Genomic DNA, 57,671 nt, shown 5'->3' with positions numbered 1-57,671 from the left:
GGGAACGGAGAGCGCGCGCAGCAAGAGAGCAGTGCAGCACTTAACATTTTGGAGGAATTACTGCAGTCGGGTATGGACGAAAAATTGGCGATCAAGTCGGTTAACTCTGTCCTGATGCTGCGATCACCTGAGGAAATGTATGCTACGGTCGATATGGCGCTGATTGATCAGTACACGGCCCAGACAACCTTTATGAAGATTGGGTCTACGCCGAGTTTTATTAAAAGAGGGGAGGAGGTCATTCCCGTATCTGCCAGCAACTTGCCGATTGGCATTATACAGGATATTGAAGTTGATTTGGTATCACTGCAGCTCCAGCCGGGTGATATTCTCATTATGATTACAGACGGTATATACGACTCACCGGGTTATGCGGTTAATAAGGAAATATGGATGAAACGCATGATTCAGGAAATTGAAAGCGAAGATCCACAGCAGTTGGCCGACTGCTTACTAGAAAGGGTTATTCGATACCAACAAAATCAAATCTATGATGATATGACAGTAGTCGTTAGTAAAATAGATCACTTCCGCCCAGAGTGGGCAACTCTCCATGTACCTGGCATGAGGTGGTTGGAACGTCCACGGACGGTGAGCTAATCCGACATTGCCCGGGAAATTCCTTATTCGTTTTTAAAAATCCGCATCCTTCGTTTGAATCGTTCCGGATTAGGCAAAGATAGAATCTATCGGGATAGATTAAGAGGAAGCGGAGGTCAAAAAACAATGAAGCAAATTTTGATCATTACAGACGGATGCTCTAATGTAGGTGTTAGTCCAGTCATGGCGGCTGCCCAAGCTTTACGAGAAGGTATTACAGTGAACGTCGCCGGAGTCATAGATTATGGAACTATTGGCGAGCTTGGCAGCGCGGAGATTCAAGAAATTGCTAAAGCAGGGGGAGGGTTTAGCCAAATCGTTGGGACGAAGCAGTTGGCTCAGACCATGCAGATGATGACGCGCAAAACGGTGGTTCAAACCATTCAGCAGGCGGTTAATAGAGAGTTAACGCACATTCTGGGTGAGGGTGGCGCCAAACATATCGGTGAACTTCCTCCGGCAAAACGAGCCCAAGTGGTTGAGGTGATGGATGAGCTGACAGAAACAAGCACCCTGGAGATTGCTTTGCTCATTGATGCAAGTGCGAGCATGAAGCCCAAGCTGCCTGCTGTAGAGGACAGCATTCGTGATTTGCTGCTCAGTTTACAGTCCAGAAGCGGACACAGCCGTATATCTGTATTTCATTTTCCGGGCGGAAAAATGGGAGAAGACGCAGTTATGGATATCGGTTGGACCTCTGAGCTTAACCAGATCAAATCGATATTTGGACGCTTGCGGATGAAAGGGGCAACACCGACAGGTCCTGCCATTTTACAAGTGATTGATTATTACCGATATGTTACACTAGGAGAACAGAAAGATCTGGAAGAATCCTATGGCAAAGGAGAAGGGATGCTCGGTGACTACGTCGTCTGATCCCGTTCTTGCACCCGGAACGGTCATCAAGGGCAAGTGGAAGCGGAGCAGCTATGTCATCCAGCGCTTGCTGGGCCGGGGAGCGAACGGAACTGTATATTTGGTAAAAGAAGCACAGGCCGATCGGCAATTTGCTCTGAAAATGGGGAAGAACACGCTTGATCTGCAATCAGAGATTAATGTGCTAACCACATTGCAGTCTCAGGGGACTCAGGCCGCCCTTCAGCGAAATGGAAATCCTTCCTTTTTGTTTGAGGTGGATGATGTAGTGTTACGCAGCGGAGAAATCCCCTTTTATGTTATGCGATATGTTAAGGGTGATCCGCTTCATCGTTTTGTGGCAGCCAAAGGGCCGGAATGGTATGGTGTGGCTGGAACCGGTATACTGAATCGTCTGGCGGATCTCCATCAGGCAGGATGGGTGTTTGGCGACCTGAAGCCGCAGAATATTTTGGTCAATGCCTATGGAGAGGCTGAATTAATTGACTACGGTGGGGTATCTCTTGCTGGTCGGAGTGTTAAACAATTTACAGAATGGTATGACAGGGGATTCTGGAATGCTGGCAGCCGAAATGCCGATTCCCAGTATGACCTGTTTGCCTTCGCTCTTCTAACGATTCATATATTGGAGAGCGAATCGTTAAAGGCGGCTGCGAGCAGGCTGCCACAGTTGCGTAATACGGCAGAATTGACGGTCATCATTCGCCGCAGCCGTGTATTACGCCCCTATGCCGAATGGCTACTGGGTGCAGTGCGTGGAGAATATTCCGATACTCGTGCAGCGGCCCGATCTTGGTCACGTTTGGCTTCCGCACATGTCAGGCAATCGTCGGTCAAAAGAGGGAACCCACGCTGGCTGGGATATGCTTTTACGGTATCGCTTTTGCTGCTTGCCGGAGCGCTCTGGATTGCGTTAAGGTAGCAGCATGACTTACATAAGATAACAGATGATCATCATTTTTACGGTCGGGAGAAAAGAGGGTCGTGAATGGGAACAACAAAACCGACCGGTGTTGTACAGGAAGTGCTCGCCTTGGCGCGAGATCATTCACTGTGGAGCCCCGGAGACCGCATTGTGGTTGCTGTATCCGGTGGGCCGGATTCGGTGGCCCTTTTGCACATTTTACATGAAATATCCGTTATACATATGCCTTTACAACTCGTCTGCGCTCACGTTCATCATGGCTTCAGACCAGAGGAATCGGATGCGGAGGCTGAAGAGGTACGCAATATTGCCCGAAAGCTTGAACTTCCATTTGAAATGGCTCGGGTGGATGTACCCGCTTATATGAAGGAGAGCGGGAAGGGGCCACAGGAAGCAGCCCGCGAGCTGCGCTACAGTTTTTTACATGATATGGCTACAAAGTGGGAAGCACAGCATATTGCAATGGCCCACCACGGCGACGATCAAGCCGAAACGGTTCTCTTGCACTTGCTGCGTGGTAGCGGCCCAGCAGGTTTGGCGGGTATGCGTTTGGCGCGCAGGGAAAAAAATGTGCAACTCATTCGCCCGCTACTACGTATGTACAAGGCTGACCTGATTGATTTTTGTAACTTTTATGGTCTTTCCTATGTGATAGACAGCACTAATTTATCTTCCAAATACCGTCGTAACGCCATTCGCATGGATGTGCTTCCTTTTTTGGGGCAATATAATGAGCGACTGACACCGTCCCTAAACCGGCTGGCCGAAACAATGGCTGACGAAAATGACTTTATGGAGGCATCCACACTGTCGGCATACGAGAAAATGGTGCGCTTGGATAATGGCAGGTACATGTTTCCCATCGCTTCATACCGTAAGCTATCCGTTGCTTTACAACGGAGGTTGATTAAACTAATATTAAATTATCTGCCTTCGGACAGTGAAAATTTTGATTTTCGTAAAATTGAGACCGTTCGACTAAGACTTCTCCAAGAGGCATCGTCTACATGGAGTTTGGATTTGGGAGGCGGTGCGGTTGGAGTCCGCGAATATGACCAGGCGGTTTTGTTTGACCGTACGCAAGTCGTTATGGGCGAATGGTGCTATGGACTAAGTGTATTGCCTATTTCCGGTGAGCTAGAGTTGCCTGAGGCAGGTGGTATACTTCGGTGGCGAAGGGCTTCCTATTCGGATGCGGACCATCCGGTGAATAAGGAGGAAGCGTGGTTCGACGCAGATCAATTGAGTCTGCCTTTGACTGTACGCTCGCGATTACCTGGAGATACCATGTATGTAATGGGATTAAACGGAAGAAAAAAGGTTAAAGATATTTTTATTGATGAAAAAATACCTCCTTCAATGCGTTCCGTTATTCCCATCGTCTGCGACCACTCTGGGGCTATTCTCTGGATTCCGGGCGTACGACGTTCTGTACATGCCGCGGTGCAGAAGCACACGTCTTCGGTTATATATATGTCATGGCAAAGACGAGAGAGTCCGGGGCACCGGTAATTGCGCAGGAACGGCTTTCATAGTATAAACTTAGGAGGTTTACACCGTTGCAGAATGATATTCAGGAAATATTGATCAGCGAAGAAGAAATTCAGAGTAAAATTAAGGAATTGGGTGCACAGCTCAGCGTAAAATATGAAGGAAAAAATCCATTGGTGATTTGCGTGCTGAAAGGTGCGTTTATCTTTATGGCTGATTTGGTTAAATCCATTACAGTGCCGTTGGAGCTTGATTTCATGGCTGTATCAAGTTATGGAGCGTCTACAAAATCCTCAGGTATCATCAAAATCATTAAAGATTTGGACGCATCTGTGGAAGGACGCGACGTTCTGATTGTCGAAGATATTATCGACAGCGGCCTGACGCTGACGCATTTGATTGAATTGCTTAAGAATCGTAATGCCAATTCGGTATGTGTCGTAACCTTGTTCGACAAGCCTGCACGCCGGACAGTTAATCTTGAAGCAGATTATACTGGATTTACGCTTCCAGATGCGTTTGTTGTCGGCTACGGTCTGGACTATGCCGAGCACTACCGGAACCTCCCATACATAGGGATTTTAAAGCCGGAAATCTACACCAGCTAATCTCAGCCTCCAGTCCTAGGACTAAATAAGGCCCTTTGTTGAGAAGGACTTACAGGCTATGGTAAAATAACTTAAGTGTCTCGAGAGGAGGTAGGGGATGAATCGGTTCATCCGGAATTCTGGTTTTTATTTGATTCTTTTTTTAGTTGTGGTGGGTATCGTTCAGTTTGTTAGCAACAGTAACGAAGCCTCCGATCTCCCTAGATATGACCAATTACGGCAAGAGGTTAAAGCTAATAACATCTCTAAAGTAACGGTCCAATTTGACGGTTACGCCTATCTTGTAACCGGTGCATATAAGAAGCAGCCGGCTAATGCTAAATCGACCAATTTTTCCGTATATGTTCCACCAACGGATCAAGCACTAAGTGAACTGGTGAATGCCAGCGAAACGAACGGGTTTGAATACGTGCAGAAGAAAATGGAAGGCGAAAGCATTTGGCTGACGTTTTTGACTTCTATCATTCCTTTGGTGATCATGTTCCTGTTGTTCTTCTTCCTGTTTAATCAGGCACAGGGCGGTGGCGGCAAAGTTATGAACTTCGGCAAGAGCAAAGCCCGTCTGTATAACGAAGAGAAGAAGAAGGTTACGTTCGAGGACGTGGCAGGGGCTGACGAAGAGAAGCAGGAGCTTGTCGAAGTCGTAGAATTCTTGAAGGACCCACGCAAGTTTGCAGCTGTGGGCGCTCGTATTCCAAAAGGTGTTCTGTTAGTGGGCCCTCCAGGTACGGGTAAAACACTCTTGGCGAGAGCTGTTGCAGGCGAGGCCGGAGTACCGTTTTTCAGCATCTCGGGTTCTGATTTTGTAGAAATGTTTGTCGGGGTCGGTGCTTCCCGTGTTCGTGATTTGTTCGAGAACGCGAAGAAGAACGCACCTTGTATCATTTTCATTGATGAGATTGATGCCGTTGGACGTCAACGTGGCGCCGGATTGGGTGGCGGACATGATGAACGTGAGCAGACGCTCAACCAATTGCTCGTAGAGATGGATGGATTCGGCGCAAACGAAGGGATCATCATCGTAGCCGCTACAAACCGTCCGGATATTTTAGACCCGGCGTTGCTTCGTCCAGGACGTTTTGACCGTCAAATTACGGTTGACCGTCCAGATGTTAAAGGTCGTGAAGCAGTATTGTATGTACATGCTCGCAACAAGCCATTAACGAAGGATGTTAAACTGGACGTAATTGCGAAACGTACAACAGGCTTTACGGGCGCTGATCTGGAAAATCTGTTGAACGAAGCTGCCTTGTTGGCGGCTCGTCGTAACCGCAGAGATATTTCGATGCGAGAAGTAGATGAAGCTATCGACCGTGTTATCGTAGGTACAGAAAAACGCAGCCGCGTAATCAGTGACCGCGAAAAACGAATTGTTGCTTATCATGAAGCAGGCCATACGATTATTGGTTTCTTCTTGGAAAATGCCGACATGGTTCACAAGGTAACGATTATTCCACGTGGACGTGCAGGCGGATATGTCATCATGCTTCCGAAGGAAGACCGCATGCTGACTACCAAGCAGGAATTGCTGGACAAAATCACTGGATTGTTGGGTGGACGCGTATCCGAGGAACTGTTCATTGGTGAGATCGGAACGGGAGCCTATAGCGACTTCCAGCAAGCGACAAGCATTGCACGCAGCATGATCGTAGAATATGGTATGAGTGAGAAGCTTGGTCCAATGCAGTTCGGTACTTCACAAGGCCAAGTATTCCTTGGACGCGATATCGGTCATGAGCAGAACTACAGTGATCAGATCGCTTATCAGATTGACCAGGAGATGAATCGCTTCATCACTGAATCTTATGAGCGTGCTAGAGAACTCCTGACCAAGTATTCCAAAGAGGTTCATTTGATTGCTCAAACCTTGCTGGTAGAAGAAACCTTGGAACTTGAACAAATCAAACGTTTGATCGAGACAGGTTCTTTGGATGGTGGCACGACTGAGGGAGAAGGAACACCGGAAAATGGTGAGCCTGTGATCGACAACATTGGAGACGTCCGTGTACGTATTCAAGGTAAGGATGACGAGCCTAAGAATACAACGGATCAACCGAATGATATCCCTAATCTGCAAAAGCCAGAGGATGATAACAATTCGGGCAACTCCGGTGGTACTCCACCGACAACAACCTAATCATCCGATGGATAGTTGAATAAGCGTATATGTAAGCTCCGGGGAACCAGGTATTATGGGTTTTCCGGAGCTTTTTAAATGGAAGATTATTGCTAACGTGATTTGACAGACACCGGAACGTTGTGTACATTTATTGTTAAATAAACGGCTGTCGTCTTCTTAGCTTATAAAAGCCAACAGCCGCTGCAATCGACTTTCTATCATTTTGAACATATACGTGAGCGCATACTGTAGAACCTATGGTGTGCGCTATTCTTCTGTGAAATCAGGTGAAGGCATGATTCCAAGATATCTAGTTGATTTTGATGTAGCGGAATTGACCCAATTGGAGGCCGACGTGTTAATTATCGGCTCGGGCATTGCGGGCTTATATACGGCGATTAAGGCTGCGGAGAATCGGAAAGTGTTGCTGATTACCAAGAAGACTTTGATGGAAAGCAACACGCGTTATGCTCAAGGCGGCATCGCTGCTGTCACATCGGACGAGGATACACCAGCTTATCATATGGAAGATACCCTGATTGCTGGTGCAGGTCTGTGTGAATCTGAGGCGGTCAGTACGCTTGTCCATGAAGGTCCAGTTGGCATTCAGGAGTTAATACGTTTGGGAACGGCTTTTGATCGTGTGGATGGTGAACTAGCGTTGACACGGGAAGGAGCGCATAGTCATCGGCGTATTTTGCATGCAAATGGAGATGCTACGGGTTATGAAATTGTTCGTGCGTTGTCAAAGCAGGTTGCTGCCCATCCCGGTATCGAAGTGTGGGAAGAGTGCATGGTAATTGATCTGCTGACGGAGCATGGTGAGTGTATTGGGGCCCTCGTCCAAAAGCCAGGTGGGGTAAGGTCGTATATAACCGCTAATGCAACGATTTTGTGCTCAGGAGGTAGCGGGCAATTATACCGATATACGACCAATCCGGATATTGCAACCGGGGATGGTATCGCTATGGCATATCGTGCTGGGGCGATTGTACGGGATATGGAATTCATACAGTTTCATCCTACGGCGTTGTGCCATCCGGGCGCTCCAAGGTTTCTAATTTCCGAAGCCGTACGGGGAGAAGGAGCCGTGTTACGCAATATTCACGGAGAACGCTTTATGGACAAGTATGATTCCCGGCAGGAGCTTGCACCCAGAGACATCGTAGCTCGTGCTATCATTCATGAGATGGAACGCACCCAAGCTGCGTTTGTATACCTGGATATTACACACGAGCCGCCAGAGCGGGTGAAGCAACGTTTTCCAACAATTTATCGGACATGTCTGTCATTTGGTTTGGATATGACGACAGACTGGATCCCCATTGCGCCTGCTGCCCATTATATGATGGGTGGTGTCCAGACCAATTTACACGGGGAAAGCTCCATTGCGCGTTTGTTCGCCTGCGGGGAGACCTCTTCTACAGGAGTTCACGGAGCTAATCGTCTGGCGAGCAATTCGTTATCTGAAGCTATTGTATTTGCCAGCAGGATTATTGAGCGACTGCATTCATTGCCACCGCTGGTCGGCCATACATTGATATCTTATAGCGATAACCGTACAGAGTTCCCGGCTTCATCCGTCACGGAGCAGCGGCATAAGCTGCAAGAAGCAATGGTTCGTTATGCTGGAGTTCGTCGGCACGGCGAGGGGCTGCAAGCAGCATTAGACGAGCTGCAAGGGCAAATGCCTATTTTTGAGGCTGTGATCGCTAGCCAGGAAGAGATCGAATTTGCCAATTTGCTCACCTGTGCTTTATTAGTAACAGATGGTGCGCTGCTGCGTGAGGAGAGCCGGGGAGCGCATTATCGCGAGGATTTTCCTGAGACAGATGATAGCGTCTGGCGAAAGCATGTTCAGCAGAGACGTGAGCAAGGGATAACGGAGGAGTACGTTCATGACATCTAACAGCGAGCTTTATGGAGAGTTTGGTGGATATCAGGAAGAACTGACAGCACAAATTCGCAGCTGGCTGCGAGAAGATACGGGCTCTGGCGATGTGACCACGCGCTGGACGATTGAGCAGGGCCACCAATCCAAGGCTGTCATTCATGCCAAGGAGAGCGGCGTGGTTGCCGGTTTACCCGTGGCTGCCCTTGTATTTCAGGTAGTGGACCCTTCCTTGTCGTTCACTCCGCTGGTGACGGACGGACAGTGGATTGAAAAGGGAAGCGTTTTGGCGGAAGTGAATGGAAGTACTCATGCAATTCTGACCGGAGAACGACTGGCGTTAAATTTGCTCCAACGGATGTCTGGCATTGCCACGCGGACTCGGGCTTTTATAGATCAATTGCATGGTTTGTCCACTCGCTTGGTGGATACACGTAAAACAACACCGGGACATCGGTTGCTGGAGAAGTATGCTGTGCGTGTAGGCGGTGGCTCGAATCATCGCTTTGGCCTGTACGATGCTGTTATGATTAAGGATAATCATATTAAGGGTGCAGGTGGGATTGAACAGGCTGTAAGTCGAGCGCGCGCTAATATACCGCATACGATGACGATTGAAGTAGAGACGGAAAACATGAAACAAGTTCAGGAAGCCCTGGAAGCTGGGGCGGATATCATTATGCTGGATAACATGTCTGCCCCAGATATGAAGGAAGCCGTTCGGTTCATTCGGGAACGGGCACCACATGTCAAAACAGAAGCCTCGGGCAATGTATCGCTGGATACAGTGCGTGAGATGGCTGAGAGTGGCGTAGATGTGATCTCTGTAGGCAGGCTGACATACTCTTTTCATAACCTGGATATCAGCCTTGACCTTAACGCAAAGAAAGATAGGTGACACCCATTGATTCTTGTAGTGGATGTAGGTAATACCAATATTGTTCTGGGGATATACGAAGGGCGGGAGCTGTTGCACCATTACCGGATCAGTACCTCCAGACAGGCAACCGCAGATGAATACGGCGTACTCATACATAATCTTTTTAGTATGGGTGGCGTATTAAAGGATGACATCCAGGGAGTTATTATTTCCTCTGTCGTTCCGCCGTTGGTCCGTGTATTAGAAGAAATGTGCGATAAATACATAGGCAAAACGCCTTTAATCGTCGGACCGGGAATCAAGACCGGTCTTAACCTGCGTTATGAGAATCCGCGTGAAGTAGGTGCGGATCGGATCGTGAACGCTGTTGCGGCTGTCGAACGGTTCGGCGGGCCGCTGGTTGTGGTGGATTTTGGGACAGCGACGACGTTTGATTGTATTGACGATAAGGGAAACTACTTGGGCGGTGTCATTGTGCCGGGTATCGGGATTTCGACGGAGGCACTGTATCAACGGGCTTCCAAGCTACCCCGCATCGAGTTGGAGAAACCCAAAAAGGTTATTGGTCGTAATACGGTTCATGCCATGCAAGCTGGGATTATCTTCGGTTATGCTGGGCAAGTGGATGGCATTGTGCGGCGCATTAAGGAAGAAATGCAGGCGGAGCCTACAGTTATTGCTACCGGAGGTCTTGCAGAGCTAATCGCATCAGAGGCGGAGAGCATTCAAAAAGTGTTGCCGATGTTGACGCTCGAAGGATTGCGCATCATTTACCAACGTAACGCCGAATAAAAAAGTGGGTATAAGCTGCCGCTGAGTCCAACCGAATGATTTTATCGGTTTGGATTAGCGGCGTTTTTCGTCTATACTGAAATATGTTACGTTTTTGAACAATTCGCGTGATCTGTAGATGCAGGTTGTTTATATAGTAGGAAATTATGCTTCAATGATGAGCAATACTAACGAAAATAAGCAGCATAGCTGTCCTGGTGAATAGGGGAGGATATCAATATGGAAAATAAGCAGGATCGACTTATTCGTGGCACAGCCATGGATGGGAGGGTTAGAGCTTTTGCTGTTCGGACAACTCAATTGGTAGAGGAATTGCGGAGAAGACACGATACGTATCCAACGGCTACCGCTGCTTTGGGGCGAACCCTCACAGCAGGTGCTATTATGGGTTCTATGCTAAAAGGAAAAGAGCGATTGACCATTCAAGTTAAAGGTGATGGACCGATTGGGCAAATCGTCGTTGATGCCAATGCTGTAGGGGAAGTGCGAGGTTATGTTACTGAACCGCATGTGCATTTGCCAAGCAATAGTATGGGCAAACTGGATGTAGCGGGTGCCGTAGGTACAGAGGGGTTCATTCATATCATCAAGGATTTGGGGTTAAAAGAACCGTATCGCGGCAGTACTCCGATTATTTCCGGTGAACTGGGTGAGGATTTTACCTATTATTTTGCCAAATCGGAACAGACCCCGTCAGCGGTGGGCTTGGGTGTGCTGGTAGATACGGATAACACGGTTATTGTGGCCGGTGGATTTATTATTCAGTTGCTTCCAGGCTTGAATGATGATGAGATTACTGCGATCGAAAATGCAGTCAGCTCCATTCCACCCGTTACTGCTTTGCTGGATCAAGGGTTGGAACTTGATGAAATGCTGCGCTGGATGCTGCCGGACGTTCGGATTCTCGATGAATTGGATATCCATTTTCAATGTGAGTGTTCACGTGAGCGCGTGGAAAAAACATTGATCAGTTTGGGAGAAAGCGAATTAGAGCAGTTAATTGAGGAAGAAGGACAGGCTGAGGTCGTATGTCACTTTTGTAATGAGGCTTATCAGTTTAATAAGGATGAATTGCAAAATCTGTTAGATCAAGCCAAATCCTAACCGGATGGGCGGTGCAAGCGATGACTACACGGGAAAAAGGATTATGGACAGCTGTCATTATTCTGACCGTTAGCGTCGCCGCCTTGGGTGGTCTTATCATGCTTCGGGGGCTGTCAAAGCCGGGTGATGTAAGCAAGGATGACGGCGATCATACTGTGGCGGAGATGGGTCAGGAAGGCATATCGGAGGAACAGTGGGTAGCGGAACTGAAAAAGCGATATGGAACCAATACGCTGTTGCAAATGTTGAATCGTAAAGCCGTGCAGGCTGAAACCAAGCGTCTCGGTATCAAGATCACCCAAGAGGATTTACAGCAGGTGCTGGAGCAGGATAGTAGAGGGTATGACTCAGATCATGCCTACTTTGATGAAATGCAGCGACAGTTTGGCTTAGATCCGGTTGACTTGCGGAATGAAGCGGAATACCGGATTGGTTTGGAGAAAATAGCCACGCAGGGTATTCAAGTTCAGGAAGCTGAGATTGACGAGTATTGGGAACAGCACCCTGAGGAATTTGCCGTCGGTAAGCAGATCCAATTGGCAGCTCTTTATGTGGATAATGCGGAGGAAGCAGAAGCGTTGCTAGATCGGGTCAAGCAGGGGGAGAGCTTCGATGTGCTGATTCAAGAGTATTCAGGTAAGCCTTTTGGCAAGGATAGCAGCGGGCATTTGGGATGGGTGGATGAATATGATCCATTGCAACCGGAGGCGATCATGAAGGCGGCGAGAGAGCTAAGCTCCGGGGATGTTGCAGGTCCGATCTCTGTTAACGATGGCTATGCTGTCATTTATGTACAGGATGTCCGGTTGAAGAATTCTCCGGATAAGCAGCAGATCCGGCAGCAAATTCGCCGATCTCTTGCGCTTGCACAGGCCGCTCCTTTGGAAGAGGTCGAGAAGAGTCTACGTGATAAATATGGAGCGCGTATTTTATCTGGAAAAGATGCATCCTCCGCTGCTCTGTAACGTAGTGAAAGAATATTGGTTTGAAGGAAGCGCGATGCTGATAACGCGGGTTGACAGCATCGCGGCTTACTCACTCGTATTGACATTGGAATTGAAGATTGTTATGATTAGCGTATAAAACCCACTATTTTTATCGGAAATTAAATGAACGGTACAGAATTAAAGTGATTGACTAAGAATGATCTACAAAATGATTTCGCAATTTTTAATACATCATCTACAGTCAGGGAGGAATTATCATGGCTAAAGTTGTTAATAACATCACCGAACTTATCGGGGAAACTCCCCTCGTTCGGCTCAACCGGATCGTACCGGAAGATAGCGCCGAAATTTATTTGAAACTGGAATATCAGAACCCAGGCTCCAGTGTAAAAGATCGTATTGCGATTAGCATGGTAGAAGAAGCTGAACGTGAAGGTCTGCTTAAGCCAGGCGGTACGATTATTGAAGCAACTAGCGGTAACACAGGAATCGGCTTGGCTATGGTTGCTGCTGCGAAGGGCTATAAGGCAGTAATCGTTATGCCAGAAACGATGAGCATAGAGCGTCGTAATTTGTTGCGTGCTTATGGAGCCGAACTTGTGCTAACACCAGGATCAGAAGGCATGAACGGGTCCGTTAAGAAAATGGAAGAATTGCTGAGTGAAAATCCGGAATATTTTGCTGCTGAGCAGTTCAAGAACAAAGCTAATACCAAAATTCACCGTGAAACGACCGGTCCTGAGATTGTGGAAGCCATTCGTTCCATTGGCGGAACTCTGGACGCTTTTATAGCGGGAATAGGTACTGGCGGAACCATTTCTGGTGCCGGAGAAGTGCTTAAGAAAGAATTCCCTGATATTAAAGTTGTGGCTGTAGAGCCTGCCTCTTCCCCACTGTTAGCAGGCGGTAAGCCAGGACCCCACAAAATTCAAGGACTTGGTGCCAACTTTATTCCTGAAATTTTAAACCGCGATATCTATGATGAAATTATTCATGTAGAAAACGATGAAGCTTTCGAGGTAGCACGTAGAGTGGCCAAGGAAGAGGGCATTTTGTCCGGTATTTCATCTGGCGCGGCTGTTCATGCGGCTTTGAAACTTGCTAAGCAATTGGGCAAGGGTAAACGGATCGTTGTCATTGTTCCAAGTAATGGAGAACGTTACCTGAGTACACCACTATACAATTTCGAGCTGTAATTATGTCGTAATTGTGTATACTATACGTAAGGATTCCCTCATTTCCCTGTTGCAGGGGGGTGGGGGTTTCTTTTTAAGGAGAGAATATAGACTTATTGAAAAGTAGGGAAGGGGAAGCACACACGGATGAAATCGACAGCTAGAGTGACGGAGACGCAGTGGCAGGTTTGGCAGGAGGAAGGCTGGAGCATACTTCCTTATATTGCTGAGTACCCATTACCCGTGGGGGGGCTACCGTCATCGTGGCGGAAGGCTTGGGAGGATTCGTCTTCATATGCCTTTTTGCTGGAGAGCGCTAAAGGTGGGAGGTACACCTATCTGGCCTTAAATCCGGTTGCTATATTGGAGGGCAAGGGAGAACATGCAGTTTGGACTGATTTGCAAAGCGGGAAACATGGAGAAATGCATGGTCAACCTTTGAAAGTCATGAGCAACTGGATCGCTCCTTACCGTGCGCCGCGTGTACCTGGCATGCCTTTTTTCTCTGGAGGATTTGCGGGTTATCTTGGCTACGATGTAGCTCGCTCGTTGGAGCGTTTGCCATCTCAAGCTGCAGACGATACAGACATACCTGATTATGTATGGATGAGGGTGGATGAGCTATGGATTTACGATCACGAAAAATCCTGCATATATTGTGCTGTTCATATGCCCGCTCCTGCGCATTCCGATAAAGTCAGTAGTGATACCGATTTGACCAATCGCGTTATGCTGGATGGGCCAAATCCTATACTTTGCGAGCATTACGCGGAAGCTGCCCAACGTGCAGAACGTATGCTGACTCAGTGGAATAACATCATAAATGCAGGAGAGATTGATTCTGCGTACCCTCGTCGTTGTGCTAGGCTCGCCGAAGAAGGGTTAGAGGCTGCTCATCTTGAATCTGAAGGCTGGACAGCGGCATTCAACCAACAAGATTTTGAACAAGCCGTGAAACGTGTGCAGGAATACATTGCCCAAGGGGATGTATTCCAGGTCAACTTATCGATTCGTCAGCAACGTGCGCTTACAGCCCTCCCTGAAAATATATATGAATGGCTTCGTCTGCTGAATCCTTCCCCTTATATGGGTATGCTGCGTATGCCAGATTTACGGATCGTTAGTGGCTCGCCGGAATTGTTGGTGAAGCTGGAGGATGGACGTGTGAGCGCCCGACCAATTGCAGGTACGAGAAGAAGAGGGCTAACACCGGATGAAGATGCCGCTATGGCAGCAGAGCTTCTATCAAGCGAAAAAGAACGCGCCGAGCATATTATGCTCGTCGATCTGGAGCGTAACGATATCGGACGGATTGCCGAATACGGATCGGTGCATGTGCCTGAACTGCTGACGGTCGAATACTATTCGCACGTTATGCACCTGGTTTCTCAGGTTGAAGGAAAATTAGCCTCGGGTCGTACAGCTATAGATGTAATTGCTGCTACCTTTCCAGGCGGAACCATTACCGGGGCACCCAAGGTGCGCACCATGGAAATTATTGAAGAATTAGAGCCCGTTCGTCGGGGGCCTTATACAGGGTCCCTTGGATGGATTGACTATAACGGCAATATGGAATTAAATATTATAATAAGAACACTAGCTGTTAAAGGCAGCACTGCCTATTTACAGACAGGTGCGGGGATCGTCATTGATTCAGACCCGTACAGGGAATATCGGGAATGTCGGAACAAGGCTAGAGCTGTCATGAAGGCGGTACAATGTGGTGAAGAAGAAGCCGCTTTGAGCAAAAGCGGTATCACAGGAGGGTGAGTCGTATGATTTTGGTGATTGATAATTATGATTCGTTTACGTACAATCTTGTTCAATATTTAGGTGAACTTGGCGAAGAAGTAACCGTAAAACGGAACGATGAGATTGATGTGAAAGGCATAGAAGAGCTGGCACCAGAGCATATTTTGATCTCGCCGGGTCCATGCACGCCGAATGAGGCAGGGATATCACTGGATGTGATCAGCCATTTTAAAGGTCGCATTCCGATTTTTGGCGTTTGCCTCGGCCACCAGGCCATCGGACAGGCTTTTGGCGGTAAGGTTATCAGGGCTGAACGACTCATGCACGGTAAAACATCACCGATTCTTCATCACAATACGTCAGTATTTGAAGGCTTGCCTTCTCCGTTCACAGCAACCCGGTATCACTCATTGCTGGTGGAGCGCGAGAGTCTGCCTGAGTGTCTAGAGATTACCGCGGAAACCGCAGAAGGTGAAATTATGGGTTTGCGGCATAAAGAATTTGCCGTAGAAGGAGTTCAGTTCCATCCAGAATCCATTATTACGGATTATGGGCATCAACTGTTACGCAATTTCCTAAAACGCAAGGTAGGCGTCTGATTCATGAAATATATCGGAGTCAACGGCGTCCTCACGGAAGCCGCAAAAGCCGTGATTCACGTAAGTGATCACGGCTTTTTATACGGAATGGGCTTGTTTGAAACATTCCGCACCTACAAGGGTGTTCCATTCTTGCTGGATTGGCATCTGCATCGACTGCAGGAAGGTTGCCGAATGCTCGGCATTCCTTTTCAACCGGATGAGGAGCAGCTTACGAGACACATCCAACATCTGATGGTGGCGAATGGACTGGATGAAGCCTATGTTCGTTACACCGTATCAGCGGGCGAAGAGGTGCTAGGATTGCCGACGGGGGACTATACGCGCCCCAACCATATTTTGTTTGCGAAACCGTTGCCCTCTACCAATACACAAACCGGGCAATCCATTTCCACATCGGCGCTTCAGTTGTTGCGAACCCCCAGAAACACTCCAGAGGGTGAGGTTCGTTTAAAGTCGCTCCATTATATGAATAATATTCTTGCGAAGCGGGAACTTCAGCAGTATGCCGAGGCTGTCCGTTATAAGGCTGAAGGAATGATGCTTACAGCGGATGGTTTTCTGGCAGAAGGAATGGTCAGCAATCTGTTTTTTGTGCGGAATAATACGCTGTATACCCCTGACTTGTCTACAGGAATTCTGCCAGGCATTACGCGTGAATTCATTTTGGAGCTGGCGCATCTGCGAGACATTCCTTGTGAGCAAGGTTTGTACCGCTGGGACGAGCTGAAACAGGCTGATGAAATTTTTATGACCAACTCTATACAAGAAATACGGCCCGTGGATTTGTTGTTGGAGCCGGGTGGAGCAACGAACCATGTATCGGTTCCCTTGACACAGCCCAGGTCCATAACAGCTTTGCTGTTGCACGATTATAGACAGAAAGCAGGGATCAAGTGAACATACCGACCCTTTATCAACGTAGTTACCGAATGGGGGATGCCGAGCTTACGCTCGGACATTCCACACAGATCATGGGCATACTGAATGTGACCCCGGATTCATTTTCCGATGGAGGATTACATTATAGTCCCGAGATTGCTGTTTTACATGCATTGAAGCTGGTGGAAGATGGAGCCGATATCATTGACATTGGTGGGGAGTCTACCCGCCCGGGTCATGACCCAGTAGGTGTGGAAGAGGAACTGGCACGGGTCATTCCGGTCGTCCAAGCCATCCATCGTATTGCACCGCACATTCCGTTATCTGTAGATACTTACAAAGCCGAAGTAGCCAGGCAGGCGCTTGAAGCTGGTGCACATATCATTAATGATGTCTGGGGGTTTAAGGCAGACCCCGATATGGCACGTGTAGCTTCGGAATTCGATTGCCCGGTCATTTTGATGCATAATCGTCATGATCGTAATTATAGTGATTTGGTTTCTGATATGCTGTCTGATTTAAAAGAGAGTATCCGATTAGCGCTGGATGCGGGGGTACGTGAGGAACAGATCATTTTAGACCCAGGTATCGGTTTTGCCAAGGATTACGATGAAAATATTCATGCCATGACTTCTCTCGATACATTGAGTCAGCTGGGCTTTCCGCTGTTATTGGCTACGTCGCGCAAAAGGTTTATTCGTACAGCACTGGATTTGCCTGTGAATGATGTGGTGGAGGGCACGGCGGCTACCGTTGCCTTTGGCATTGCTCAAGGGTGCCAGATTGTGCGTGTACACGATGTGGCGCAAATCAAGCGCACCGTACGTATGTGTGATGCGATGGTGTACGGGTCTAAAAATGCACTGAGTTATGGTGGTTAGAAGACGCTTCATGAATGATTTGATCCTGCGATCGCTGTTGCAACGGGATTCTTTTGAATTGGTAAACATATGACTGTTAGAATCCCGTTGCAAAGGCGAGCGCTTCGCTTCTCCGGATTCAAATCCTTCATTCCGCTACAACGCGCCATAAAGTCACTGTATTTTTAGGGAGTTATTTATTGTGTAAGGTGAACAGAAGAATAGATCAAGTAGAACGAGAACGGAGTAGGCGGAATGGTGCTGTACAAGCAAAGCGGTCGCTTTAAAAGCTTTCCGTAGGAAAGCTCGCTTCGGAAGCATCACTTCCCCGAATTTCTACCTTTATTATAGGTTTTATTCAAGAAATCTGGGGCAGTGGCGATGGGGAGCACCATCCGACTGCGCAATGGCACGATACGAAACTTTTAAGTTGAGCTTATTGAGAAAATCTAATAAAAAACAGGGGGGGATACCCACGATGGATAAAATGGTTTTGCATCGTATGGAGTATTACGGATATCATGGCGTTTTTCCAGAGGAGCGCAAGCTGGGACAACGTTTCTATATTGATTTGGAACTGGAGCTTGATCTGCGTGAAGCGGGTGAGCAGGATGCCTTGGACAAAACGGTTAATTACGCCGAGGTGCATTACACCGTTAAAGATATTGTAGAAAAGGAATCTTACCAATTGATTGAAGCTTTGGGCGAACGTATTGCATCTTCCCTACTGGACACTTATACTAGTGTCAATGCACTGACTGTCAAAGTCACAAAGCCGCATCCGCCGTTTGATATTCATTTTCAGGGCGTGACGGTTGAGCTTTATCGCGCAAGAAAGTAGGAACGATACATGAATGCACATTCGACCTCTGAGGCATCAGAGGCTTATATTGCTTTAGGGGCTAATTTGGGGGAGCGCGAGCATACCCTGTATGAAGCCATTACGGCGCTGGACGAACATCCGGGTATACGGGTGCTTCGGTGCTCCAGCCTGTACGAAACAGAGCCTGTTGGGTATCTGGATCAACCTTCTTTTTTGAACATGACGGTAGCCGTATCCACAACACTTGCTCCAGAGGAGCTTCTGGTATATATGCTGGAGGTGGAGAGTCGTCTGGGGAGAGTAAGACACATTCCTAATGGGCCACGAACCATTGATCTGGATTTGTTATGGATGGAAGCGGCGCAACTGGCTACACCGGATTTGGAGCTTCCTCACCCTCGTATGTTGGAGCGTGCTTTTGTGCTGGTTCCTTTGGCTGATATCGTTCCGAACCAAGATCCGTCCGGTCTGTACAGTATCGTGCATACTGCATTGAATTCTGTGGATGGAAAGGACGGCATACAGCTTTGGAAAACATGCAGCTGGCGCAACGACTCCGCGCCTTTCGGAAGCTAAAAGGGTTCACACAGCAGGAGTTGGCAGAACGTACTGGTATATCTTTGACTGTACTAGGTGCTGTGGAGCGAGGCAATCGTACAGTAGACCCAGACATGCTGAATATCATCGCCCAAACGCTAGAAATTGAAGTCCGGGAATTGACGGAATGACGATAAGTGACGATATAAAAGAAGGAATAAAGGGGTGAACAGATATGTTGAAAATCGGCGATATTGAAATGAAAAACCAAGTCGTCTTGGCACCCATGGCAGGCGTGTGCAATCCTGCTTTTCGCTTGATCGCCAAGGAGTTCGGTACAGGCTTGGTATGTGCAGAGATGGTTAGTGATAAGGCCATCATTCACGGCAACAAGCGTACACGTGAGATGCTGTTTGTAGATGAGCGCGAGAAGCCGCTTAGCTTGCAAATTTTTGGAGGCGACCGCGAATCTTTGGTGGAAGCAGCGAAGGTGGTAGATCAGGAAACGAATGCAGATATTATTGATATCAATATGGGCTGCCCGGTTCCCAAAGTGACCAAATGTGATGCAGGTGCTCGTTGGCTGCTCGATCCAAACAAGATTTATGAAATGGTATCGGCGGTAGTGGAATCGGTAAGCAAGCCGGTTACCGTGAAAATGCGTATTGGTTGGGATAGCGAGCATATTTATGCCGTAGAGAACGCTCGCGCTGTTGAACGTGCCGGAGGTCAGGCCGTTAGCGTACATGGCCGTACACGGGAGCAACTGTATACGGGACATGCGAATTGGGATATTATAAAAGAAGTTAAAGAAGCAGTTTCCATTCCTGTAATTGGAAACGGTGATGTGGCATCACCGGAAGATGCCCGCCGCATGCTGGATCTGACCAATTGTGATGGCGTTATGATCGGACGTGGTGCTCTGGGGAATCCGTGGATGCTCTACCGTACGATTGAGTACTTGCAATCAGGTGAGCTGTTGCCCGATCCTTCACCGGAAGAAAAAATCCGCATTGCCATTCTGCATATGGATCGTCTGGTTGCATTGAAGGGTGAAGCGGTAGCTGTCCGTGAAATGCGCAAGCATCTGGCTTGGTACCTCAAGGGGTTTAAAGGTTCTGCACGTATTAAGGATGTCATTATGGAAGAAACAAAGCGCGACGATATGGTACGTATTTTGGATCAATTTGTATCTCAATTGCACATGGTAGATAACGATGAGCCTTCTACAAGTGCTGCTTCTCCTACTGCTGTTGCGCAATAAGGAAGCTGTTCCGGCCTGCGCACGCGATTGACTTTTCCAATTGCTTGCCCTATAATCGTTCAGTATAAAATCTTGATGTATGCTACAAATTGTGTGCAGCTCTCAAGACAACAGCAGGAAATGTTCTCATTCCCTCAGAGTGGCATATTATGTTTTGAAAGCGTGCATTCCGATGCACTTTTAAACTTTTCCCATGACAGGAGAATCGGTTAAGATGAGCGATAAAGAAGTCATTCTGACACAGGAAGGTCTTAGAAAGCTCGAAGATGAGCTTGAGAACTTAAAGTCTGTCAAACGCCGCGAAGTGGCTGAACGGATTAAGGTAGCCATCGGATACGGAGATATTAGTGAAAACTCCGAATATGAGGATGCGAAGAATGAGCAGGCCTTTATTGAAGGCCGTGTAATTACGTTGGAAAAGATGCTACGCAATGCCCGCATTATCAATAGTGATGAAATTGACACCGATGTTGTGGGAGTAGGTGCAACTGTGACCGTTGAAGATTTGGAATTCGGAGATATTACAGAGTATGCTATCGTAGGTTCCGCCGAATCCGACCCGCTACAGAATAAGATTTCGAATGAAAGTCCGGTTGGCAAGGCAATTCTCGGTAAGAAAAAGGGAACTGTTGTGGATGTCACCGTTCCAGCAGGCGTTATTCAATATAAAATCGTGGATATCAAGAAATAAGACACGGACTTTGGAATTTAATGTAAAAGCTTCCTTGTGGAAGCTTTTTTTCTCTACACCCGGACGGACCCCGGCCCGTCTATTCATATTGAAGGAGCTGATTTAGCACCATGTCGGATGAAACTACTAACCAGGAAACACAAGAAAATCGCGAGGAATTAAGTGAACTATTACAAATTCGTCGTGCCAAATTGGACGAGCTTCGCGCATTGGGCATTGATCCTTTTGGACGCAAATACATACGCACGGCTGAAGCGGGCGTACTACTGAGCAAGTATGACAGTTTGACTAAGGAAGAACTGGAAGAAAAGAATATTGAAGTTAGCATAGCAGGCCGTATTATGGCTAAACGTGTGATGGGAAAAGCCAGCTTTGCTCATATACAGGATCTTAGCGGACGTATTCAAATTTATGTTCGTCAAGACACAGTACCTGAATCCAAATATAAAGCATTTGGTATTTTGGATCTGGGTGATATTGTTGGTGTTAAGGGTGTGCTCTTCAAGACCAAAACGGGCGAAACGACAATCAAAGTGCTGGATATTGAGGTCTTGTCCAAATCCTTGTATCCATTACCAGAGAAATATCATGGCCTGAAGGATGTTGAATTGCGTTACCGTCAGCGGTATGTCGATTTGGTTATGAACCCTGAAGTACAAAAAACGTTCATTACACGGTCCCGTATTATTCAATCCATGCGTCGTTATCTCGATTCGCTCGGCTATTTGGAAGTTGAAACCCCAACATTACATTCCATTGCTGGCGGGGCGGCGGCGAAGCCATTTGTTACGCACCATAATGCATTGGACATGCAGCTTTATATGCGTATTGCTATTGAACTCCATTTGAAACGACTAATTGTCGGCGGAATGGAGAAAGTATATGAGATCGGTCGTGTTTACCGTAATGAAGGTATTTCGACCCGCCATAACCCTGAGTTTACGATGATTGAGCTGTATGAAGCGTATGCTGATTATAAAGATATCATGCAATTGACGGAAAACATGGTTGCACATATTGCGCAGGAAGTACTGGGCACACAACACATTCAATATCAAGGCCAGGAAGTGGATCTGACGCCGCAATGGCGCAGAGTCTCCATGGTTGATGCTGTTAAAGAAGTAACAGGTGTAGACTTTAGCGTGCAGATGAGTAATGAAGAAGCTCATCGCCTTGCGAAAGAGCATAAAGTTTCGGTTGAACCGCATATGACATTTGGCCATATCCTGAATGCATTCTTTGAGCAGTTCGTAGAGGAAACGCTTATTCAACCTACCTTTATTACTGGACATCCGGTTGAAATTTCGCCGTTGGCCAAGAAAAACGAACAAGATCCGCGGTTTACGGATCGCTTCGAGCTGTTCGTGGTTGCTCGTGAGCATGCGAATGCGTTCACTGAGCTGAATGATCCAATCGACCAGCGCCAACGTTTTGAAGCACAATTGCTGGAACGTGAGCACGGTAACGACGAGGCGCATGAAATGGATGATGACTTTATCCGCGCCTTGGAATACGGGATGCCACCAACAGGTGGACTGGGCATCGGCATCGATCGTTTGGTTATGTTGCTGACAGATGCGCCTTCCATTCGCGATGTGCTGCTTTTCCCGCATATGCGTAACCAACAGTAGAATAACATAACATTATGAATATAGAGGATCAGCCGGGCTTCCCGTGTCTTGTTCCTCTTTTTCATAAGAACGGATGGAGAGAATACTCTAATGAAACGCAGCGTCAAGCTTAGTCGGTTCGCATCGCCTCCTTTTATATTGGTCATCGGATATTTATTGATTATTGCATTGGGTACTTTGCTACTGATGCTTCCTGTTGCCAATCATAGTGGTCATGCTCCGCATTGGATTGATTCGCTTTTTACGTCCGTCTCAGCCGCTTGCGTCACAGGACTGGTCGTTGTTGACGTCGATTCAACGTATACGATGTTTGGCGAAACCGTCATTTTGGTGCTGATGCAGCTAGGCGGGCTGGGGTTTATGACCTTAGCGACCTTGTTTGCGCTGTTGTTGGGGCGGCGATTATCGTTAAAGGATCGGTTGCTGCTTAAGGAGGCTATTAATGCCGATAGCATGGAAGGGATCGTACGTATTATTCGCAAGGTGCTGATCTTTTCTTTTACCATTGAGGCGATAGCTGCCGTCGTCTTAGCTTTGCGGTGGATGCGAGAGATGCCTGTCGGACAAGCGATATATTATGGAATATTCCATTCCGTATCCCTCTTTAATAACGGGGGATTCGATCTGTTCGGGACTAGCTTCCAACAGTACGCTGGAGATTTTGTTTTCAATATGATTGCATCTGTGCTCGTTATATCTGGAGGCTTGGGTTTCCTTGTACTTAGCGATTTGTTCGATTTTCGCCGTACCCGGAGACTGTCTCTACACTCCAAAATGGTGCTTAGCGTGTCGGGAGTGCTCATTGTGGTTGGTGCGCTGGTTTTATTTGTTTTTGAGTTTACCAATGCACGAACCTTGGGTGCGCTGAACTGGGAAGGCAAAGTATATGGAGCTGTCTTTCAATCGGTCTCCACGAGATCATCAGGTACGAGCACAGTCGATATCAGCGGGTTAAGGCAGGCAAGTCAGTTTTTTATTATGTTGCTGATGATTATCGGTGCTTCTCCGGGCTCCACGGGAGGAGGAATTAAAACGACTACGTTTCTGCTTATGGTAGGTGCCCTAATCGCCGTCATGCGAGGACAGAAGGAAATTGTGTTTTTCCGTCATAGGGTCCCCAAAGATATCATGATGCGGGCGCTGACCATTATTGTACTGGCCCTATTTATATTCTCGATTGTGGTTATACTGCTCTTAATGACAGAGGATGCGCCATTTCTCTCCCTTGCATTTGAGGCTGCTTCCGCAATCGGAACGGTAGGGTTGTCTGTAGGAGTGACGCCAGGATTGTCTGACGCAGGCAAGCTGATTATTTGTGTGACTATGTTTATTGGTCGGATTGGTCCTCTTACGATTGCCTATGCCATTCGTCCACGCTCGACCAAGACATTGTACCGTCGTCCCGAAGGTCATATTGTAATTGGATAGTGTATCTGTAAAAAAAGATGTACCCGTGCTGATTAGCATAGGTACATCTTTTTTCATTTCAGATCATCATAATTCTTTATGGGTAGCATATCATGTAAAATGCCCATTTTGAGAACAAGACGAAATGGGCTGAACAGATACTGATTTTCGCAGAAAAAACGGCTATTTGTTTCCTTTTATGTAATTATAGACAAAATACTAGGAATATTATGTATAATATTGTATGATAGTGGGCATGAAAGGGGGATAGTTGAGGTGAATACCAATTTCTAATTTGAAAGGAATCATCTATTATGTATTTATTTATTATTAGTGCTGAAGTTTTATTTTGGGTTTTTGTTGTTGCAGGCTTGATCGCAAGGTATATGTTTGGCTTGAAGAAATTAGGCGGTCTTCTTTTACTATTTACCCCCATTATTGATATCCTGCTACTGATTGCGGTGTTCATCACGGTGAAAAGTGGCATGGAGATTACGACTGCTACTGGCTTGGCGGCCTGTTATTTTGGTATTACAGTAGCATTTGGTCATAGGTTAATTAAGTGGGCGGATGTACGGTTCTCCCATTGGTTTGGTAAGGGACCCAAGCCTGAACGCAAGTATGGTGCTGCTCATGCAAAAGAGGAACGGATAGGTTGGTTGCTTCACCTTTTGGGCTGGGCTATAGGTAATGCTTTGTTGCTCGCCATCATTGTGTATGTTGATGATCCGCAGCGTACGGTGTCTTTGGAGGGCATTATGCAAACATGGGCGATCGTTCTGGCAATCGACTTTGTTGTCTCCTTTAGCTATACTTTAGCTCCCAAAAAACAAAAGCGTAGTCTATAGAGGTTAAGGCTTTACACTTAGATTAGATAAAATCTGGCTGGTCACTCAGGATGTTCAAATCGGAAGACTCATTGTTGTTGAAAATGAAGTGGTTACTTCCGGTAGTGGGGTGAGTCCGTCGTCGAAATGTAAATATTTACAAAAATATGAGGATTTTATGTTTAACTCACTTTGACAGTCACCTTATTTTTGCCTCGCTATCTTTTTTCACACACATGTATCCCTTTCGATTTGAACACAGACCAACAGAAGCAACACAACTATTTTTTGTGAGATGACAGACAGCATGCAAGATGTGTTACACAAATTTTAAAATAAATTTTGTGATTTGCCTAAAACGTCGCCTATCCAAGTTTGGCAATTAACGCGATAATATTCCAGGAAAGATTACATATGTCTATAAATGTAGACATACGCAGTTAAGTTGTTATTTTGTTTAAAAATGTAAAAAAAGAAAGGTGGTTTCTGTGGCAGTACTACTGAGCGGTAAGAACATTTTGATTATGGGCGTGGCTAATAACAGGAGTATTGCCTGGGGGACAGCTCAATCTTTAGCTGCTGAAGGAGCACAGCTCATTTTTACTTACGAAAATGAGAGGGTTGCAGAGCGGGTACTAAAGCTCGTTGAAACCATTCCAGGAGCACTGGTCTGTCCTTGTAATGTTCAAAGCAATGAAGAGCTTGATGCATTGGCGGATTTTCTAAAAGAAAAAGTAGGCGTATTACATGGTTATTTTCACAGTGTCGCCTATGCTAAGGCTGAGGATTTGGATGGCTTGTTCGTTGACACTTCTCGTGAGGGATTCGCCGTTGCACAAGAAATCAGTGCCTATTCTCTGGCTGCTGTCTCCCGTCGAGTATACCCACTGATGACAGAGGGTGGAAGTATCGTCACCATGACGTATATTGGCGCAGAACGAGCGATCAAAAATTACAACGTTATGGGTGTGGCGAAGGCTTCACTGGAAGCCAGCATGCGCTATCTGTCGAATGATCTGGGCACATATGGCATTCGCGTAAATGCGATTTCCGCTGGTCCGATACGGACCTTGGCTGCCTATGGCATTAAAGATTTTAACACAATGCTCAAACATATTGAAGAAACTACGCCCCTACGCAAGACGGTTGATACGTCGGAAGTCGGAGATACGGCGTTATTCCTATTTTCCCATTTATCGAGAGGCATTACGGGTGAAGTTATCCATGTAGATGCTGGATACCATATTACGGGGATGTAAGGAGGGAACGTTGTGCTTATTACGCATACGGATTGCCGTATTATCTCACCTGAAGGAATTATGACTAGGGAACGTCTGGAGCGAGACGTTACGATCTTCTCCCGGATGTTGACGCTCAGAGGAATTCCCGAAGACGGTAGAGTGATTCTGAAAGCGGCCAATTCCTATTGGTTTGTTGTGTCTCTGTTTTCCCTGTGCAATATCGCTGTTTCGGTGACTGTGGTGGACGAGCAGACTGTGCTCGATGAGGTGGCTCAAATCTATGATGAAGCAGGTGCCTGTTGCATCCTTACGGATTCCGATTTAGAACTTCCTCATGCTCTCGTTATTCTAATTCAAGATCTGATTCAAGAAGAAGCAGTACACCCGGATTGGGTGGGAGAGCCAAAGCTTGAAGCCCTCGACTTTAACAAGTGGTGCGAGAGGCCAGATGCGCTCATTCTGTATTCTTCAGGTACGACGGGAAAACCCAAGGGAATCGTGAAAGCTGGTTCAGCTTTTATGGAGAATATCAGGCATTCCATACACGCCATGAACTACCTACCGTCTGACCATATGCTCCCCGTTGTGCCTTTTTCTCATTTTTATGGAATCTCACTTATCTTCTCCTGGTGGTTAACTTCATGTTCTCTCATCATCTGCAATCCAAAAAACCTCTGGAGCGTCATTGCAAGTATTACGAAAGACCGGGCGACGGTCGTAGACGCTAACCCCTCTGCTTTTTACACCTTGTTGCGTATGCTAAACCGAAAACCCGAACAACTGGAAATGGTCAAGGAAGCTCCGGTGCGCATGTGGTGCGTAGGCGGTTCCCCACTTACCCAGGACCTTGAAGAGAAATTTAACAACATATTTGGACAGCCCCTGCTGAATGGTTACGGCCTTTCTGAACTGGGCAACGTTACGCTGGGGACGCTAGAGTGTCCGAAGGGTTGTGGACTACCATTACCTGGTGTGGATCTGAAAATACTAGATTCTACAGGCAACCAGCAGGCGGACGGTATCGTAGGCGAAGTGTGGATACGCAGTGCTGGATGCATGGAAGGTTATCTAAATCGTCCAGACCTGACGCAATCCGTTCTACAGGACGGCTGGTTCAAGACGGGAGACCTGGGCTATCTGGATGACGGAATGCTGTATGTCATTGGTCGCAGCGGTAAGACGGTCAACCGGATGGGCTACATGGTATCTCCGGTCTATATTGAGGACCGAATTGGTTCGCTAGGCTACCGATCCTGCGTGATTACCTTGGAGGATGAGGCTAAAGGGACATTGCTTGTCGCATTCATCGAAAGTGATTCCTCACAGGTCGTGCCTGTGCTCCGCAAAGAGATGAGTCAGGTACTCCCTTCATACATGTTTCCCGATCTTTTGCTTCCGCTCGATCATTTTCCTTTAAATCGCAATGGAAAAGTAGATCGTCTGGAGATGGAGCGTGTTGCTCTAGAGAAAGCTGCTTCTCGCAAAGCATAACAAGATATATACCAAAACTGCATACAGGAAAGGGAGAATGTGCCATGAGTATAAATCCAGAACTGGCAGAAAACACACTGTTTCTGAAAAGGCATGAATCTATTCTGAAATGCCTCAATTATTTGATTGAAAATCGGCAGGAAGTGATGGATATTCTCACGCAATTTTCATCCTATCGGGCCGCCAATGCAGAAATTGACTCCACGATCCTCACACTTCAAGGTGCTCTGCAAGAAGTGCAGACCTATCAGCCAAGCTGGCAACGATCTATGGCTGTATTCATGCCTTCCAACGTCATTTTGTACTCCTATGCATTATACCTCTTGATTCCGTCCCTGTACGTTGAAAATATAGACTTTCGCCCTTCTTCTCACGTAAACGAGTACGTCAACATGCTGCATGAAAAGCTTCAGGCTGTACACGGATTACCCATCTATATTCGTAAGGTCAGTCAAAGGGTTTTTATGGAAAATTCGGTTATGCCAGCTGATATTGTGGTGTTCACCGGGAGCTATGTCAATGCGGAGAAGATCAAAAAACAAATCCGAAAAGACCAACTCTACATCTTCTATGGACAAGGGATCAATCCTTTCGTCATCGGACCCGATGCTGATCTGGAACTGGCGGTTACCGATGTAATCCGAATGAGACTGTTCAACTCAGGACAGGACTGCCTGGGACCCGACATCATTCTGGTACATCAAGATGTGACAGAGAGCTTCAAAAACCTGCTGATTATACGGCTTGACCAACTTGTGTTTGGAGCCAACGATGATCCGAACGCAAACTATTCCCCTATTTTCTATAAAGATGCGCTGAACTCAGTTTCTGAATATTTTAATACGAACGATAAGTTTATTATCTACGGCGGTGGCATTGATTTCCGTACGAAAAAGATGGAGCCAACGGTTGTATATAGCGAGCTAGATCAGGATTTGGAGATTATTGAGTATTTTTCACCGGTCTTCAACGTGGTTAGCTACCGAGACGACGAGCAGCTGATCAAGCGTATTTCCTCCAGTTATTTCAGTGAACGAGCAATGGGTTGCAGCTTATACGGGTCTAGTCACCTGGCGGACGTTCTGCGAAAGAAGCACACGCTGACCATTAATCAGACGCTTGAGGATGTGGATCAAGGCAATAAGCCTTTTGGTGGCTATGGCACGATGTCGAACTATATTTTTTACGATTTCAAGCTCATTTCGAAGCCGATCTTGATTTCAGAAATTGTCGCAGAATATTTGTCGGAAAAGAGGAGTTTGGTATGACTGCGAGCTTCTTTCCCTGGGATGCCATCATTGGCTACTTAAAATCGGCTGGGGTTCAGCATCTCTTTGGATTACCAAGTGATGATCTCAAAATCGTATCGTCACTCCCCTCATCCGGTATGGATTTTATTCTGTGCAAAGATCAACGTAATGCTGTGTTTATGGCAGCAGGTTATGCGCTCACCACCAACCAGATGTCCGTATGCGTTGTGGGGAAAGGCCCTGCGCTCAGTAATACACTTACAGGGCTACTGGAGGCCAAGAACCTGGGCGCTCCGCTCCTGCTTTTGGCGCTTGGCACTGGCGGAGACAAGCTGGGTACCCGATCCTTTCAGGAAGCCGATCAAATCTCACTCGTGAAGCCGCTCGTAAAATGGGCTTATCGTGTCGAGCATGTGGATCGGCTTGTATGGGCGATGGAGCGGGCTGCCTTTTTGGCTATCAATGGAGCACCGGGTCCCGTCTATATCGAACTCCCTGAAAACCTGATGGACCAGCCTGTGCCAACAGGGCTTCAGTTTACCCCACCAGAAAAGCTGTCGTGCTCTCCGTCTCGTCGGGAGTTGGATGCATCGTGGGAAATTATTGAGAACGCCCGCAGACCACTCATTCTAGTCGGAGGCGGCATGAAGTCAGGTACAGGTGATGTGATTGAGCGGTTCGCTAACCAACATGGAGCCGCCTTGTTCGCAACCGCCTCGGGACGGGGTGTAGTTGATGAAGACCACGAACTCTTCTGTGGTGTTGCAGGACTCTATACAGATCTCAGTCTAAGACAAATCTGGAAGGAATCTGATGTGGTGATCACACTGGGCAGTCGATTGGAAGAAACGGCTACCTTCGAGTGGGATATTTTGCTACAGGATACACCTTTGATTCAAGTCAATGTAAATCTGGAGGATTTTGCACACGAATACAAGGGTATCAAGGTGCTCGGTGATGGATATGCAGCGGTGGAGCAGTGGCTTGAACGACGTGGGCAGGAGCCTGATGGAGTGTGGCTTGAAACGATTGGGAGTTGTAAACAGGAGGCTTTTTCTCACAGGGCTATTTATCTGGAAGAGCTGAAAAAGACCCCTGGAATCCACGTTCCTGAGCTGTTGGACATGATTCAGACGGAGTTCCCTGAAAATCTGGTGCTTCTTCAAGAGAATGGATTGCAGGATATGTGGTCCTATTTTTATCCATATTTTCGCTTTGCCCACGGTTCTCTTTCGATTGTTCCTAGTGATCAAACGAGTCTTGGATTCGGTGCGGCGGCTGCTCTGGGAGCAAGCGTGGCGACACAACGTCCAGTAGTGGCACTTGTAGGTGACGGTGCGTTCAATCTCTTCTGTTCGGATTTTATGACGGCGGTGGAGTATCAAATACCGTTAATCTATATCGTACTCAATAATGGTGGCTATGGTTGGTTGCAGAATCAGATGAATTATAAACATCTCACAGGGCGGTCCCTCCCGTTTGTTTCTGAGGCGGCCAAGACAGGAATTCAAATTCCTCAGTATGAGTTTGTGGAAAGCCTTGCAATTCGGAGTAAGGGAGAGGCACGGGAACAGCTTCAGCTTGCTTGGCAAAAGTATCAGGAGAACAAGCTTGTGGTCGTCGAGGTATATGCTGATCTTGCGGATGTGCATGAAAAAATCAGTCATGTGTATGGCGACTTTCCTCTCTACGAGCAACAGGCTTCCAAGAATTAATTTCAACGAAGGACGTGGATACAGTGAGAAGACGTGTTGTAGTGACTGGACAGGGAGTCGTAACGCCGGTCGGGCTTAATCTTACGGATTTCTGGAATTCACTGTTGGAAGGAAAAAGCGGAATCGGACCTGTCACTGCTTTCGATACAGCGGACATTCCGACAAAGATCGGTGCACAGGTTACGGGCTTTGACCCATTGCAATATATGAGCAAGAAGGAAGCTAATAAAGTCGCACAGTTCACTCAGTTTGCTTTGGCGGCTGCCCGGCAGGCAGTGGAGCAATCAAAATTAGTGATTGATGAGCGGAATGCAAGTCGCGTGGGGGTTATTGTCGGCTCTGGAGCAGGCGGCCTCGACGTTATAGAGGAGAACTATGGGAAATTAACAAAGCTTGGTCCCAAAAGAGTTTCTCCTTATTTTGTTTCCTCGATGATGATTAATTCAGCACCTGGTGAAATCTCCATTGCTATTGGAGCCAAGGGGCCTTCTTTTGCTGTGGTTACGGCTTGTGCCACAGGAAGTAATGCCATTGGTGAGGCATTACGTACGATCCAGTACGGCACGGCTGATGTTGTGGTTGCTGGTGGAGCAGAAGCCAATTTTAGTCAGCTTGATCTGGCATCTTTTGCGAATATCCATGCTCTCTCCAGACGTAATGAAGAGCCGCAGAAGGCTAGTCGTCCGTTTGATGTGGATCGCGATGGATTCGTCATCGGTGGAGGAGCAGGAGTTTTGGTGCTGGAGGAGTTGGAGTATGCTTTGAACCGCGGAGCCACCATTCTGGCCGAAGTTGTGGGTTACGGATGCACAACTGATGCGTATCATATCACGGCTCCAGATCCCTCTGGCTCCGGCCCGGCAGAAGCGATCAACATCGCACTGCAGGATGGCGGCTTGACACCGCAGGAAATCGACTATGTCAATGCCCACGGTACGAGTACGCCATTTAATGACCGTATGGAGATTAACGCTATTCAAAAAGTATTCGGGGAGCATGCCCCCCAATTGGCGATATCGTCTATTAAATCCATGACTGGCCATTTAATGGGCGGTGCAGGGGCAGTCGAATTAATTGCGACTGTGCAGAGTATGATTCACAGCAAAGTACCACCGACACTCAATTGCGAAAATCCTGAAGCTCCTGAATTGAATTTTGTGCCGCATGTATATCAGGAACGCGAGGTCCGCGCGGCGATTAGCAATTCATTTGGTTTCGGAGGGCACAACGTCTGCCTTGCTGTTCGCAAGTGGGAAGGGGAATAAGCCTGTGAGCGAAGAGCTAATCCATATCCCGGATGTGCTTCCGCACCGGTACCCATTTCTTCTGTTGGATGGCGTGACCGGGTACGAAACGTCGCAATGGGCGAAGGGATACAAGCTTGTCACCTGGAGTGAGTGGTTCATTACTGACACTAACCCATACATGCCTCCTATGTTGATTGTGGAGTCGCTTGCACAATTAGCGGCATTCGCTGCGATTGATAAAAAAGGAATTTCATACCTGACTAACCTCAATGGAATTCGATTCCACAGCTTGGCCAAGCCTGGGGACCGAATTGATCTTTATTTTGAAGTGATCAAGCGTCGGCGGGGCTATATTCTTGGAAGCGGTCGGGCTTCCGTAGGGGATCGATTGGTGGTTGAGGCGGAAGAAATTGTTTCACTGGATCAATGACAGGGTGGAAGCGCACTTTAAACTGTCCTTTTGTCCTCCTGACTGCCAGGTGCAGCGGGAGGATATTCACATCATGGAATAGGAGTGAATGAGATGAATGACATGCAGTTATATGATTTAACAAATGCGCAGAAGCGTATATGGTATACCGAATTACTCTACCCAGATACGTCAGTGTCACAGCTTTCCGGTACAGCTAAGATGAAGGGGCACATCAATATTGCTGCCTTTATGCAGTCCATTAATTTGATTATCAAACAGTATGATGCGTTCCGCATCCGTATTACCTCAGTGGATGGAGTGCCTCAGCAGTACGTCGTTCCTTATGAAGAGAGACAGCTGGAGTGCCTGGATCTTAGCCACTATGAAAGTGTATCTGAGGTGGAAGCCTTACTTGAGCAACACAAAAGCAAACCTTTGCCCCTGCTGGATTCTGAGCTCTTCCAGTTTTTAATTGTGAAGATTAGCGAGGAAGAGTATTGGATTAATATCAAGATGCACCATATTATTTCTGACGGAATATCAATGGTGGTCTATGGCAATCAGCTGACAACATTTTACATGGAGTTAATTCAAGGAAATGAACCGAAGCTGGGCGACGATTGCTCGTATATTCAATATATTGCAGATGAGAATGCATACGAACTTTCTGACAGATACCAAAAGGATAAGGCTTACTGGCTGGATAAATTTTCTGATTTGCCTGAGCTTACGGGTTGGAAGTCATATAATCCGTTATCTTTAAGCACCCACGCCGTTCGGGAGCATTTTACCGTACCAGAAGTGCTATATCACGAGCTGCAAGCATTTTGCCAACAGAACAGGATTTCTTTGTTCCAGTTCTTCATGGGTGCGATGTATATCTACATACACAAAATGACGAATCAGCCGGATGTGGTGATTGGCACTTCGTTCGCTAACCGGGGGAACAAAAAAGAGAAGCAAAAGATAGGTATGTTTGTCAGCACCGCTGCTGCCAGAACATACGTCAAAAAGGATATGGATGTGTTGAGCTTCCTGCAGGATGTAGCCAGAGATCAGATGTCAGTCCTGCGGCATCAGAAGTATCCGTACAATCAGTTAATTCAGGATCTTAGAGAAATGCATGGTAACAAGGATATTCAGCGGCTTTTTGGCGTTTCAATGGAATATCGTCTTATCAATTGGGTTGATTTGGATGATGTGCGCATTTTGACGGATTATGATTTCTGCGGGGACGAAGTGAACGATTTCGTGCTTCATATCGTGGAGATCCTGGATGAAGGCGAACTGGTACTGGATGTCGATTATCGGACGGAGCTGTTTGAACGCAGTGAAGTTAAGGACATGGTTTCCCAGTTGCTTACGATCGCCGAGCAGATCATTCATTCACCTCAGCTTTCTATCGCAGAGGTAAACTTATTGGGTGAACCAGAAGAGCAATCCATTTTGGCTCTTTCGGAAGGCGCTGCAGTCGATTATCCACGTGAGAAGACCATCCATGGCTTATTCGAGGAACAAGCCGAGCGCACGCCAGATCACGTAGCCGTTCAGATGGACGAACAGAGCATTACATACCTAGCTCTAAACGAGCAGGCTAACCAGCTTGCGAGATATTTGCGCTCCGAGGGAGTAGTTGCAGATACGCTCGTAGGGATTATGGCTGACCGTTCCTTGGAGATGGTCATTGGGATGTTGGCCATTTTGAAAGCAGGTGGTGCCTATGTACCGATTGACCCCGATTATCCCGAGGAACGTATCCATTATATGCTGGAGGATTCAGGGGTCCGTCTGTTGCTCACCCAAAGTCATCTATGGGAGAGCACCACTTTTGACGGAAAGCTTGTGAGTTTGGACGAAGCTACAACGTATACAGGAGATGCTTCCAATCTGGAGAGTATTTCGGGACCAAGCCATCTAGCCTATGTTATCTACACGTCGGGTACGACCGGCAAGCCGAAGGGCACGCTGATTGAACACAAAAATGTGGTTCGACTGCTCTTTAACGATAAAAATCTATTTGATTTCAGCTCTCGGGATACGTGGACGCTATTCCATTCGTTCTGCTTCGATTTCTCCGTTTGGGAGATGTACGGAGCGCTTCTTTACGGAGGGAAATTGGTGATTGTTCCGTCTCTCACAGCCAAGAGCCCAGCAGCTTTCCTGGAGTTGTTGAAAGACAACCAAGTCACCATTTTAAATCAGACGCCAACGTATTTTTATCAGGTGCTACAGGAAGAGTTAACGCACTCTTCGACAGAGCTTGGCCTTAGAAAAATCATTTTTGGTGGAGAGGCCTTAAGTCCATCTCTTCTGAGAAACTGGCGGGTCAAGTATCCTGATGTGCAGCTGATTAATATGTACGGAATTACGGAAACAACAGTCCATGTCACCTACAAGGAAATCACGGAACATGAGATTGAAGCGGGGAAAAGCAATATTGGCAGAACGATCCCCACACTTAGCGCTTATATTCTCGATGAGCAAAGACGGCTGCAGCCTGTTGGGGTTCCGGGAGAGCTATACATTGCAGGGGACGGTCTTGCCCGTGGGTATTTGAATCGGCCGGATTTGACGTCTGAGAAATTCGTTGAGCATCCGTATCGGGCGGGAGAGCGGCTGTACCGAACTGGGGATCTTGCTCGTTGGTTGTCTGATGGCAATATTGAATATTTGGGACGGATCGACCATCAGGTCAAAATTCGCGGCTACCGAATTGAGCTTGGCGAGGTAGAAGCCCAAATTCTCAAGACTCCGAACGTACGAGAAACGATTGTCCTCGCACGGGATGACGAACAGGGCCAAAAATTGCTGTGCGCCTACTATGTAGCCTCCAGTGATCTTTCGCCGGGGGAATTGCGGTCTCAGCTGGCAGCGGAACTCCCCGCTTACATGATTCCTTCTTATTTTGTCCGGCTGGAGCAAATGCCGCTTACGCCAAATGGCAAACTGGATCGCCGTGCGTTGCCGGCTCCTGAAAGCAGCGTACAATCCGGCGAGGCTTATTTGGCTCCGAGAACTGCTGTGGAAGCTCAGATGGTACTCATCTGGCAAGATATCTTGGGAGTTGCCCGCGTCGGTGTCAGAGATAATTTCTTTGAAATTGGTGGTCACTCTTTGCGGGCAACAGTGCTCGTTTCACGGATTCACAAAGAATTGGGATGTAGCATTTCGCTGCGTGAGGTGTTTCAGTCACCTACGGTCGAATCCTTGGCGCAACTTGTGAAAAAACACATTCCGACCCTGTACGAATCCATCCCAAGGGCAGCGGAAAGCGAAGCTTACCCAGTGTCCTCAGCGCAAAAGCGGTTATACGTGCTGAGACAGATGGATGGGGGAGAGCTTAGCTACAATATGCCAGGGGCCTTCACAGTGGATGGACCGTTGGATCGCACGCGGCTGGAGTCCGCGTTCCAGGCACTGATCCAGCGTCATGAATCCCTAAGAACCGGCTTTTATATGCAGGATGGAGAGCTTGTTCAGCGTGTGCATAGGAATGTGCCGTTCGCGTTGAACTATACAGAGGCTTCGGTGGAGGAGACGGATACGCTCATTCACAACTTTATTCGTGCCTTTGATCTGAGCCAGGCTCCATTACTGCGTGTTAGCTTGGTGAAGCTCCAGGAGGAGCGTCATCTGTTGCTGTTTGATATGCATCACATCATTTCAGATGGGGTTTCTATTCAAATATTGATACAGGAACTTACTCATTTGTATCAAGGAGAACAGCTACCAGAACTGCACATCCAATACAAGGATTATGCCGTATGGCAACGAGAACAGTCAGAGAACCAACGGCAAGATCTTGAGAAATATTGGCTGCAATCCTTTGAAGGAGAGTTGCCGGTATTGGATTTGCCTACAGACTTCCAACGACCTTCAGTTCGGAGCTTCGAGGGTAGCCGAATTGATTTTACATTGGATGAGTCTGGAAATAAGGCGATACAAGAGCTTGCATCCCGTACAGGTACTACACTGTATATGGTATTGCTGGCCGCTTATTCGGTACTACTGCACAAATATACAGGACAGGAGGACATCGTCGTAGGTTCTCCAGTAGCCGGAAGACCGCAGGCTGAGCTTGAGGGCATCATCGGAATGTTTGTCAACACACTGGCCTTGCGCAGCTACCCGGCAGGAGATAAAACCTTTCAGGATTATCTTCTGGAAATCAAGGAAACGGCGCTCAAGGCGTTTGAGCATCAGGATTACCCTTTTGAAAAATTGGTCGAAAAGCTGGGCGTAGGACGCGATGTCAGCCGCAATCCGCTCTTTGACACCTTATTGGTATTACAAAATACCGAGCAGGAAGAGCAGGATATGGACGGAGTGCACTTTACTCCTTACTTGATGGACACCGTCACAGCCAAGTTTGACCTGTCCCTCAATGTAGAGGAGAAGGGATCAAAATTAGCCTTTGGCCTCGAGTATAGTACGGCTTTATATCGGCGTGAAAGTGTAGAGCGACTTGCAACGCACTTGCTCCGGGTTCTGCACGCAGTCTCGGCCAATCCTCAGTTGCAACTGGCCGAGATTGAAATGATCACACCGGAGGAGAAAGTACAGATCGTTGAAGTATTTAATGCGACATCGGCTCCTTATCCAAGGGACAAGACCATTCATGAGCTGTTCGCAGAACAAGTCAAGCGTACACCAGAGCAGACGGCGCTTGTATTCGGCGATGTCCAGCTAACGTACCTTGAATTGGAAGACAAGGCGAGCCGACTGGCCCAAACACTGCGTCGTTTGGGAACGTTGAGGGAGCAGCCTGTGGCCGTGATGGGCGGACGAAGCATTGAGATGGTCATTGGTATGCTCGCGGTGCTTCAGGCAGGTGGAGCCTATGTGCCGATTGATCCTGATTACCCGGAAGATCGGGTACGTTATATGCTTGATGATTCCGACGCCAAGCTATTATTGGTGCAAAAGGGCGAGCTTATAAGTGTAGACTACGGTATACCAATTGTCGATCTTAGCAGTGAAGAGGCTTATGCTGCTGAGCCTGCCCAGCCGGAGACGGCTCAGGGATCGCAGGGGCTTGCTTATGTCATCTATACATCGGGTACGACGGGTAGACCGAAGGGCGTTATGGTTGAACACCGGAACGTGGTCCGTCTGGTCAAAGAGACCAACTATGTGGAGCTGAATGAATCCACACGAATTTTGCAAACAGGAGCTGTGGCCTTTGATGCTTCTACATTTGAGATATGGGGAGCGTTGCTTAACGGTGGGCAGCTCTATTTCGTAGAGAATGACGACATTCTGATTGCTGATAGGCTCAAAGCGGCTATTGCCAAGTACGGGATTACAACATTGTGGCTTACTTCACCCCTTTTCAATCAGCTTTCCCTGCAGGATGAGTACCTGTTCAGAGGGCTAAAAGCATTGTTAGTCGGCGGTGACGTACTGTCTCTATCTCATATGAATCGTGTAATCGAGGCTAATCCTGATCTTGTCCCTATCAATTGCTATGGTCCGACAGAGAATACGACCTTCTCCACCACCTACAAGATTCCAGGTCGTGCCGAAGGGGGTGTGCCGATTGGTCGCCCAATTAGTAATTCGACCGCTTATGTGGTCAATGGATCGCTGCAATTACAGCCTATTGGTGCTTGGGGTGAACTCATTGTCGGCGGTGAAGGTGTAGCACGCGGATATCTCAATCGTCCTGATCTCACAGCAGAGAAATTTGTTCCTAGTCCTGTTAAGGACGGAGAACCCTGCTACCGAACTGGGGATTTGGTACGCTGGCTTCCAGATGGGAATTTGGAGTTTAAAGGAAGAATTGATGAGCAGGTCAAAATACGTGGTTACCGCATCGAACTCCCTGAAATCGAGGCCCAACTGGCCAAGGTGGAGTCGGTAATCGACGCCGTAGTGGTCGTTCGCGCGGATGAGCTTGGAGAGAAGCAGCTTTGCGCTTATTATGTGGCGGATCGTACGCTCACGGCAGGCGAAGTACGTCTTTCCCTATCGCAGGTACTTCCGGGCTATATGATTCCATCCTACTTTATCCAGATGGACCGTATGCCATTAACGTCAAACGGAAAAGTGGACCGCAGGTCTCTGCCGGCTCCTCAAGTAGGCGCGCATACAGGACGGAAGTATACAGCTCCTCGTACACCGGCTGAAGAAGCTTTGGCATCTGTCTGGCAAGGGGTACTGGGTGCCGAACAGGTGGGTATCCATGACAATTTCTTTGAATTGGGTGGAGACTCCATAAAAGCTATTCAGGTGTCGTCACGGTTACTGCAGGCCGGCTATCGGTTAGAGATGAAACAGCTGTTCAAATCGCCAACCATTGCCGAGCTAGGCGCTGAAATACAAACGGCTGTGCATATGGCTGAACAGGGAGTTGTGCGTGGAACGACTCGCTTGACTCCAGTCCAACAGTGGTTCTTTGGACGGAAGCAGGCAGAGCCTCATCACTTCAATCAAGCGGTTATGCTGTATCGTGAACAGGGATTTGGGGAAAAGGCCTTGCATCAGGTGCTAAGAAAACTCGCTGAGCATCATGACGCCCTTCGCATGGTTTTCCGTCAGACAGAGCATGGCTACGAAGCTTGGAATCGTGATCTTGAAGAAGGAGAGCTTTATAGCCTGTTCACCGCTGATTTACGGAATGAATCCGATCCGGCTGCAGCCATTACATCGCTGTCGGATGACATTCAGCGCAGTATCAATCTGGCAGAAGGTCCGCTGCTGAAGTTAGGACTTTTCCATTGTCAGGATGGAGACCACCTTCTGATCGTGATCCACCATTTGGTGGTGGACGGAGTATCCTGGCGGATTTTGTTCGAGGATATTGCAGCAGGCTATGAGCAGGTGATTCAAGGACAAGCGCTGACATTCCCGCAGAAGACGGATTCCTTCCGTGACTGGGGAGACGCCCTTGCTCGTTATTCGGAAGGTCCTGAAATGGAGACTCATCGGGAGTATTGGAGGGAGCTGGAGAATCAGCCACTCGAACAGTTGCCGAAGGATGAGGCTGTGGAAAGCCTTCTTTTACAGGATAGCAAAGTAATAACAGCACAATGGACTATAGAAGAAACCGACCAATTGTTGAGAAAAGCCCATCGTGCTTATCAAACAGAGACGAATGATCTGCTATTGACTGCTCTGGGCATGGCGGTATCCAAATGGTCTGGCATCGGAAAGGTTGCTGTGAATCTGGAAGGACACGGTCGTGAGCCGATTATACCGAATATCGACATCACCCGTACCGTCGGCTGGTTTACAAGTCAATACCCGGTGATTTTAGACTTGGGGGATGACCCAGAAGTGGCCTCCTTGATCAAGTCTGTGAAAGAAGGGCTGCGCCGAATTCCGAACAAAGGTATTGGCTACGGGTTGCTTAAAACGATGGCAAGTCAGTTGGATGAAGACAGCTTCAGCTTGCAGCCTGAGATTTCTTTTAACTATTTGGGGCAATTTGATCAGGATTTGCAAGGCAGCTCGTTGCAGATTTCTCCTTATCCGACCGGAAGCGCCCAAAGCTTGTTGGAGGAACCAGCCTATACGCTAGATATCAATGGCATGGTGACGGACGGAGCCCTGACTCTGACGATTACTTATAACGGAAAACAGTATAAGTTATCTACGATGGAACAGCTCGCTGGATATATTGAAGAAAGCCTGCGAGAGCTTCTCCAGCATTGCGTAACCCAAGAGAAAACCGTATTGACACCAAGCGACGTGCTTGCGAAGGGTCTAAGCATTGCCGATCTGGAGGAGCTTTCTAAGCAGACCAGCCACATAGGCGATATTGAGAATGTATATAGTCTGACGCCGATGCAGAAGGGCATGCTGTTCCATGATATGTTTGAGCCGCATACAGGTGCTTATTTTGAGCAGGCTGCCTTTGACTTTAAGGGTAGCTTTGATCCGACTGCATTCGGACACAGTCTGGATGCCGTGGTGGAGCGTCATGCCATCCTGCGCACGAACTTTTACAGCGGATGGGGCAGCGAGCCTTTGCAGGTTGTATTTCGACACAGAGGCGCTAAATTGGTGTACGAAGACCTGCGTGAGATGAATGCATCGCAGCGCGAAGCTTACCTGAAGACATTTGGTGCTAAGGACAAAGCACAGGGCTTCAACCTAGCTGAAGACGAGCTTCTCCGTGTATCCATTTTACAAACAGATGAAGAGAGCTTCCGCCTCTTATGGAGCTTTCACCACATCGTCATGGATGGCTGGTGTGTTCCGTTAATTACGCAGGAGGTATTTGAACACTATTTTGCCCTCCTGGAAGGAAGAGAGCCGCAGCTGGCAGAGGTCCATCCGTACAGTCGATATATCGAATGGCTGGAACAGCAGGATGAAGCAGTTGCGTCCAACTATTGGAGCCGATATCTGGCCGGTTACGAGCAGCAGACGCTTTTACCTCAAGTCGGTGGAGCAAGTAAGGGAGAAGGCTATGTAGCAGAAAAGCTGAATTATCCTCTCAGCAGGGAATTGACTGAGCGCCTTGAAAAGGTGGCTAGGGATGCTCATGTCACGATGAATATATTGCTGCAGTCCCTCTGGGGCATTGCGCTTCAACGCTATAACGGTAGCCGGGATGTCGTGTACGGAAGTGTAGTATCAGGCCGACCAGCAGAAATTCCGGGCATTGACCGGATGATCGGTTTGTTCATCAATACGATTCCCGTTCGTGTGAAGACAGAGGAGAATCTCCCCTTCACCGTTCTGATGAAGCAGCAGCAGGAACAATATATGGCTTCTCATATGTATGACACCTACCCGTTGTTTGAGATTCAGGCTCAGACGGATCAGAAGCAGGATCTAATCTCCCATATTATGGTGTTTGAGAACTATCCTGTGGAGGAGGAGGTAGAGCGTCTGGGTGGTGGCGAGGCTGCCTTTGAGATTGAGGAAGCGGAGCTTCTTGAGCAAACGAATTATGATTTTAATTTAATTGTCCTCCCTGGCGAAGAGATGAGATTGCTGTTCCAGTACAATGCACTTGTTTATGACCAAGTGACAATTGGGCAAATCAAGGGCCATCTGGTTCACCTTATGGAACAAATTGTAGAGAACCCTGCTATTTCCGTGGATGCACTAGAATTAGTCACGCCGCAGGAGAGAGAACAGATTCTGAACGTATGGGGAAATACAAAAGGCATTTACGAGCACTGTAACACGTTCCACGGGCTGTTGGAGGAACAGGCGGGACGAACGCCGGATGCGACTGCCATTTGGTTCGAGGACGAGAGTTTGACCTATGCCGAGCTCAATGCAAAAGCCAATGGACTGGCGAGAAGGCTCCGTACTCAGGGAATCAAGACGGGAGATCTGGTGGGACTGATTGCTGAACGGTCGCTCGAAATGATCGTTGGGATCTACGGCATTATGAAAGCCGGGGGTGCCTATGTTCCAATCGATCCAGAGTATCCGAAAGAACGAATCAGTTACATGCTTGAAGATTCCGGGGCGAAGCTGATCCTTACACAGGCCCATCTCTTGGAGCATCTCGGATGGACGGAAAATGTTTTGCTGCTGGATGAATCATCGACCTATGATGCCGATACCTCGAATTTGGAGGATACTGCTGGCCCGGATGATCTGGCTTACGTGATCTACACTTCAGGTACGACGGGGCAGCCTAAGGGCGTATTAGTCGAGCATCGGGGACTACCGAATCTTTCGGACGTATACGGGACACACTTCGAAGTTACACCGCAGGATCGGATCGTTCAGTTTGCAAGCCTGTCGTTTGATGCATCGGTTTCGGAAATTTTAACGGCGCTGAGCCACGGGGGTGTTCTGTGCATCCCTTCTACACAAGATATTTTAGATCATGCCCTGTTCGAGCAGTTCATGAACGATAAGGGGATTACGGTAGCGACTTTGCCACCCGCTTACGTTATCCACCTTGATCCAGAGCGTTTGCCAACACTGCGGTGCCTGCTAACCGCTGGATCGGCCGCATCGGTCGAGTTGATCGAAGAGTGGAGGAAGCATGTACGTTACTCTAATGGCTATGGCCCAACGGAGGACTCCGTATGCACCACCATCTGGTCCGTCCCGGACAGTGAGGAAGCAACGGATATTGTATCTATTGGACGACCTATTGCTAACCATAGTGTGTACATCTTGGATGACCATTTTAGATTGCAACCTGTCGGTGTAGCTGGAGAGCTATGCATTTCGAGTATTGGGTTAGCACGGGGGTATCATAACCGACCTGAGTTAATGGATGAGAAGTTCGTGGACAATCCGTTTGTTCCAGGAGAGCGTATGTATCGGACGGGTGACCTGGTTCGCTGGTTACCGAATGGAACCATCGAGTACTTAGGCCGAATAGATCACCAAGTCAAAATCCGCGGCTACCGTATCGAGCTAGGCGAGGTAGAAGCACAAATGCTCAGAGTGCCGTCCGTTCAGGAAGTCGTAGCCATGGCTGTAGAGGGCGATGACGGCTACAAAGATCTAGTCGCTTATTTCGTAGCTGCTCAGAAACTTGAGGTATCCGAGCTTCGGGCCGTCCTGTCGGAGATATTACCTGGATATATGATCCCTTCCCGCTTCATACAACTGGAGGATATGCCTCTGACGTCGAACGGAAAAATCGATCGAAAAGCGCTGCAGGGCGAGCATGGATGGGCAGCGGCTTCATCTGAGGCTCCAAGGACACCTGTGGAAATCCAATTAGCCGAAATCTGGCAAGAGGTGCTGGGTGTAGAGAGCGCGGGAGTGAAGGATAATTTCTTCCATTTTGGAGGTCATTCACTGCGTGCAGCCCTGCTAGTCTCACGAATTCGCAAGGAAATGAATCGCGAGATTAGTCTGAGAGCAGTGTTCGAGTCTCCTACTATTGAAGGATTGGCTCGTGCCATTGAGGGCTATACACCGCTGAATTTCGAAGAAATTCCTACAGCGGGAGCGAGAGAGCATTATCCATTGTCCTCGGCCCAAAAACGACTGTTTATTCTAAGTCAGCTGGAAGGTGGAGAGCTGAGCTACAATATGCCGGGTATCCTTACCGTTGAGGGAGCTTTGGATCGGGAACGGCTAGAGCAGGCATTCCGTCGTCTGATTCATCGTCATGGTTCGTTGCGTACTCGTTTTGTGACTGTGAACGGTGAACCTGTACAGCAGCTCCTGACGGATGTTCCGTTTACTGTGGAATATGCGGAGTTGAGCGAGAAAGAGGCAGGAGCTACCCTTCAGCAGTTTGTCCGTCCTTTTGATTTAGGTGTAGCTCCAATGCTGCGGGTAGGCCTTATTCGAATTGCACATGAGCGCCATTTACTATTGTTTGACATGCATCATATTGTCTCAGATGGGGTTTCTATGAATATTCTCATAGAAGAGTTTCTCCGCTTCTACCAAGAGGAGGACGTATTCCCTGAACTACAGATCCAGTACACAGACTATGCTGTATGGCAGCAAGAGCAGCTCGGAAGCGAGCGTCTTAAGGCCCAGGAAGCTTACTGGCTGGATGCTTTCCGCGGAAGCTTGCCAGTGCTGGATTTGCCAGGGGATGAAGTTCGTCCTGCGGTGCGAAGCTTTGCGGGCGATCGAATCGACTTCCAAATTGATTCTTCTCTGAGTGCTTCACTTCAGGAGCTGGCTACCCGAACGGGTTCCACTCTGTTCATGGTACTGCTGGCAGCCTATACAGCGCTCTTGCACAAGTACACAGGTCAGGAAGATGTCATTGTCGGTTCACCTGTGGCAGGAAGATCCCATGCGACACTCGAAGGCCTCATCGGTATGTTCGTCGGCACAGTGGCACTTCGTACTTATCCAGAAGGAGAAAAGCCTTTCGAGGCTTATCTGCAGGAAGTGAAGGAAACAGCGCTGCGGGCCTATGAAAACCAGGATTACCCGTTCGAGGAGCTGGTAGAAAAGCTGGAGCTTCAGCGTGATTTGAGCCGTAACCCGCTATTTGATACCATGTTTGTCCTGCAAAATATTGAGCAGGGAGAACAAGAAATAGAAGGATTGCGCTTCACTCCTTACGATAATGTACATCCGGCTGCCAAGTTCGATCTCACGCTGACCGTGAGTGAAGCAGACGGGGTATTGAACTGCACGCTTGAGTACGCGACTGCGATCTACAAGCAAGAGACTGCCCAGCGGATGGCAGGCCACTTTGTACAGCTTATTCGGGAAGCCGTCTCCAATCCGGGAATGCCGTTGTCATCCCTTGATATCGTGACACCTCAGGAAAAATCAAGGCTGATGAAAGCGCCGGACGAAGCCAAGGCAGATTATCCTCGTGACAAGACGATCCATGCGCTGTTCGAGGAACAGGCTGCACGTACTCCGAATGCGGTGGCAGTCGTATGTGAAAATGCAGCCCTGTCCTACAGCGAGCTGAACGAGCGGGCCAATGGACTTGCCAGAACGCTGAGGGAACGTGGTTTGCAACCAGACGGTTTGGCTGGAATCATGGCGGATCGTTCTCTTGAAATGGTGGTTGGAATTTTAGCCATCTTGAAGGCAGGCGGGGCCTATGTCCCTGTAGACCCTGAATATCCAGAGGACCGCATTCGCTTTATGCTTGAGGATTCGGGAGCCAAGCTACTGCTGACACAAGCGCATCTGGAGCAACGTGTCTCCTTCGCTGGGGACATCGTAAGTCTGGATAAAACGGCTTCCTATAAGGAAGATGTCTCAAACCTGCAGCCTGCAGCCGGACCGGAGCATCTTGCCTACGTCATCTACACATCGGGCACGACAGGCAAGCCAAAGGGAACACTGATCGAGCATAAAAATGTAGTTCGCTTGCTCTTTAATGATAAAAATATGTTTGATTTTGGTCCTCAGGATACGTGGACACTGTTCCATTCATTCTGTTTTGACTTCTCTGTATGGGAAATGTACGGAGCATTGCTGAACGGAGGACGGTTGGTCATCGTTCCATCGCTTACAGCGAAGAGTCCAGATCGTTTCTTGCAATTGCTTAAGGATCAGAAGGTCACCGTTTTGAACCAGACACCGACGTACTTCTATCAGTTGCTACAGGAAGAGCTCGGTCATCAGGCGGTAGAACTGAGCCTCCGTATGATTATCTTCGGTGGAGAGGCATTAGCCCCGGCCCTGCTCAAGGACTGGAGAACGAAGTATCCGCAAGTGCAGCTCATTAACATGTACGGCATTACCGAAACGACCGTGCATGTAACATACAAGGAAATTACAGAGTTGGAAATTGAACAGGGCCGCAGCAATATCGGCACCACGATTCCGACGCTGCGGGCGTACATTTTGGATGAACAACGTCGTCCACAGCCGATTGGCATTCCGGGTGAACTCTATGTGGCGGGCGTAGGCCTGGCGCGAGGTTATCTGAACCGACCGGAATTGACGGAAGAGAAGTTTGTCGCTCATCCGTTTGAAGCGGGCGAGCGTATGTACCGCTCGGGTGACTTGGCACGCTGGTTGCCGGATGGCAGCATGGAGTATTTGGGACGGATTGACCATCAGGTAAAAATCCGTGGTTACCGTATCGAGCTGGGCGAAGTGGAAGCGAAGCTGCTCCATGCTCCGTCTGTAAGGGAGGCCGTTGTGCTCGCCCGGGAGGATGGAAGTGGACAAAAAGTGCTTGTCGGCTATTTCACTGCCGATCAGATGCTGACGGTAGGCGAGTTGAGAAAAGCCTTGGCTGCCGAACTGCCGACTTATATGATTCCATCTTACTTTATGCAATTGGAACAGATGCCTTTGACACCCAATGGCAAGCTGGATCGCAAAGCGCTTCCGGCTCCAGAGGCCAATGTGCAGACGGGGGCGGTTTATGAAGCGCCGAGAAACGCAGCTGAGGAAGCTTTGGCTTCCGTATGGCAAGGTGTGCTGGGAGCGCAGCAGGTTGGCATCCATGATCATTTCTTCGATCTGGGTGGTGACTCCATCAAGGCGATCCAAGTGTCCTCGAGATTGTTCCAAGCTGGATATAAATTAGAGATGAAGGATCTCTTCAAATATCCGACAATTGCCGAGCTAAGCCCGTATCTTCAGGCAGCTGGACGTATAGCGGAACAGGGCGAAATTAAAGGTGCAGCAGAGTTAATGCCAATTCAGCGTTGGTTCTTTGAACGCCATACAGCGGAGCCGCACCATTATAATCATGCCGTCATGCTCTATCGGAAAGACGGCTTTGATGAGGCTGCACTCCGGTTGACAATGGACCAAATTGCGATCCATCATGACGCGCTGCGCATGGTTTTCCGGCCTACAGAAGCTGGATACGCAGCTTGGAATCGGGGAACGGACGAAGGCGAGCTCTACACATTGGACATTGCCGATATGCGGCAGGCGGAAGACCAGACAGCTGCGGTTCAGGCCCAAGCCGATGCCATTCAGGCAAGCTTTGACTTGGAAGGTGGCCCACTGTTCAAGCTAGGCCTGTTCCATTGTGACGATGGCGATCATTTGTTGATTGTCATTCATCACCTCTTGGTTGACGGCGTATCCTGGCGCATCCTGTTTGAGGACATTGCAGCGGGGTACGAGCAGGCATGGAATGGACAAGCAATCGTCCTTCCACAAAAGACCGATTCGTATCTTGTATGGTCTGAGCAAGCGACGAAGTATGCAGCAGGGCCTGCTCTGGACAAGGAGCGTGCATACTGGCAGCTGATTGAGGAGGCGATTTTGGCCCCACTGCCGAAGGATGAGGATCAGAAGCCGGGCACCATTCGGGATACTGAATCGGTTACGGTAACGTGGTCTGCGCAGGAAACTGACCTGCTGTTGCGACAAGCGAACCGGGCATATCATACGGAGACGAATGACTTGCTCTTGACTGCTCTGGGGGCAGCCATTCAGCGCTGGACAGGCATGGAGCAGATTTTGGTCAATCTTGAAGGACATGGACGGGAAATGATCGTACCAGACCTGGATATTACCCGTACCGTGGGTTGGTTCACAACCCAGTATCCAGTTCTGCTGAACCTGCAAGGCAGACAGGAAGTATCTGCGCGAATCAAGCGCATCAAGGAGAATTTGCGAGAGGTTCCGCATAAAGGAATCGGCTACGGTCTTCTGAAGTATATGGCACCGGAGAAAAGTGTCGGATTCGGCGTGGAGCCGGAAATTTCCTTCAATTATCTTGGGCAGTTTGATCAGGATTTGGAGGGTAATGCCCTAAGCCTATCCACACATTCAGTTGGTAAAGCGCTCAGCGATCTCACACCACAGCAATATGCTCTGGATGTGAATGGCATGATTGCCGAAGGCCAGCTATCACTGACGATTACGTACAGCAGCAGGCAGTATCGTAAGGAGACGGTGAGTCATTTTGCTGAATTATTACAGTCAAGCCTTAGTGAGGTCATCCGTCATTGTGTGGCTCAGGAGCGTTCACAGCTTACACCAAGTGATGTTCTGTTCCAAGGATTAACATTGGAGCAGCTTGATCGACTCACGGCGCAGACGGCTCACATCGGAGAGATTGAGGATGTGTACAAGCTGACGCCAATGCAGAAGGGAATGCTGTTTCACAGCCTACTGGAGCCGGGCTCCTCTTCATACTTCGAACAGGCAACGTTTGAGCTGCGTGGCAGCTTCGATGTAGATACCTTCTTCGAGAGCTTCCAGGCTCTGGTGCAACGACATGCCATACTACGTACCGGCTTTTACAACAACATTGCTGATGTACCGCTGCAAGTTGTCTTTAAGCAACGGTTAATCCCTCTGCACTACGTAGATTTGCGCGACGAATCTATGCAGGAACAAGAAGCCCGAATCAAGACTTACACGGCTGAAGATATGGTTAAGGGGTTTAGCCTGTCAGAAGATCCGCTGATGCGGGTGACCGTCTTGCAGAAGGATCAAAGCTGTCTTGTATTGTGGAGCTTCCACCATATTGTCATGGATGGCTGGTGTATCCCGATCATTACACAGGAGCTGTTCGATTATTATTCTGCCAAGAAACAGCAAGTACAGCCTGTCCTACCGCCAGCTCAGCCCTATAGCCGTTATATCGAGTGGCTTGATGCACAGGATGATCAAGAAGCTTCAACGTATTGGAGCCAATATCTTGAAGATTATGACGGGAACACCGTATTGCCGGAAGGTAAAACTAAATCTCAAGCCAAAGAGGCGGGCTATGTTCTGAATGAGCATGTTCTCCATCTGGGTGCATCCTTGACCGGTAAAATGGATGTTGTCGCGAAGCGCAATCACGTGACTGTCAACACACTCATGCAGACAGCTTGGGGACTGATTCTTCAACGTTATAATGCCAGCTCGGATGTCGTTTTCGGCGGCGTTGTGTCGGGTAGACCCGCTGAGATTGCAGGGATCGAAAATATGGTGGGTCTGTTCATTAATACAGTACCTATCCGTGTACAGTCATCCAAAGACGAAGCCTTTGTCGAAGTGATGAAACGTACACAGGCACAGTCATTGGCTGGTCGTGCCTACGACACCTATCCACTGTATGAGATTCAGGGGAAAACAACCCAAAAGCAGGACCTGATTTCTCATATTATGATCTTTGAAAATTACCCGCTCGACGAGCAGGTGGAGCAATCGGGTAATCAAACGGAGGACAAACTCGAAGTTGCCAACTTCACCATGTTTGAACAAACCAACTATGACTTTAATCTGGTTGTAATTCCAGGCGAAGACATCAAGGTCTGCATTCGCTATAATGCTTCGGTTTACGAGCAAGAAAGCATTGCACGAATCGGAGGACACTTGTTGCAGATGCTCGATCAGGTGGCTGCTCGTCCGCAGGCGACGATACAGGAACTGGAGATTGTAACATCTGAGGAACGGATGAACCTGCTTGACTGGGGCGGCAAGGCCCATACCTATCCAAGTGATCAGGGTCTGCATACCTTGTTTGAAGAACAGGTTGTCCGTACGCCGGATAAGATTGCGGCAGTAAACGGCGACATCCAGATCACGTATCGGGAGCTGAACGAGCAGGCGAACAGACTAGCTTCCACCTTGATAGACCAAGGACTACGGAGTGAACAAGTGGTAGGTCTGTTGGCAGATCGGTCTGTAGAGCTGCTTGTCGCCATCATGGGTGTACTCAAAGCGGGTGGAGCCTATGTACCTATTGATCCTGAATATCCGCAGGAGCGGATTCAGTATATTCTGAAGGATTCTGGCGCTGAAATTCTGCTCACACAGAGCCACCTGACGGAGTTGGCCTCTTTTGAGGGAACGGTTATGGAATTGGATTCCCCGCACATCTACGGAACCGAGGTGGATAATCCCAATATTCCTGTTGGAGGAAACGATCTGGTGTACTTAATCTATACCTCGGGTACAACCGGAAATCCGAAGGGAACCATGATTAACCACAAAGGGATCGTGAACTACATCTGGTGGGCCAATAAGGTCTATTGTGCTGGGAAACCAACGGATTTCCCGTTGTATTCATCCATTTCGTTTGACTTGACGATGACATCAATGTTTACTCCGTTAATAAACGGAGGAATAGTACGGATTTATGATGGTATAGATAAGGCAGAGGTCGTTCAGCATATTTTGCGCGAAAATGCGGTCGATATTCTCAAGCTGACGCCGACGCATCTCAGTCTCATAAAAGACATGACCATTCCAGCGGAAAGTCGCATTCAACAGCTCATTGTGGGTGGAGAGAATTTGACCACACATTTGTCCAAAACGATTACCGATCTCTTTGGTGGCAACATCAAAATCTACAATGAATACGGTCCGACCGAAACCGTCGTCGGCTGCATGATTCACCTGTACGATCCTGCGAAGGATACACGGGAATCCGTACCGATTGGGTTGCCGTCCGACAACATATACATTCATATCCTGGATGAACAGCTTCGTCTCGTACCGTTAGGTGTGGAGGGCGAAATGTACATTGCCGGGGACGGAGTAGCCCGTGGATATCTGAACCGTCCTGAGCTTACCGCAGATAAATTCATTAGAAATCCGTTCGCTTCGGAAGGAAATATGTATCGCACCGGGGATTTGGCTCGTCGCCTTCCTAATGGAGATATTGAGTACATTGGACGCATTGACCATCAAGTTAAAATACGGGGCTATCGTATTGAGCTTGGTGAGATTGAGGCCAAGCTGCTGGACATTCCACTTGTCGAGGAAGCTCTCGTTGTTGCGTGGGCAGATGCTCATGGGCAGAAATCGCTGTGTGCTTACTTAGTAGCTGATCGCGAAATGTCTGTCAGCGAGCTGAGAGACGAACTGTCTGCCGGACTGCCTGCATATATGATTCCGTCTTACTTCGTCCAACTGGAGGTGATGCCTCTGACACCGAATGGTAAGCTGGATCGCAAGGCACTGCCTGAACCGAACTCGGGTATAAAGGCGGGAGCAGACTTTACCGCTCCGCGGACGGATGTGGAGAACATTTTGGCTTCAATCTGGCAAGGTGTACTCGGCGTGCCGCTTGTCGGCATTCATGATAATTTCTTTGAGCTTGGAGGTGACTCGATCAAATCCATTCAAGTATCCTCAAGGCTTCTTCAAGCAGGCTATAAGCTTGAAATGAAGGATTTGTTCGGTTATCCGACAATTGCAGAGTTGGCGCAGCGCGTTAGTGTGGTCAGCCGAATTGCGGATCAAAGCGAGGTACACGGAGCGGTAAGACTGGGACCTGCCCAGCACAGATTCTTCCATGAACAGTCAATGGATCTGCATCACTTTAATCAGTCGGTCATGTTGTACCGACGGGATGGCTTCAATACCGATGCGCTCGCCGAGGTTGTTCGGAAAATTGCAGAGCATCATGATGCTTTACGACTGGTGTTCCGCCAAGGAGAGCAGGGGTTGGAGGCCTGGAACCGGAGCGTGGGTGAGGGTGAACTCTATAGCCTCCAAATCCACGACCTGCGGGCTGAAACAGACCCGGCTTCAGCAATAGAAGCAGGTGCGGAAGCCATTCAGCGCAGCATCTCTCTGGAGGATGGACCTCTCTTTAGACTGGGTCTGTTCCGCTGTGTGGAAGGCGAACATCTGTTGATCGTTATTCATCATCTGGCTGTGGATGGCGTATCCTGGCGTATTCTCTTTGAGGACCTGCAGGAAGGCTACGAGCAGGCAGTACGTGGAGAAGCGGTCAAGCTTCCACAGAAGACAGATTCGTACCGTGCATGGGTTGAGGGAATCACACAATTTGCGAACAGTCTGGCGGCTGAACAAGAACGCAGCTATTGGGCAGAGGTAGAGGGAGATGGCTTTGTCCCTCTTCCCAAAGACAAGGTAGACGGCGCTCTTCTCATCAAAGACAGTGAGGCTGTCACGGTGAGATGGTCACCAGAAGAGACAGAGCAGTTCCTGAAAGAAGCGAACCGCACTTACAATACGGAGGTCAACGATCTGCTCCTGACGGCTCTGGGTATGGCTGTTCACGAGTGGACGGGAATCGAACGTGTAGGCATCCTTCTGGAGGGACATGGACGGGAGCCTGTTGTGCCGGAACTGGATATTACTCGTACAATAGGCTGGTTTACAAGTCAATACCCTGTCGCCCTTGAGATGGGAGGGGAATTGGAGATCGGCGCCAGAATCAAGCACGTCAAGGAAGGCTTGCGTCGTATCCCGAACAAAGGTGTCGGATATGGTATTTTGAAATATTTAAGCGGCGGTTCCGATGTCTCCTCCTTCTCGGCTGAACCTGAGATTACCTTCAACTACTTGGGACAGTTCGACCAGGATCTTGCAGGAGGGACGATGGAAGTATCGCCTTACTCAGTAGGACCTGAGGTCAGTGAGCAGATGGTGCAGCATCAGACATTGAACATTAATGGACTGATTGCCGAAGGACAGCTTCAACTTTCGGTCAGCTATAACCGTCATCAGTTCCACGGGGAGTCTGTGGCTAAGTTTGTTGGCATTCTGAAGAACCGTCTCAGCGAAGTTATTGGACATTGCGTAAGTAAGAAAAGAACAGAACTTACACCAAGCGATGTACTCCTCAAAGATATCAGCTTGGAAAAGATTGAGGAGTTAGAAGAGCAGACACGGCATATCGGCAGTATTGAAAATATGTATAAACTGACGCCGATGCAAAAAGGAATGTTGTTCCACAGCTTGCTGGAGCCTCATTCGGAAGTCTACTTTGAGCAGGCCAAGTTTGAAATTCAGGGAGCATTCTATCCTGAGGATTTCAAACGCAGCTTAAAATATCTGATGAAACGGCATGCCATATTGAGAACCAATTTCCATGCCGGGTGGGGCGATTTCCCTATTCAGATTGTGTTCAAAGAAAGAGCGTGTGACTTCGTATACGAGGATCTGCACGAGCTGGAAGCCGATGAAATTCAAGCGCGTCTTGCAGCTTATACTGCTCAGGACAAAGCAAGAGGCTTTAATCTTGCTGAAGAAGCATTGCTGCGTGTTGCTATTCTACGTACAGCAGAAGAGGCTTACCATTTGCTGTGGAGCTCTCATCACATCATTTTGGATGGCTGGTGTATGCCGCTTGTGCTCCAGGAAGTGTTTGAGACGTATGGGGTTCTGCGTGAGCAAAGGGAACCTGAGCTTCCTGCAGCTGTATCGTACAGCCAGTATATTCAATGGTTGGAGAAGCAAGGCGAGGAAGAGGCATCCTCTTACTGGAGAGGGTACCTGGAAGGCTACGAGCAGCAGACGAAGCTGCCACAAGCCATCACACAGCCATCGGCAAAAGCAGAAGCCTACGTGTCGGAGAAGCTGGTATTCACGTTGGATGCGGAACTGACCGATCGCCTGGAACAGGTGGCCAAACAGCATCAGGTGACGATGAATACGCTGATGCAAGCAGCCTGGGGAATCGTGCTGCAGCGCTACAATAGAAGCCAGGATATCGTCTTCGGAAGTGTGGTATCGGGAAGACCTGCCGAGATTCCGGGTATCGAAAGCATGATCGGTCTCTTCATTAATACAGTTCCGGTTCGGGTACAGGCCGAGGGAAGCGATTCGTTCTCCCATGTGATGAAAAGACAGCAGGAATTATATTTGGCAGGACATGCTTATGATTCCTATCCGCTCTATGAGATTCAAGCACAGAGCGAACAAAAGCAAGATTTGATTTCTCATATTATGGTGTTCGAAAATTACCCAGTAGAAGAGCATTTGGAAGAGAAAATTGCCAGTGAAGAGGCTGAATACAAAATTACGGATGTTCAGATGTTTGAACAGACGAATTATGATTTTAACCTCATTGTGCTGCCGGGTCGTAATCTGGAGTTCTTGTACCGTTACAATGCCCGCGTCTATGATCGGGAGAGCGTGGAACGAATTCAAGGACACTTGACGAGAATTCTGACAAGCGTTGCTGTTCAACCTGCTATCCGTATTGATGAGCTGGAGCTGATCACGCCAGAAGAGAAATCGCAGATTATAGAGGTGTGGGGCGATACAGCAGCTCCTTATCCGCGTGAGCAGACCCTTCACGGTATATTTGAGGAAAAAGCAGCACTCACACCGGATTGTACAGCACTTATTTACGGTGAAACGGAGCTTACCTATGGAGAACTTCATCAGCAGGCGAACCGCCTTGCACGTACGCTGCGTGCCCAAGGGGTCAGACCGGACCAACCAGTCGGCATCATGGTCGAGCGTTCGCTTGAGATGATCATTGGCATTCATGCCATTCTAAAAGCTGGCGGGGCCTATGTACCGATTGATCCGGAGTTCCCAGAAGATCGTATTCGCCACATGCTGGAGGATTCGGGAGCGAAGCTTCTGCTGACGAAGAACCATCTCAAAGATCGTTTTCCGTTCACTGGCACGATCCTGGCACTTGATGATCCGCAGGCGTATCATGCGGATAGCTCGAATCTGGAGCCAATTGCGGGGCCGGAGCATCTGGCGTATATCATTTACACGTCAGGTTCAACCGGCAAGCCGAAAGGGGTAATGATTGAACATCGCGCTGCCGTCCATACGCTGAGTCAGTTGGAAGCTGAATATCCGATGTTGGCAGGCGACCGTTTCCTGCTCAAAACGACATTTACCTTTGACTTCTCCGTGCCGGAGCTGTTCTGCTGGTTCTTTGGAGAGGGGACTCTCGTGATCCTGCCACAAGGCGTGGACAAAGACCCGATGGCACTGCTAGGGGCCGTGGATACGAACCGTATCACGCATCTCAATTTGGTGCCGTCGATGCTCAGTGTGCTCGTTCAATACTTGAAAGAAAGCGGCACCCAAGGATTCCTTACTCTGAAATACCTGTTTGCCTGCGGCGAGACGCTGCCTGCCAAACTTGTGGAAGAGTATTATAAAGTATCTCCTTACGCAGTACTGGAAAACATCTACGGTCCTACGGAAGCAGCCGTATATGCGACTCGGTATACAACGAGCCTTGAAACTGCGGCCCTAATGCATGTGCCGATCGGCAAACCGTACGCTAACGTCCAAGTATGGATGATGGACAGCGCTTCTCAGGTATCACCTGTGGGGGTACCGGGAGAACTCTGCATTGCGGGCGAAGGGGTAGCGCGGGGGTATTTCAACCAGCCGGACCTGACGGCAGAGAAGTTCATTCCTCACCCGTACAAACCGGGAGCGCGAATTTACCGAACGGGCGATTTGGCCCGATGGCTGCCAGACGGGAATATTGAGTATTTGGGGCGGATCGATCACCAGGTAAAAATCCGCGGTTACCGCATTGAACTGGGAGAAGTGGAGGCACAAATTCTGAAGGTGCCATCGGTGCAGGAAGCGGTTGTTCTAGCACTGGCTGACTCCACCGGAAGTACTCAACTTTGTGCATACTTTGTGGCCGAAGAGGGGCTTGCAGCGGGCGTACTACGCGAGGCACTGGCCAGCGAGCTGCCAAGCTACATGATTCCGACTGCTTTCGTACAGTTGGCACAAATGCCGCTGAATCCGAATGGCAAATTGGATCGCAAAGCGCTACCGGCACCGGAAACACTTCTGCGGAGCACAGCGGAGTATATCGCGCCGCGTACGCAGACAGAAGTAGAGCTCGCTCAGATTTGGTCCGAAGTGCTCGGCGTACAGGAAATCGGGATCAGGGATCATTTCTTCGAACTTGGGGGCCATTCCCTGAAAGTATTGGGCTTGATCCAAAGGATCTCGTCCGGTATGGGCGTCCAGCTCCCACTCCAAGTCGTGTTTAATCTGCCGACTGTGGAAGAAATGGCGCATGAAATTTCCAAGCTGCAGGCAACAACTGCTGCTAATGAAGAGGAAATGGAAATTATCCGCTTCCCAGGGAAAGGAACGCTCAAAGTGTTTTGCTTCCCTCCACGGGTAGGCCACTCTCTGGGGTACTATGAGATGGCCAAGGAGCTGGAAGGGCTTTGCGAGGTGTACGGGATGGAATTTATCGGCGATCGTTTCCAGGGTCAAGATATGCTGGATCGATACATCGATGCCATCGTGGATATTCAAGCAGAGGGCCCATATGTATTCCTGGGATACTCACTTGGAGGAAATCTCGCCTTCGAGGTAGCGAAAGCCATGGAAAGCCGAGGTCACCATGTTAGCGACCTTATTATGGTAGATGCTATGAGAAAGATGTCCAAGGATGAATCGACACCGGAGGAGCTTGAAGAGATTGTCGAGATGGTACTGGACAGCATTAGGGACCAGTACAAAGCATTCCTCGCCGATCCAGTGGACAGGGAGCGAGTCATGGACAAAATGTTGGTTTACTCCGTCTACCGCGATGAGCTTATTAACTCAGGTGAAGTTCATGCGAATATCCATGCTCTAATTGCAGAGGATGATAGTATTGGTCCGGATACATCATTAGATAAATTGTTATGGCAACAGGCGACACTTGGCCAATACAAAGAATACGAAGTCATCGGAACGCATGATGTGCTGCTTGATTCCGGTTTTATTGGGGAAAATGCTAAAGTACTGAGACAGATACTTGGCAAGGTCACAGAGGCCTCATCTAAAAACAAGCCCATTTTGTCCTAAGCTCAATCAAGCATAATAAGTGTTAGGCAGCAAAGACGCCCGAATTCCTTTATATAGAAGGAACTCGGGCGTCTTTTATTTTTTTATGCTGTTTAACATATAAAGTCCCTAATCATCTGTGTATGCTTTAGACATGGTTGACTGAAAGTGTCTTGTGTCGGTGATGAGTTCACGGATGACTTGGATGACAAGCTCCGGTTGATCATGGATGATCATATGCTCGCTCTTCTTGGCAACAATAAATTTGCTGTTTGTAGAGATGTTAAGCATCTCGCGCTGTCCCATTTGCCAGCTTTGTTCGATCTGATCATTTCCGCGTTTACTAATACCGAACTGAGTCAAATCTTGTTGAATGCCCCGGGCAATTACACGTACAGGGAGGTTACCCAGATGCTGTCCCCGTATGGCATCTTCGGTAGTGCTTGCTAGATCACCCTCCTCCGCAACAGATCGAAAGTATTTAGAGGAAGCGACAATATTCACAAAAGATTTTCTATCTTGATATTCGACCCGACCCGTTAGCATTAAATTGGGGAACAGGCGAAAAGCCCCTGACTTTTCTAGGAGAATGGATATTAACGGGGAGGGATTGACCTTAGGCCGTTCCTTGGCATAGATCTCATTTGTCCGGCGAGCGTCATTTTCAGGCCTGGCATCCACCAGAACCAATCCTGCCACTTCGTCTTTGTATGTCTGCGCGTACAGTCTTGAGTACATCCCTCCAAGGGAATGGCCTACCAGAATATAAGGAGCTTGGATGTCTGCGTTTTTTAAGGCGACATGAAGCTCTCGAACGATGTTTTCCCCGGTTCGTGGAGTAGCAGCCTCCTCGCTCCAGGCATAGCCTGCCCGGTCATAGGATACAACAGTGGCGAATGATGACAGTTTTTCGGGAATATCTCTCCATGACAGGCTACTTTCCCCGCTCCCTGATTCAAGCAATATTGTTGGAGAGCCGTTACCGAGTTTACGAATATGGAGTCGATAACCCCCGGCATCGACCAATTCCCCCGGAGGTGGGTATTGTGATTTATCCTTTTTGGATGCAATCCACTCATACACAAATCCTGAGATCACGAAAAGCAGTAAGCAAGAGATGATAAGAAACACAATTCTCGTCCATGTTCGCCTTCGTTGCTTCATTAGTAAATCTACTCCTCTATACAGTTATAATTAATCATTACCTAAAGTTGCGTGAAACAAAGCTGCTATCGCATGGTTTGTTGCTAGCTCCTTATCTTTTTTACCCATCCTTTCTTTGTCAAATCATCAATATTAAAGAAAAAGCAGAATATGCACATGAGTTGTAATGAGCAACACGCGTATTCGAGATCATTGAATGGATCTCACGTCGTTCTTGGATGCAGATAACTAAGTCCATTTAGCAAAAGTACAGAGTACACAGGATGTCATTACAACAATAAAGATAGTAAAAACAATTTATTAAAAAACGGTTGCATTTAAATATGGGGAGTGGTATACTCTAATTCCGGCCAAGAAATACAATATTGCGAGCGAGTGTTACAAAAAAAGATTTAAAAAAAGTGCTTGCAAAGTTGGTTCGGAGATGATATGATATAAGAGTTGATGAAGCGATAAACTGAATCGACCGAAAAAGAATGTTTGATCTTTGAAAACTGAACAACGAGTGAGTAAAACGATTTTGCTTGCAAAATCAAACAAGAGATATTTTTATCTCGTCAGTTTCAAAATGAGCTTATCGCTCTTTCTATAAACCGACTTCGGTTGGTCTTTAATGGAGAGTTTGATCCTGGCTCAGGACGAACGCTGGCGGC

Annotated in this window: 32 protein-coding genes (1 of these 32 running past the window's edge); 31 read left to right on the top strand and 1 reads right to left on the bottom strand. The window is 48.2% G+C overall.

Annotation, left to right across the window (positions count from 1 at the left end):
- The 31 genes from spoIIE to GRP75_RS02900 form a co-directional block, all read left to right on the top strand.
- On the top strand, window positions 1–600 hold the 3' portion of the coding sequence (spoIIE, locus tag GRP75_RS03050; RefSeq protein WP_160788578.1) for a stage II sporulation protein E. The gene continues 1,908 nt to the left of window position 1, outside the view; the window shows 600 of its 2,508 coding nt (coding positions 1,909–2,508); its start codon lies beyond the left edge, outside the window; its stop codon occupies window positions 598–600.
- 126 nt (window positions 601–726) lie between these two features.
- Entirely contained in the window at window positions 727–1,476 is a 750-nt protein-coding gene (locus GRP75_RS03045) for a vWA domain-containing protein (protein ID WP_023986444.1), read from the top strand.
- On the top strand, window positions 1,460–2,398 hold the full coding sequence (locus GRP75_RS03040; protein ID WP_023986445.1) for a protein kinase domain-containing protein: 939 nt from the start codon (window positions 1,460–1,462) through the stop codon (window positions 2,396–2,398). The genes GRP75_RS03045 and GRP75_RS03040 overlap by 17 nt, the downstream gene beginning before the upstream one ends.
- Before the next feature lie 66 nt (window positions 2,399–2,464).
- Entirely contained in the window at window positions 2,465–3,913 is a 1,449-nt protein-coding gene (gene tilS / locus GRP75_RS03035) for a tRNA lysidine(34) synthetase TilS (RefSeq protein WP_160788577.1), read from the top strand.
- 47 nt (window positions 3,914–3,960) lie between these two features.
- Complete coding sequence (gene hpt, locus GRP75_RS03030; protein ID WP_023986447.1) at window positions 3,961–4,500, top strand: hypoxanthine phosphoribosyltransferase; 540 nt, start codon at window positions 3,961–3,963, stop codon at window positions 4,498–4,500.
- A 97-nt stretch (window positions 4,501–4,597) separates the two neighbouring features.
- Window positions 4,598–6,637 carry an ATP-dependent zinc metalloprotease FtsH gene (ftsH, locus tag GRP75_RS03025; protein ID WP_028542511.1) on the top strand — a complete coding sequence of 680 codons (2,040 nt, stop codon included), beginning with the start codon at window positions 4,598–4,600 and terminating at the stop codon, window positions 6,635–6,637.
- A 277-nt stretch (window positions 6,638–6,914) separates the two neighbouring features.
- Complete coding sequence (gene nadB / locus GRP75_RS03020; RefSeq protein ID WP_160788576.1) at window positions 6,915–8,528, top strand: L-aspartate oxidase; 1,614 nt, start codon at window positions 6,915–6,917, stop codon at window positions 8,526–8,528.
- Entirely contained in the window at window positions 8,518–9,408 is an 891-nt protein-coding gene (gene nadC / locus GRP75_RS03015) for a carboxylating nicotinate-nucleotide diphosphorylase (RefSeq protein WP_160788575.1), read from the top strand. Before nadB ends, nadC begins: the two co-directional genes overlap by 11 nt.
- A 6-nt stretch (window positions 9,409–9,414) precedes the next feature.
- Window positions 9,415–10,182 (top strand): type III pantothenate kinase, encoded by a 768-nt coding sequence (locus GRP75_RS03010; RefSeq protein WP_023986451.1) that lies wholly within the window; start codon window positions 9,415–9,417, stop codon window positions 10,180–10,182.
- Between the two features lie 219 nt (window positions 10,183–10,401).
- Entirely contained in the window at window positions 10,402–11,286 is an 885-nt protein-coding gene (gene hslO, locus GRP75_RS03005) for an Hsp33 family molecular chaperone HslO (RefSeq protein WP_028542509.1), read from the top strand.
- A 20-nt stretch (window positions 11,287–11,306) separates the two neighbouring features.
- Window positions 11,307–12,251, top strand: coding sequence for a peptidyl-prolyl cis-trans isomerase (locus tag GRP75_RS03000; RefSeq protein ID WP_160788574.1), 945 nt, complete (start codon window positions 11,307–11,309; stop codon window positions 12,249–12,251).
- Window positions 12,252–12,490: 239 nt separating this feature from the next.
- A complete protein-coding gene (gene cysK / locus GRP75_RS02995; RefSeq protein ID WP_160788573.1) occupies window positions 12,491–13,429 on the top strand; it encodes a cysteine synthase A in 939 nt (312 codons plus the stop codon).
- A gap of 126 nt (window positions 13,430–13,555) precedes the next feature.
- Window positions 13,556–15,178: an anthranilate synthase component I family protein gene (locus GRP75_RS02990; RefSeq protein WP_160788572.1), complete on the top strand. Its 1,623-nt coding sequence runs from the start codon at window positions 13,556–13,558 to the stop codon at window positions 15,176–15,178.
- A 5-nt stretch (window positions 15,179–15,183) separates the two neighbouring features.
- Window positions 15,184–15,759: an aminodeoxychorismate/anthranilate synthase component II gene (gene pabA, locus GRP75_RS02985; RefSeq protein WP_013308153.1), complete on the top strand. Its 576-nt coding sequence runs from the start codon at window positions 15,184–15,186 to the stop codon at window positions 15,757–15,759.
- A 3-nt stretch (window positions 15,760–15,762) separates the two neighbouring features.
- The gene (locus tag GRP75_RS02980; RefSeq protein ID WP_160788571.1) at window positions 15,763–16,659 is read left to right on the top strand and encodes an aminotransferase class IV; all 897 of its coding nucleotides are present in this window, start codon (window positions 15,763–15,765) and stop codon (window positions 16,657–16,659) included.
- Window positions 16,656–17,522 carry a dihydropteroate synthase gene (gene folP / locus GRP75_RS02975; RefSeq protein ID WP_023986456.1) on the top strand — a complete coding sequence of 289 codons (867 nt, stop codon included), beginning with the start codon at window positions 16,656–16,658 and terminating at the stop codon, window positions 17,520–17,522. Before GRP75_RS02980 ends, folP begins: the two co-directional genes overlap by 4 nt.
- A 457-nt stretch (window positions 17,523–17,979) precedes the next feature.
- Entirely contained in the window at window positions 17,980–18,342 is a 363-nt protein-coding gene (gene folB, locus GRP75_RS02970) for a dihydroneopterin aldolase (RefSeq protein WP_023986457.1), read from the top strand.
- 9 nt (window positions 18,343–18,351) lie between these two features.
- Window positions 18,352–18,900: a 2-amino-4-hydroxy-6-hydroxymethyldihydropteridine diphosphokinase gene (gene folK / locus GRP75_RS02965; protein WP_023986458.1), complete on the top strand. Its 549-nt coding sequence runs from the start codon at window positions 18,352–18,354 to the stop codon at window positions 18,898–18,900.
- Window positions 18,852–19,052: a helix-turn-helix domain-containing protein gene (locus GRP75_RS02960; RefSeq protein ID WP_025719314.1), complete on the top strand. Its 201-nt coding sequence runs from the start codon at window positions 18,852–18,854 to the stop codon at window positions 19,050–19,052. The genes folK and GRP75_RS02960 overlap by 49 nt, the downstream gene beginning before the upstream one ends.
- A gap of 44 nt (window positions 19,053–19,096) precedes the next feature.
- A complete protein-coding gene (gene dusB, locus GRP75_RS02955) occupies window positions 19,097–20,125 on the top strand; it encodes a tRNA dihydrouridine synthase DusB (RefSeq protein ID WP_160788570.1) in 1,029 nt (342 codons plus the stop codon).
- A 214-nt stretch (window positions 20,126–20,339) separates the two neighbouring features.
- Window positions 20,340–20,816, top strand: coding sequence for a transcription elongation factor GreA (greA, locus tag GRP75_RS02950; protein ID WP_013308160.1), 477 nt, complete (start codon window positions 20,340–20,342; stop codon window positions 20,814–20,816).
- A gap of 110 nt (window positions 20,817–20,926) precedes the next feature.
- Window positions 20,927–22,447, top strand: coding sequence for a lysine--tRNA ligase (lysS, locus tag GRP75_RS02945; RefSeq protein ID WP_023986460.1), 1,521 nt, complete (start codon window positions 20,927–20,929; stop codon window positions 22,445–22,447).
- Window positions 22,448–22,537: 90 nt separating this feature from the next.
- Entirely contained in the window at window positions 22,538–23,875 is a 1,338-nt protein-coding gene (locus tag GRP75_RS02940) for a TrkH family potassium uptake protein (protein WP_023986461.1), read from the top strand.
- Window positions 23,876–24,168: 293 nt separating this feature from the next.
- Window positions 24,169–24,702 carry a hypothetical protein gene (locus GRP75_RS02935; protein ID WP_025719307.1) on the top strand — a complete coding sequence of 178 codons (534 nt, stop codon included), beginning with the start codon at window positions 24,169–24,171 and terminating at the stop codon, window positions 24,700–24,702.
- A 467-nt stretch (window positions 24,703–25,169) separates the two neighbouring features.
- A complete protein-coding gene (gene fabI, locus GRP75_RS02930) occupies window positions 25,170–25,940 on the top strand; it encodes an enoyl-ACP reductase FabI (RefSeq protein WP_013308164.1) in 771 nt (256 codons plus the stop codon).
- Between the two features lie 12 nt (window positions 25,941–25,952).
- Window positions 25,953–27,413 (top strand): AMP-binding protein, encoded by a 1,461-nt coding sequence (locus tag GRP75_RS02925; RefSeq protein WP_160788569.1) that lies wholly within the window; start codon window positions 25,953–25,955, stop codon window positions 27,411–27,413.
- 44 nt (window positions 27,414–27,457) lie between these two features.
- Window positions 27,458–28,681, top strand: coding sequence for an aldehyde dehydrogenase family protein (locus tag GRP75_RS02920; RefSeq protein WP_160788568.1), 1,224 nt, complete (start codon window positions 27,458–27,460; stop codon window positions 28,679–28,681).
- The gene (locus tag GRP75_RS02915) at window positions 28,678–30,378 is read left to right on the top strand and encodes a thiamine pyrophosphate-binding protein (protein WP_160788567.1); all 1,701 of its coding nucleotides are present in this window, start codon (window positions 28,678–28,680) and stop codon (window positions 30,376–30,378) included. The genes GRP75_RS02920 and GRP75_RS02915 overlap by 4 nt, the downstream gene beginning before the upstream one ends.
- Window positions 30,379–30,401: 23 nt before the next feature.
- Window positions 30,402–31,643 carry a beta-ketoacyl-ACP synthase II gene (gene fabF, locus GRP75_RS02910; RefSeq protein WP_160788566.1) on the top strand — a complete coding sequence of 414 codons (1,242 nt, stop codon included), beginning with the start codon at window positions 30,402–30,404 and terminating at the stop codon, window positions 31,641–31,643.
- A gap of 4 nt (window positions 31,644–31,647) precedes the next feature.
- Entirely contained in the window at window positions 31,648–32,055 is a 408-nt protein-coding gene (locus GRP75_RS02905) for a 3-hydroxyacyl-ACP dehydratase FabZ family protein (protein WP_025721676.1), read from the top strand.
- A gap of 93 nt (window positions 32,056–32,148) precedes the next feature.
- Window positions 32,149–55,875, top strand: coding sequence for a non-ribosomal peptide synthase/polyketide synthase (locus tag GRP75_RS02900; RefSeq protein WP_160788565.1), 23,727 nt, complete (start codon window positions 32,149–32,151; stop codon window positions 55,873–55,875).
- Window positions 55,876–55,983: 108 nt separating this feature from the next.
- On the opposite strand, the gene GRP75_RS02895 is transcribed toward GRP75_RS02900, so the two are convergent.
- Entirely contained in the window at window positions 55,984–57,018 is a 1,035-nt protein-coding gene (locus GRP75_RS02895; RefSeq protein ID WP_071559521.1) for an alpha/beta hydrolase, read from the bottom strand.
- Between the last annotated feature and the right edge of the window lie 653 nt (window positions 57,019–57,671).

It is taken from the genome of Paenibacillus sp. OT2-17 (assembly GCF_009827695.1).
Classification (GTDB): domain Bacteria; phylum Bacillota; class Bacilli; order Paenibacillales; family Paenibacillaceae; genus Paenibacillus; species Paenibacillus polymyxa_B.
This window is presented reverse-complemented; position numbering and strand designations above follow the sequence as displayed.

Coding starts and splice junctions, on each gene's coding strand:
- GRP75_RS03045 (WP_023986444.1), top strand. CDS start 727: ATGAAGCAAATTTTGATCATTACAGACGGATGCTCTAATGTAGGTGTT.
- GRP75_RS02980 (WP_160788571.1), top strand. CDS start 15,763: ATGAAATATATCGGAGTCAACGGCGTCCTCACGGAAGCCGCAAAAGCC.
- nadC (WP_160788575.1), top strand. CDS start 8,518: ATGACATCTAACAGCGAGCTTTATGGAGAGTTTGGTGGATATCAGGAA.
- tilS (WP_160788577.1), top strand. CDS start 2,465: ATGGGAACAACAAAACCGACCGGTGTTGTACAGGAAGTGCTCGCCTTG.
- GRP75_RS02920 (WP_160788568.1), top strand. CDS start 27,458: ATGAGTATAAATCCAGAACTGGCAGAAAACACACTGTTTCTGAAAAGG.
- folK (WP_023986458.1), top strand. CDS start 18,352: ATGAATGCACATTCGACCTCTGAGGCATCAGAGGCTTATATTGCTTTA.
- GRP75_RS02935 (WP_025719307.1), top strand. CDS start 24,169: ATGTATTTATTTATTATTAGTGCTGAAGTTTTATTTTGGGTTTTTGTT.
- GRP75_RS02900 (WP_160788565.1), top strand. CDS start 32,149: ATGAATGACATGCAGTTATATGATTTAACAAATGCGCAGAAGCGTATA.
- GRP75_RS02990 (WP_160788572.1), top strand. CDS start 13,556: ATGAAATCGACAGCTAGAGTGACGGAGACGCAGTGGCAGGTTTGGCAG.
- pabA (WP_013308153.1), top strand. CDS start 15,184: ATGATTTTGGTGATTGATAATTATGATTCGTTTACGTACAATCTTGTT.
- hslO (WP_028542509.1), top strand. CDS start 10,402: ATGGAAAATAAGCAGGATCGACTTATTCGTGGCACAGCCATGGATGGG.
- cysK (WP_160788573.1), top strand. CDS start 12,491: ATGGCTAAAGTTGTTAATAACATCACCGAACTTATCGGGGAAACTCCC.
- GRP75_RS03000 (WP_160788574.1), top strand. CDS start 11,307: ATGACTACACGGGAAAAAGGATTATGGACAGCTGTCATTATTCTGACC.
- greA (WP_013308160.1), top strand. CDS start 20,340: ATGAGCGATAAAGAAGTCATTCTGACACAGGAAGGTCTTAGAAAGCTC.
- ftsH (WP_028542511.1), top strand. CDS start 4,598: ATGAATCGGTTCATCCGGAATTCTGGTTTTTATTTGATTCTTTTTTTA.
- GRP75_RS02940 (WP_023986461.1), top strand. CDS start 22,538: ATGAAACGCAGCGTCAAGCTTAGTCGGTTCGCATCGCCTCCTTTTATA.
- GRP75_RS02915 (WP_160788567.1), top strand. CDS start 28,678: ATGACTGCGAGCTTCTTTCCCTGGGATGCCATCATTGGCTACTTAAAA.
- dusB (WP_160788570.1), top strand. CDS start 19,097: ATGTTGAAAATCGGCGATATTGAAATGAAAAACCAAGTCGTCTTGGCA.
- GRP75_RS02895 (WP_071559521.1), bottom strand. CDS start 57,018: ATGAAGCAACGAAGGCGAACATGGACGAGAATTGTGTTTCTTATCATC.
- folB (WP_023986457.1), top strand. CDS start 17,980: ATGGATAAAATGGTTTTGCATCGTATGGAGTATTACGGATATCATGGC.
- nadB (WP_160788576.1), top strand. CDS start 6,915: ATGATTCCAAGATATCTAGTTGATTTTGATGTAGCGGAATTGACCCAA.
- lysS (WP_023986460.1), top strand. CDS start 20,927: ATGTCGGATGAAACTACTAACCAGGAAACACAAGAAAATCGCGAGGAA.